This window comes from Paraburkholderia sp. GAS82 (genome assembly GCF_050436285.1).
GTDB lineage: Bacteria > Pseudomonadota > Gammaproteobacteria > Burkholderiales > Burkholderiaceae > Paraburkholderia > Paraburkholderia phenazinium_B.
The window spans coordinates 115,344-171,929 of record NZ_JBNDLX010000004.1; the positions used below are offsets into that span (position 1 = coordinate 115,344).

Here is a 56,586-nt window from a genome sequence, read left to right on the forward strand (position 1 = left end):
TGCCTGAACAACGACTGGAGAGAATCATGGAACGCCTTGCCCGCCTGCTGCCCTTCCGTCAGTTCGGTCGCCTGCGCCATTTGCGCAATCTCGTACCGTGCGCGCCGATCGAGGCGTCCAATGTTACTGCTTCGCTGTTCGACGACCCGCAGCCGCATGCTTCGACCTTGCCGTCGGCGCTGCCGGCCTTCGCACGCGTGTCGCTAAATTCAGGGCTCAATACGGCGGAGCCAGCCCGGCGCGCGCCGGTGCGGGTGTACCACGGGCCGTCGCGTCTGATCATGGTCGGCACGGTGGACGCCGTGTGCCGCATGATCGACCGCTGCATCGCCGAAGAAACGGCCGGCGTGCAGAATGCGATGTTCGAGTAAGCATCCGGAAAAAAGCCCAGAGATGGGTGAACCGGCCGTCAGGCGGTTCGCACACCCGGTAAAGATCATTACGTGAGGTTGCGCGCGGTTGGCTCAGGGATAATCGTGCATCGGTCGTATGGGGATCGTTTTCCCGCGGATGCGGTCCACGTTAGATCACACCTCACGGAGAAGCTCGCCCGATGGCTGTTTCAACACCTGCAAAACGCGGCGTCGCGCGGCCGCTGATCGTCACAGTGCTTGTCATTGTGGTCGTGGCTGTACTCGGGTACGCCTATGCGTTGCCGTATCTCGCACTCGATCGTCTGAAACGCGCCGCCGATGAACGTGACGCGCAAACCGTCAGCGAATATGTCGACTATCCCGCGTTGCGCGAAAGCCTGAAGGATCAGATTGCTGGTCTGCTGACGAGAAAGATCCAGGCGCGTGCCAACGGCAATCCGCTCGCGGCCCTCGGCGCGATGATAGGCGTCGCACTGATTGGTCCGGTGGTCGATGCTTACGCAACCCCAGATGGCGTCGCCGCACTCCTGAACGGAATGCCGCCGCGCGGCGATCCGACCCAACGGCCACCGGTACCGCCCGATGCGCCTGCGAACGCTCCAGCCAATGCGCCTGCCGGCAGCGCAGACTCGACGGCGCCCGCTCCCGCGACGGCCGGCTCACCGACAACCCCACCGCAACCGCCGCAGACAACGGTCGCCTATCGTGGCATCAATGAATTCGTCGTCACGTATCAGCACGGTGTCGGCGATACGCGCTATGCCGCGATTCTGCGGCGCGAAGGATTGTTCTCGTGGAAGCTGGCCGCGGTAGATCTGAACGGCTAGCGCTCGCCGTGCGGCGAAGCAATGCGCCTTCACCAGTCAGGCCGCCCGTTCCCGCGCAGCCTGACTGTACCCAAGGCACGGCCCGACCCGCAAAGGCGGGCCTCTGCCACTCCACTCCGCTCTATCTCAGGCCGCAGTGGTAGCTGCAGCAGCCGGTGCAGCGGCCTGCTCCTGCTCTTGCGCCGACGAACACGCCACCAGAATGCTGCACGAGATGCGGTCGAGCAGCGGCGTATTGCCCGCGCCCATCCACCAGCGCGAGAGGCCGGTGCGGCAACGGTGACCGACCACCACCAGATCCACATGCAGCTCGTTGGCGAGATTGGCAATTTCGTCTATGGGATGGCCGAACGCAAAATGACCTTGTGCGGTGACACCCCGCTCCGTGAGCCACTCCACACCTTCCTGCAGGATGTCGCGAGCGGTTTTCTCGAAGCTGCCGCAGGCCACATCGGTCAAGAGACCGGCGCTTTGCGCAATGCTCGAGCGCATGTCGACAACCGACAGCAGATGTGTTTCCGCCTTCAGGTCCAGCGCCAGGTCGGCGCCGCAGCGCAGCGCCTTGCGGCCTTCGCGCGAGCCGTCGTAGCACAGCAGGATTTTCTTGTAGCTCGCCATGATGTTCTCCCTACCGCGTCGATCGCGGTCTCTGTCATGAATCATGGTGCGCCGCAATTCAGCTTGCAAGGGTTGGAAAACGCTAACTGGGTACTAACAGCGCGCTAACAACACATCCGTTGTCCCCAGCCACCTCGCGCATCATGCCGCAGCGCAGGAACCCGCACCCGAGCAGTGCACGAGTGCCGACATGAAGCCGTCGATGCCCTAAAATGGGCAGCTTTACGGCCCTTCACATCTTTCGGAATCCACAACGACCCATGCCAGAAGCCGCCATCGAATTCGTACAGGTCCACAAGCGCTACGGTGGTAAGACTGTCGTTGACGGCCTGTCGTTCCATGTACAGCCCGGCGAGTGTTTCGGCCTGCTTGGCCCGAACGGCGCAGGCAAGACCACCACGCTGCGCATGCTGCTCGGCATCGCGGCTCCGGACGCCGGCACGATCCGCCTAGGCGGTGAACCGATTCCATCACGCGCCAGGTATGCCCGCGCGCGAGTCGGCGTAGTGCCGCAGTTCGACAACCTCGATCCGGATTTCACCGTGCGCGAAAACCTTCTGGTGTTCGGCCGCTACTTCGGTCTGAGCGCGGCGCAAACGCGCGCCATGGTGCCGTCGCTGCTCGAATTCGCGCGGCTCGAAAGCAAGGCAGATGCGCGGGTCGGAGAGCTATCGGGCGGTATGAAGCGGCGCCTCACGCTGGCCCGCGCACTCGTCAACGACCCCGACGTGCTGATCATGGATGAACCGACCACCGGACTCGATCCGCAAGCGCGCCATCTGATCTGGGAACGCTTGCGCTCGCTGCTCGCGCGCGGCAAAACCATTCTTCTGACCACGCATTTCATGGAAGAAGCCGAGCGGCTGTGCCATCGCCTGTGCGTGATCGAAGAAGGACGCAAGATCGCGGAAGGCGCGCCGAATGAACTGATCGCTTCGGAAATCGGCTGCGATGTGATCGAGATCTATGGACCGGACCCTGTCGCGTTGCGCGACGAACTGGCGCCGCTTGCCGAGCGTACGGAGATCAGCGGCGAGACGCTGTTCTGCTATGTCACCGACGCGGAGCCGGTACATGCCCGCCTCAAGCAGCGCGCGGATCTGCGCTATCTGCACCGGCCAGCCAATCTCGAAGATGTGTTTCTGCGGCTCACAGGCCGTGAAATGCAGGACTGAGCCATCAATGCACGGGCAAACAAAAACAGCCATTGCATCGACTCACGCATAGACACAAGCTTCGACTCAATCACTCACCGACCCGCCATGGACGCACGCACCTACGACACTCCCAGCCAGGCAGCGCCTGCGAGCGAGCCTTTCGCCGCCCTGCCCGCGAACGCGGTCAACTGGATCGCCGTATGGCGGCGCAATTATCTGGTGTGGCGCAAGCTTGCCATTGCGTCGATGTTCGGCAACCTCGCCGATCCGATGATCTATCTGTTCGGTCTCGGCTTCGGACTCGGCCTGATGGTCGGCCACGTCGACGGCGTGTCGTATATCGCGTTTCTCGCGGCCGGCACTGTTGCATCGAGCGTGATGATGTCGGCGAGCTTCGAATCGATGTACTCGGGTTTTTCGCGCATGCACGTGCAGCGAACGTGGGAGGCGATCATGCACACGCCGCTCACGCTAGGCGATATCGTACTGGGCGAAGTGATGTGGGCCGGCAGCAAGTCGATGCTGTCCGGCGTGGCGATCATGCTGGTCGCCGGAGCGCTCGGCTATGCGAGCTTTCCGTCGATGCTGCTGGCATTGCCTGTCATCGCGCTCACCGGCCTCGCCTTCGCCAGCGTCGCGATGATCGTGACGGCGCTCGCACCGTCGTACGATTTCTTCATGTTCTATCAGACGCTGGCGCTCACGCCGATGTTGCTGCTCTCCGGCGTGTTCTTTCCGATCGCCCAGCTGCCACCCGTCGCGCAATTCGTCACGCAGTTGCTGCCGCTCGCGCACGCGGTCGATCTGATCCGCCCTGCGATGCTTGGCCGGCCGCTCGACCACGTAGCGTTGCACGTCGCCGTACTGGCCGCCTACGTGGTGGTGCCGTTCTGTATCGCAGCCGTGCTGTTTCGTCGACGGATGATGCGCTAAGGCGCATCTCGCGCGCGCTCAGTCTTCGTCGTCGGTCCAGGGTATATCGACGTCGGAGATGAACGCGACCGTCGCGAACGGTCCGCCTTCCTGTCGGCCGATCTTGCCGTCCGCGCGCTGCCACTCGACGCGAAACAGCGTGCCCGGATCATCGGCAATCAGGCGAACCGTGCGCACTTCGTCGGGATCGGACTCTTCTACCGGGCCGTCGAACGACACCAGCAGTTCCTGGGGCCACAGGCCGTCGGCCGGATCGTAAATGCGATCGCCATCGGGAATCAGCGTGAAGGCGTCGACGCCGATCGTCGCCGAGGCGTCGACGATCATTTTGCCCAAGGCGCGCAGCAGCGCCGTAGCGCGCGCCGAGTTCGCCTGGCGGATCGCGAGGTCCCCGCGCGTCAGCGCCTGTTCAAGCTTCGGATTTGTTTTTTGTTGGGCCATTCGATTTCCTGATTGCAATTGCTCGAGTGTATGCGGCGGGTCGCCTGCGCACCGGTGGCAAAGGTGCACGCCGCTTGTGCTTCGCTTATTGTTTTTTGGGCTGAAAATCGTACCACTAGTCGGCATCGCCATGACATCCAAGCCATCGCGCATTCGATCCCGGCACCTCCAGTTCCTCAGTTTAGGTCGTGATTCGACAACTGGCAGCGGGATTTGTCGGCCGCAATGGGGGCGAGCGCCCGCTCGCGCTCAGAATCCGAGCGCGACAGCCAGGCCACCCGCCAGCAAGCCAAACAGCACTACCGAAACGGCCACCACCGTCAGCAGACGCGGCCGGAACGAGCGTGCCAGCATCGCCAGCGAAGGGACGCTGATGGGCGGCAGGGTCATCAGCAGCGCACCTGCGGGGCCGACGCCCATGCCTAGCGAGAGCATCGCCTGAATGATCGGCACCTCGCCCGCGGTGGGGATCACGAACAGCATGCCGGCGACCGCCAGCGCGAGGATCCAGCCAAACTGGTTGCCGATCTCCGGGCCGACGTGCGGAAAGAGCCAGGCGCGCGCTGCACCGAGCAGCAGGATGAGGACGATATATTCGGGGATCAGGCGCACGGCCATGCGGGCAAACAGGCTGAGCCAGCGCACGAAGGGATTGCCTCGCTGCTGCTCCTGCGATGCAGCAAGTTGCGCCAGTTGCCCGTCGGCCGCGGCGGCCTCTTGTGGCGTCACGAGCCGGTTCACGAGATAGCCGAGGCCGAACACCATCAGTACGCCCAGTACGAGACGCAGAGCCGCCCAGTTCCAGCCAAGCACGAAACCCATGAAGACAAGCGTGGCCGGATTGAGCACCGAATTGCCGAGCCAGAAGGCGATGGCGCCGCCGGGCGAGGCCTGGCGCTGCCGCAAGCCGACCACCACCGGCGCCGCGCAGCAGGTACACATCATGCCGGGGATGGCCAGCAGGCCGCCCGCCGCCACACTGCCGAAGCTGGTCTTGCCGAGCACGCGGGCGATCCATTGCACCGGCAAGAGCACCTGCACAGCCGAGCCGAGCACGAGGCCGAGCACCATTGCCTGCCAGATCGCCTTGCCGTAGGCGAGCGCGTAGCCGAGTGCCGCCGCCAGCGACGGCGCGGGCGGACTGGCGTCCGTGCCCATCAGGATGGATTTGCCGATCGAATGCGTCTCCGCGGCCGTGAAGGCGCGGTGATAGTACGGAAACCACTTCACATAAAAGAGCCCGGCGACGGCGACTAGCAGAAAAATCAGCCATCCTGAGGCGGGTTGGGTTGAGCGTGTGGTGTTCATTGTTATCGTGTGTTTGGGTTTGAACCGGAAACTGGGCTACCTGGGTTTGAACCGGAAACTCGGGCTAGCCGGGCTTGATGGCCACAGGACGCGGCGTAGCGCCATTCGTCGAAGCGCTTGCTGACGATGCTGCCGACGTGGCAGAGACCGCGGCGGCGGCCTGGTCAAGCGCTTGAACGCCCTGCTGCGCGCCCGCGAGCGCCTGTCCCTGCGTCGCGGCCAGTTTCGCCAGCAACGCCGTTGCCTGCCCGACGCTGTCGGCCGCGTTTGGCCTGAAGCTGAAGTGCAGCGCCTCGCCGAGGCGCTTGAAATGCTGCCGGCTGCTACGTTGATAAGCAGGATCGTAGTGCCGTTCGATCAGTTCCCCGAACAGCTCGGCGCGTGTGGCTGCAATATCCGCACGGTCTACGCCTTCCATGGCAGGCGTGCTGCCCGCGTCGATCAACTGCTGCCAGTGCCTGACCTGCTCGCGACTATGCAAGCCAATCAGTCGTTCGAGCTGATGCTTGAACGATGCCGGGTCGTCGAACAGATGGGCATAGTCCTGCAGCAAAAACGTGATGCGGTCGTCATGGGTAGTATCGACTTCCACACAGGCGCCGCGATGAAAGCGCTCGAACAGCGCTTGAGGCAACGTGATCGTGCCGATGCGCCGGCTTTCCGCTTCGACGAACACTGGCCGGCGCACGTCGAAGCCCGACAGCACGCCGATCAGCGCGGTATCGAAGCCCTTTTGCGCGGGCTGCGGCTGATCGGGCAACGCGCCGAGCAACGAGCCGCGATGACACGCAAGCGCTTCCAGATCGAGCACCTGCGCGCCGGCTGCGTGCAGTGCCTGCAGCAGCCGCGTCTTGCCGCTACCGGTATGGCCGGTCAGGACGACGTACTCGAACTGCTCCGGCAAGCTCGCGAGCGCCGCGACCACCGAGCCGCGATAGGCCTTGTAGCCGCCGTCGAGCTGACGCGCCTGCCAGCCGATCAGGTTGAACCAGGTCGTCATCGAGCCGGAGCGTTTGCCGCCGCGCCAGCAATAGATCAGCGGGCGCCAGTTGCGCGGACGCTCGGCAAAGGTCGTCTCGAGATGCGCCGCGATATTGCGCGCGACCATTGCCGCGCCGACGCGGGTGGCCTCGAACGGCGAGACCTGCTTGTACATCGTGCCGACGATCACGCGCTCCTCGTTGCTCAGCACCGGCGCGTTGATCGCACCCGGGATGTGGTCTTCGGCAAACTCGAGCGGCGTGCGAACGTCCACGATCTCATCGAATCGCGCCAGTTGATCGAGCGGAACAAGCAGATTTTTCAATTGAACGACGCGTGAAGAGGGGCCGAATTCGAATGAAATAGCCGGAATGGCGGCAATCGGCAAGCCAGAATTATCGCATGGGGTGGATGGGCGGCGGCCGGGACGCCTTGAGCGCTGCAATCGGGCCATCTCGTCAAACGCCCGGGCTTTGCCATTTCGGCAACGCAAGCTTCTAAAGACAATGATTGTGACAAAACAGGCACCCTCCTAGAATCGATCGCACCCCTGCCCTCTATCGCCCCACCGGAGACGACCTTGACCCGCGACCAGGCTATCCAGCACGCAACCCACCACTTCGATTCGGGCGCGTTTCTCGCCGACCTCAATCGCCGCGTCGGCTTTCGCACCGAGAGCCAGGAGCCTGAACGTGCCGCCACCCTGCTCGCCTATCTGACCGGCGAGATCGTCCCGGAGGCTGAGCGCCTTGGATTCGAAACGCGCATCTTCGACAACCCGGTGGCCGGCGCCGGCCCGCTTCTGATCGCCACGCGGCACGAAGGCGACGACCTGCCGACCGTGCTGATCTACGGCCACGGCGACGTGGTCCGCGGCTACGACGACCAGTGGCGCGAGTCGCTGACGCCGTGGACCGTGAAGGTCGAGGGCGAGCGCTGGTACGGCCGCGGCACCGCCGACAACAAAGGCCAGCACACCATCAATCTGGCGGCGCTCGCCAGCGTGCTCGACGCACGAGACGGCAAGCTCGGCTTCAATGCCAAACTGCTGATCGAGATGGGCGAGGAAACCGGCTCGCCGGGACTCGACGCCTTCTGTCACACGCACAAGGAAGCGCTCGGCGCGGACGTGCTGATCGCCTCGGACGGCCCGCGCCTTGCGGCGCGCCGCCCAACGGTCTTTCTCGGCTCGCGCGGCTCGATCAATTTCCGGCTGGAGTTGAACCTGCGCGAGGGTGCGCATCACTCGGGCAACTGGGGCGGGCTGCTCCGCAATCCCGCGACGGTCCTTGCCAATGCGCTGGCAAGCCTTGTGGACGCACGCGGCGTGATCGCCGTCGAAGGCCTGCGGCCGCCGCCGATTCCGGACGCGGTACGCCGCGCGCTCGCCGATATCAGCGTAGGCGGTGGTCCGGGCGACCCCGCCGTCGACAACAACTGGGGCGAGCCCGGCCTCACCCCGCCGGAACGCGTGTTCGGCTGGAACAGCTTCGAAGTGCTGGCGCTCAAGGCCGGCAATCCCGAGAATCCGGTCAATGCGATTCCCGCCTCCGCCTTTGCGTATTGCCAGTTGCGCTTCGTGGTGGGCACCGACTGGCAGAACCTCGCTGGGTATCTGCGCACCCATCTCGATGCACACGGCTTTCCGATGGTCGAGATCAAAGTCGAGCGCGGCGCGCCGGCCACGCGACTCGATCCTGACGACCCGTGGGTCACGTGGGCCATCGCATCGCTCGAACGCACTACCGGCAAAAAGACGGCGGTCCTGCCGAACCTCGGTGGCACGTTGCCCAATGAGGTGTTCGCCGACACGCTAGGCCTGCCGACCATCTGGGTGCCGCACTCATATCCGGCCTGCTCGCAGCATGCGCCGAACGAGCATCTGCTCGGACCGGTGGCGCGTGAAGGACTGCAGATCATGGCGGGGCTGTTCTGGGACCTCGGCGAGAACGCACCCAAGGTGCCGGCAGCGAGCGCCTGAGACCAGCACTTGCCGAGTCGACGCGAGGACCGCGCCAGGACCGCGCCAAGACGGTGCCACGACAATGCCACGCAGCACGCAGCACGCAGCACGCAGCACGCCACAATAAACAACGGGCCCGCTTGCATACGCAACCGGGCCCGCTTCTTTTCCTACCGCAAATTACGGCGCAGGATTCGGCTGCCGCTCGTGCAATGCGTCGATTTCAGCCAGCACTTCCGGCGAGAGCTTCACGTCCACGCTCGCGATATTCTCCTTCAACTGCTCAAGCGAGGTCGCGCCGATCAGATTGCTCGTCACGAAAGGCCGGCTATTGACGAACGCCAGCGCGAACTGCGCGGGCGACAGGCCATGCTGTTTCGCGAGTTCGACGTAACGGCTGGTCGCCTGCACGGCTTGCGGCTTGCTATAGCGCTGGAAGCGTTCGAACAGCGTGATGCGGGCACCCGCCGGACGCGCTCCACCTTCGTACTTGCCTGAGAGCCAGCCGAAGGCAAGCGGTGAATACGCCAGCAGGCCAATGCCATCGCGATGCGTGAACTCGGACAGCCCTGTTTCGAACGTGCGGTTCAGCAGGCTGTACGGATTCTGGATGCTGACAATGCGCGGCAAGCCGAGCTTCTCGGACGCGTGCAGGAACTGTGCGACGCCCCAGGGCGTTTCGTTCGACACACCGATATGCCGCACCTTGCCTTCCTTGACGAACTCAGCGAGCACCGACAAGGTTTCTTCGATCGGCACCGTATAGGCATCTTCAACCCACGGATACGCGCTACGGCCGAAGGTCATCGTGCTGCGATCGGGCCAGTGCAACTGGTACAGATCGACGTATTCGGTTTGCAGGCGCTTGAGACTGTCGTTGAGTGCCTCAGTCAGATTCTTGCGGTCGAACTGATTACCCTCGCCGCGAATATGGCGTGGATTATGCGGCTGACGCGCCGGGCCGGCGATCTTGGTCGCGAGTACGATTTTCTCGCGCGCGCTGCGATGCTGCGCGAGCCAGGTGCCGATACAGCGTTCGGTCGCGCCCTGGGTCTCCGGACGCGGCGGCACCGGGTACATTTCGGCGGCATCGACCAGCGTAACGCCGTGGTCGAGTGCATAGCCGATCTGCTCGTGCGCTTCGCGCTCGCTGTTCTGCTCGCCCCAGGTCATGGTGCCGAGACCGATCAGGCTGACCTCGATGTCGGAGTTGCCTAGTCTGCGGTATTCCATCGAACTGTTCCTGTTGGTTGGTTGATTGTACGAAAGGCCACGAAGTTACCATGCCGGCAGAATGCTTGCAGCGCAGCTAAAATGCAGGCCTCACGTCACTCCGGTAAGCTCACCTCAACCTTCGCGATGAATCCAGAACACCTCGAATTGCTGGTCACTCGCGTCATGCCTTACGGAAAATATAAAGGCAGATTGATTGCGGATTTGCCGGGTCACTATTTGAACTGGTTTGCGAGTCAAGGCTTCCCTCCAGGCGAAATCGGCCGCCTGTTGGCGCTTATGCACGAGATCGATCACAACGGCCTCAAGCCGTTAATCGAACCACTACGCAAACGTTGATCGTCGAGCTTTCAGTTCTGCAAAATCAGTCGACAGTTTCGTCGCCAAAGCAATACAGAATGAAAGCTGTCGGGCGTGCTGTTTCTTCTGTAAAAAATATTAACGTTTTGCGGCTTGACCCATCGGATTCATCGCGTTGTAATCAGCACCACTGATCCGTTTCTCAGTTCAGATCCCGTTCGCTCTATGCACAATCTCAGCCTCATTCATCTGCTGGAATACATCGGTCACGACATGTCGCCCGTATGGGCCGTCATTGCATTCTTCATGTTCGGCTATGTCATCGTGGGCCTGCCTGTCCACTTCCGCCAGGGTGCTGCGTCGCGCGACGTCTGGGGCACGGCCGCCGGTGTTACGATGGCCGCGTTGTACGCCGCGTTCCTCGTGTGCGTGTACCCGATGTTGCATCATGCGTTGCATTTGCCACCGCCAGCGATCAGCGTGACGCACTAGCACTGCAACATAACGGCCCAGCTATAGGATTGACTCATTCGATCCGTCATAATCCGGTCTTGGACCCCGTAGCCCCTGGGGAACATGCTCGCGTCATGGTTCCACGCCCGGAGAAACACACATGCAGGACATCATCGAAGGCTTTCTGAAGTTCCAGCGGGAAGTGTTCCCCGCCCGCTCCGCGCTCTTCAAGCGCCTCGCCAGCAGCCAGCAACCTGGGGTGCTGTTCGTCACCTGCTCCGATAGCCGCGTGGTACCCGAACTGCTGACGCAACGCGAGCCTGGCGATATGTTCGTGATCCGCAATGCCGGCAATATCGTGCCGTCGTATGGACCGGAACCGGGCGGCGTCTCCGCGACCGTCGAATATGCGGTGGCGGTGCTGGGCGTCAGAGACATCGTCATTTGCGGGCATTCGGACTGCGGAGCGATGACCGCCATCTCGAGCTGCATGGACCTCGATAAGCTGCCCGCCGTGGATGCGTGGTTGCGGCACGCCGATGCGGCCAAAGCCGTCAACGCCGCCCACAATCATGCGACGCCCCAGGCGCGCCTGAACGCACTGGTGCGCGATAACGTCGAGGCACAACTCGCCAACATCAGGACTCATCCGTCGGTTGCGGTGGCGCTCTCGCAAGGGCGCCTCAACCTGCACGGCTGGGTGTATGACATCGAGCGAGGCGCAATTGACGCTCTCGACGGTTCAGCCAACCCGCCAAGGTTCGTTTCGCTAGGCGAGCATCCCGATGTCCGTGCAGTGCGCACACGTCCCGATGATGCCGCCAAGCCGCGGCCAGCCGGTCAGGCCGGATAGTCGCCGGAGTTTGAGCGAAGGAAGATTGTCCGTAGGTATCCTTATCAACTCCGTTGCGCCTAGTAACCCGACGCCTTCGGAAGATGCCAGCCAAACGTGACGGCCGCCATTCGCAGCGCGAAACACGCCACCCCGCCTGCGAATGCGGCCCAACCCGGCGACACGCCGGCGCGACGCGCAAGCACCACCACCAGCGCACCGAAAAAAGCCGCGCTCGCGTAGATATCCGCCCGCAGTACAAGGGGCACACGGGCCAGCAGGATATCGCGGATCACACCGCCACCCACGCCCGTGATGGTACCCATCAACATCGCCACGAACGGACGGATCTTGTAGAGCAGCGCTTTCTCGACGCCAGCCACGGCGAACAACGCGAGGCCCGCGGCGTCCAGCACGGTCACCACCAGACCCGCAACCGGCGGCACAAACGAATGAAGCACGAAGGTGAGCAGACCTGCTGCGAACGTCAGCGCCGGATAGCGCCAGTCGCGAATGGCGCTTGGCGGTGTCGCGCCGAGCAGCAGGTCGCGGATCACGCCGCCGCCGAGTGCGGCGACGAACGATATGACCATCACCCCCAGCAGATCGAGACCGCCGCGCATCGCGCTGACCGCCCCCTCGACTGCAAATACAAACGTGCCGGCCAGATCGGCCGCCCAGATGACTGTCTCGACGTTTAACCTTGTTTTGCTGATCGACAGTGTTGGCATTGCCCTGTCACCCCTACCCTCGTTTGAGTTGTCGAAAGGTATCGCGGAAACAGGCCAAAGAGGGAAATTTTTTCAGTCGCAGGCGGACGGCCAGCGTCAGACGGCACTCCGCTTGCGATCTGCCTCCAGCAGCGCGGGGCCAAGGCCATCGTAGAGTGGCTGAAGGAGTTTCGCGGCCGGACGCCAGCGTTCGAGCGAGGTGCGGAACAACGGCTTGCGCACCTGCGAAGCGCTCGCGGTATTCACCTGACGCTGGGTCCGATGGAACGCGAGACAACGTTCGTCCCAGTCGAGTCCGCAGTGCGCGAGCATGCGTCGCACGTTGCCCTCGAGATCGTTCACGAGGTCCTCGTATTGCACCTCGATCATCACGCCCGGAGGTAGCGCCTCGCGCCAGTGGGCCATCAGTGCATCGTACGCACGGTAGTAGCGGCCCAGTTCGCCCAGGTCGTAGCCGAACGGGACGTCCTGGAAAATCCGCGAGTAAATCGACAGGCAGACTTCTACCGGCGAACGGCGGCTATGGATGAACCGTGCATTCGGCAACGCCAGATGGATCAGGCCGACGTTGATGAAGTTGAACGGATACTTGTCGGTAATGCGCCCGTAACTCGATGCGTCAGGCACCTCGACGCCAATGCGGCGCACGTAGTCCGCGCCGAGCGGAGCCAGCTGCACAGCAGTCGCCGAACGCATGTCGTCGAAGTTGAGCTTGTGTTTGTCCGCCTCGCTGCGCGCGAGCGCGTTCACCAGCGCCTTGCCGAAATCCGGACGCTCCCCCGCACCGAAGACCTGCGGATGGCTCGCCAGGATCTGCTCGATCAGCGTCGATCCGGAACGCGGCATCCCGACGATAAAAACCGGCGACGTGGACGGATCGCCGAGACCCCCTTTGGCTTTCAACACCTCTGCGTTCAGCAGGCGAGGCAGATGACCGAACAGGTCCAGCGTCATGGCCTCGTTGTAGTTCACGCCACGGCGATACATCGTATTGGCTTTCAGCAGATGCTCGAACGACTGGTCATGCTGGCCGAGATCGCCTAGCGCGTGACCCATGGCGAAATGCAGTTGCGCCTGATTGTCCGGGGTCATCGCAGCGGCGTGCCGCACCAGCTTTTGCATCGTGACGAAGCACGGATCGTCGAGCGTCATGCGCTTCGACTGAACGAAATTGCGGTAGTACACCATGCTGTGCGGCGCGATCTCGATCGCACGGCGGTAAGCCGCATGCGCCTCGTCGAAACGACCCAGAGATTGCAGACAGTTCGCCATGTTGTTGTACGAACCGTCGACCAGCGTGCCCAGTTGCGCCGCCCGCCGATAGCTGAGCACCGCCTCTTCGAGTTGATGCATCTGCTCGAGAATCCAGCCGATGTTGTGATGGATGTCCGCGTTGTTGGGGTCGAGCGCCTGCGCCTGGCGGTAACGCTCCAGCGCTTCCGGGAGGCGCTCCATTCTGGCGAGCGTCGAGCCGAGGTTGTTGTAGACGCCGGGGTCTGCCGGCCGCTCGAGCCGAACCTGTTCGTAGCACGCGAGCGCTTCCTCGAATTCACCGCGTTCGGCGCACGCGTTACCACGGGCGAACCAGTCGTCCGCTGTTGCCAGCTGTTTGTCTTGCGTCATGGACGGCCAGAAATCGCGACTAAAAGCACCGTTGAGCGGCGGGCGGCGTACGTCGTACCAATAGAGCGCGAAGTTAGCAGGAATGCGTCAGAACTTGATTTCCAAATTTCACGAACTGTTACAGGAGGAGCAACGGTGTGAGGTAGCGGCGAACACAGCGTGAGGATGGGTAGCTGCCAGGATAAAATTGCATGCCGCCAATAAAAAACGCCAGGCTCTGCCGGCGATTGCCTCCAGAGTCTGGCGTTTCTTCACAAGGCGTTCCTTGCGAACGCCTTGTGTTACCCGATTACTGCAATTACTGAGCTTGCTGGCCGTTCGAAACTTGATGCGAGCCCGATTGCGACGACGTTGCGTTCACACCGCCGTATGCGTTCTGGTCTGCAGCAGCGCGCTCAGCGGCAACGGTTTGCACGCTTTGACCTTGTTGCGAAGCCGGAGCACCAACGCCCGGACGATAGAACGGTGCCGGGCCGTAGCCGCTGGCGAAAGCAGGTGCTGCGAGCGAGGCGGAAGCGGCAACCAACAGGGCGGCGATAAGCTTGTTCTTCATGATGACTCCAATAAATGTTTCGGATTTCGTTTCAGGAAGACGTCGCGACATGGTGCTGCTAAGGCTGTCTGCAACATCGATGGGAATAAGTGTATTCCCTTACTATCGAGAATTTATACTGATAATCCGAAATAACTTTTCTTGTGGCTGAAACAATCCGTCAGCGCCTTACCTGAGGCGGATGACAAGGGGGTCAGGACTACCCAAAAAGATGTCAGGGTCAATTTTCTTCTGGCCCTTCTTTTATCTGTCACGCCCCCGACAAGCCGGCTCCGCAACACCGACGGCGTGCCGCTCGGACTCTTGCCGGCTTGCGGTAAAATTGCGGTTTGATTTCCGCCGCCGGCTGCTTCCCATGTCTCTCGCCCTACCCGCCAATCCACGTCGCGTCAGTGTTGCGCCGATGATGGACTGGACTGATCGCCACTGCCGTTCGCTGCATCGCGTGCTGTCGCGCCATACGTGGCTTTACACGGAGATGGTGACGACCGGCGCGCTGCTGCATGGCGACGTCCCCCGCCATCTGGCATTCACGCCTCACGAAGCCCCGGTTGCGCTGCAACTGGGCGGCAGCGAACCCGACGACCTCGCCCGCTCGGCGAAACTCGGCGAACAGTGGGGCTACGACGAAATCAACCTGAATTGCGGCTGTCCGTCGGAGCGTGTGCAGCGCGGCGCATTCGGCGCATGCCTGATGAACGAACCGCAACTGGTGGCCGACTGCGTCAAGGCGATGCGCGACGCTGTTTCGGTGCCGGTGACGGTCAAACATCGGATCGGTGTCGACGCGGTGGAGGAATATGGCTTCGTGCGCGATTTTGTCGGCACGATTGCCGAGGCCGGCTGCGAAGTGTTCATCGTGCATGCGCGCAATGCGATTCTGAAAGGCCTCAGCCCCAAAGAGAATCGCGAGATTCCGCCGCTCAAATACGACTACGCGTATCAGTTAAAGCGTGATTTTCCGCAGCTCGAGATCATCATCAACGGTGGTATCAAGACGCTCGACGAAGTCGAACTGCATTTGCAGCACGTCGACGGTGTAATGCTGGGCCGCGAGGCTTATCACAACCCGTATGTGCTGGCCGATGTCGACGCGCGCTTTTATGGCTCGACTGCTGTCCCGGTGACACGCGAAGAGGCCGAAGCGAAACTGATCGAATATTGCGCGGCTGAACTCGCGCGCGGCACGTTCCTTGGTGCGATCACGCGTCATGCGCTTGGGCTGTACCGCGGTGTGGCCGGCGCACGCGGCTGGCGTCGCGTGCTTTCGGACAGCAAAAAACTGGCCGCGCGCGATCTCGCGATTTTCGACGAAGCAAGACAGCATCTGCGCGAGCCCGCCGAAATCTTTGAATAAAGGGCTAGGCAAATACAGATCATGTTTGTATAATCTCGCTTCTTGATCGGCAAGCCAGTTCTTGGTGAGCCAAGCAGATGTTCCAGTGGTGGCTGTAGCTCAGTTGGTAGAGTCCAGGATTGTGATTCCTGTCGTCGTGGGTTCGAGTCCCATCAGCCACCCCACTTTCCCCAAAGCTGTTCCGCGCTAGTTCCTCCGTTAGGGACATTTGAGCTTTTTCGGCTTGCAACTTCGTTATGGCTTTTTGCCCTCCGGCGAAGCTCATCATTCGCGCCTGTTACCAGAACCCAGTTGCCGCTTTTGTCCCTGCGATAAAACTCGCGCACGCACACCTTCCGCTTTATCCCTCTGCATTCATTTCGCACTCCATCGCGTCTGCGATAAAACTCATCTGCCAAACGAAATACGCCGCGATGGCATCGTCTACCAACGCGGCGCATGTAAGTCGGCCACCGCGAAGAAGACCGCATTTCTACCGTCTTCCTCGTTTAGCCAACCATCCTAGTTGTGCTGCTCATGTCCCTCATGACCGCCTCCATGCTCCTGTGGAGCAGGACCGTGGGCCGGCGGCGGACCCGCGTGTTGCGGCGGCGGGGCAGCGTGCTGCGCGGGCGGCCCTCCGGGCGCCCCACCGTGTTCCGGCGGTGGGCCCGCGTGGACCGGCGGCTGCGCGACATGCGCCGGCGGCGCGCCGGCTCCCGGAGGAGGACCACCATGGCCAGGCGGCGGCCCTTCATGTCCCGGCTGTGGCTCACCATGCCCAGGCGGCGGCCCTTCATGTCCCGGCGGCGGACCACCATGCCCAGGCGGCGGTCCTTCATGCCCAGGGGGCGGGCCGCCATGGCCCGGCGGAGGCCCACCGCGTCCGGGCGGCGGCGGTGGGTGATGCGCCCAACGCTGCTGGTCGTTATACCAGGGCCGTCCGCGGTAATGACTGCCCCAATATGAGCCGATCGAAAACGTCACGATAGGCAGGCCAATCGCCGTTCCATAAGTGAGGATCGGCACGTTGTTCCCCTGATACGGATAACTGAGACTGCCTGCGTAGACCCAGCCACGCACATCCGGCGCCGCCACGTCGCACCAGCTATACCCGCTGACGCAACCCATCACCGTGACCGGCGCGCCGGGAGGCAATTGCGACACTGCGGGGTAATCATCCGCCGGTCCCGCATAGAGATTCACCGGACTATTGGTGTAAGCCTGCGACTGTGCGAACGCCACGCCTGGTAAGGTCAACAGGCCGGCAGCGCCGGCCAGCAATCCGCTAATGACTCGTTTTCGCATCGCCCTTCCCCTGTGATTCATTTATCTTCACGTCCTGCATGATGCGAACGCTCCCTTGGTAATGCCCTATGTGCCGGGCAGCAATAAGCGTTCCCGGCACGCGGGACGCGGGGTTGGGCGCATGGTCCATGCGTCGTTCGTATGAGGAGGCTTTCCTGAGATAAACCGTCGATCGACAACTAACCTTCAATCAATTGCTCGCGGCGCCCGCCCGCTCCACTCAATCAGGATTCCTTTGTATATCCATACAAGTGATGCGACTACGTCCCGCCTCGTCAACCCGGCATCCGTTCCAGTCCTTCACCGCCTCGCAATGTCACGCCGGGACGGCACGGTAAACAAAAGCTCGCTGCAGAATCGCGCGGCGTCAGGTGCCGTAAGGCGCGTTAAGCTGCGGTGAAACCTGCGGCATCGCCACCGGCTCTACACTAGGTGCTCCTCTTCCCTGAGAGGGTTTGTCTCTCACACTCTTGCGGCCCACTTCCCCTGGTGGGCCTTTTTTTGCCCTTGCCAAAACCTGCAGGCATACGGGCGCCTGCCCTACAATAGCCGGCTAATCGATCTGGTATGAGGATGTAGCACATGCAGTCAAGAATCAGAACACACGCCCGGACGCTCGCGCTGACGTTGCTCACGGCGTGCTTCACGCTCAACGCGAAAGCCGAAATGACGGCGGACCAATACAAGAAGTGGGCGCACGCGGACAACAGCTCGATCTACGCCGCTTACATCACCGGCGCGATCAATGAACTGGGCTGGGCAAACGGCGACCTGATAGCGAAAAAGCGCCCTCCGCTCTTCTGTCCGCCCGAACAGCTGCCTATCGGCGCGCAGACCGTGTACCCGCTGCTGGATGAGTTTTTCACCAACCACCCGGGCCTCTCCGACGACTTCCCGGTCGGCCTTGCGATCCTGCGCTCGCTGCAGGCAGCGTTTCCGTGCCCGACCAAGTAAGCCCAACGTGACTTGTGGGCGCGCCCCTGTTTTGCGGGCACCGCCGAAGGCGGCATAGGACGGGCTGGATCGACCTAAGCCGACCTCAGCCTATAAAAACGGCATCCGCGGAAAATCCCGCCGCGAGGAATCTGAAAGGGAAGCGAATTTTCCTGTCAGGCCGCGGTCTACCCAAGACGGACAGCGGATCTCTTGACAGGGCCGGGCGCGGCCGCTGATCGGGCACCGCGAGGCACCGCCAAGGAGGATCGGATGAAACCAGGCAAATCTGCATTGCTCGCAGCGGCTTGCGCGCTCGCTGTATTGACCGTCGCACCCCACGGGGTGCTCGCGCAAACGCCGCCGAAGGATAGCGGCGCTTCGATGGTAAAACCGCCTGACGCGGCCGGCACGACCAATCCGGCGAATCCCGACAACATGCCGGTCAAACGTTCTCCCGCCCCTACGCACGACAAGATGACGCATGAGCCGCCTACCAGCGCGGCCGTCGCCAAATAAAACGCGGCAGAGGTAGCGATGCGGCATATCCCTGCCGCACGACTACCCCTGCCGCGCGAATGTAAAACCGCGTGGCCTCAAAGCCGCGCGATCGACACCTCGGTCGACTTCACCAGCGCCACCACTTCGGAGCCGACCTGAAGGTCGAGCTCGTCGACCGAACGCGTCGTAATCACCGAGGTGACGATACCAAACGGCGTCTCCACGTCGACTTCGGACACCACCGATCCGCGGATGATTTCCTTGACCTTGCCCTTGAACTGATTACGTACGTTGATTGCGGAAATGCTCATTTCGAGTGACTCCAGTAGATCGATAAATCGAGAAAAAAGCTCAGGCAAGGACTGTCAGACAGCCCAACGGACTTCGCTAGGCCGCACGAGGCGGTCGTCGTGATGCGGATCGGGACGATAAGGAAGTGCATCGTCGTTCGACGTAGTCTTCAGCACGCGCTGCAGCACGTGATCCTCAAGCGCGGCGAATCCCGCCGACGCACGTGCACGCGGCCGCTCGAGCGGCACGGGCTGATCAAGCGCAATACGGCCGTCTTCGATCAACAGGATCCGGTCGCCCAGCGCAACCGCTTCATGCACATCGTGTGTGACAAGCAGCGCAGTAAAGCGATGCTCGAGCCACAGGCGTTCGATTAGCGCATGCATTTCGATCCGCGTCAGTGCGTCGAGCGCGCCGAGCGGCTCATCGAGCAGCAGCAGTTGCGGACGGTGCACCAGCGCACGCGCGAGCGCCACCCGTTGACGCTGACCGCCGGACAACTGCGCCGGCCAGTCGTTGGCGCGTTCGAGCAGACCGACTTCATTGAGGACCGCTCGCGCATCCTCGCGCGCGCCGCGTCCTAGCCCCAGCATCACGTTGTTCAAAACACTCTTCCACGGCAACAGACGCGCGTCCTGAAACATGATGCGGGTATCGAGAGGCTGACCATCCTCGGCGCGCTTTTCCAACACACCGGCAGTAGGCTTCTCGAGTTCGGCAACGAGGCGCAGCAAGGTGGATTTACCGCAGCCGCTGCGACCGACAATCGCGACGAAGCTGCTACGCTCGATCGACAGATCGAAGTCCGTCAGTACGGCGCGTTCGCCGTACTGCTTGCCGACGCCGCGCAATTCGACCGCATGGTCGGTGCCGCGCTGTGCCTGGCGCGCAAGCGGTGCGGCGGCAGCGGCGTCCACCACACCTGCGATACCGCCAAAGCTCGTCGTCGAAAAGGTCGGGCTGCTCATGCTTTCGCTCCTCGTTGATAGGCCGGATGCCAGCGCAACGTGACGCGTTCGAGCGTCTTCGCCAGCAGGTCGGCGAGCTTCCCAAGCCCCGCGTACAGCAGAATGCCGACCACCACGACATCGGTCTGCAGGAATTCGCGCGCATTCATCGTCATGTAGCCGATGCCCGATTGCGCAGAGATCGTTTCAGCGACGATCAGCGTGACCCACATCAAGCCGAACGCAAACCGCACGCCAACGAGAATCGACGGCAGCGCGCCCGGCAGGATCACATCCCAATACAGCCGGAAGCCCTTCACGCCATAACTGCGCGCCATTTCGATCAGGTTGGCATCGACCGAGCGTATGCCGTGGAACGTATTCACATAGACCGGGAAAAACACCCCGAGCGCGACGAGAAACACCTTCGCCTCTTCCTCGATCCCGAACCACAGGATGACGAGCGGGATCATCGCCAGCGCGGGAATATTGCGGACCATCTGCACGGTCGAGTCGAGCACGACTTCGACCGGCCTGAACAATCCTGTCGCCAGCCCGAGCGCGAGGCCGATGCCACCGCCGACCGCGAAACCCGACACCGCGCGCCACGTGCTGACCTTCACATCGGCCCACATTTCGCCGGACTGGATCAGCGACCACGCCGCCTTCACCACAGCGAGCGGCTCGGGCAATACGCGCGTCGAGAGCAGACCGCTGCGCGCAGCGACTTCCCACGCGAGCAGGATCACAAGCGGGGCAATCCACGGCACAGCATGCCCGCCGATACGCCGCCAAACATTTTCGGTTCCACTGGATCGAGCCATGATTGCTTACTCCACTCCTTCTTGATGCAGGGGCCACGCCGGGACGCAATTAGCTGGCGCTGACCTTGGGCAAATGGATATTGCCGACGATTTCACCAAACGGCCCGGAAAGCGGCCCGCTCGCGCTGGTGCGCTTGCGGTTCGGCAACAGCGGGAACACCAGTTCGGCGAAGCGGTACGACTCTTCCAGGTGCGGGTAACCGGACAGAATGAACGTGTCGATGCCGAGATCCGCATACTCTTTCATGCGTGCGGCAACCTGCTCAGGACTACCGACCAGCGCCGTACCTGCCCCACCGCGCACGAGCCCCACGCCTGCCCATACGTTCGGATAGACCTCGAGATCTGCGCGACCGCCGCGCTTGCCGCCATGCAACGCAGCCATGCGGCGCTGTCCTTCCGAATCCATCTTGGCAAACGACGCCTGCGCACGCGCGATGGTTTCGTCGTCCAGCTTGCTAATCAGCTTGTCGGCGGCGGCCCACGCTTCCTCTTCCGTCTCACGCACGATGACGTGAAAGCGAATCCCGAACTTGATCTTGCGGCCATGCGCTTCGGCGCGCGCACGAATGTCGGCGATCTTCTTCGCGACCGCTTCCGGCGGCTCGCCCCAGGTCAGGTACGTATCGATGTGCTCGCCGGCCATCTCATGGGCAGCCGGCGACGAGCCGCCGAACCACAGCGGCGGATGCGGGTTCTGCACCGGCGGATAGAGCAGCTTGCCGCCCTTCGACTGCAGATGCTTGCCTTCGAAGTCGATCGTGTCGTTGGTATGCGCGGCGGCCAGCATCTTGCGCCAGATGTGCAGGAACTCGTCGGTGATCTCATAGCGCGTGTCGTGACTGACGAACACGCCGTCGCCTTCCAGCTCCGCTGCATCGCCGCCGGTCACCACGTTGATCAGCAGGCGGCCGCCCGACAGACGGTCGAACGTCGACGCCATGCGCGCCGCCAGCCCCGGCGACGTGATGCCCGGACGGATCGCGACGAGGAACTTCAGACGCCGCGTCGCGGCGATCAGGCTCGAGGCCACCACCCACGCGTCTTCGCATGAACGGCCGGTCGGCAGCAGCACGCCCTCGTAGCCGAGCGTATCGGCGGCGACGGCGATCTGCTGGAAGTAGTCGTAATCGGCTGCGCGTGCGCCTTGGGACGTACCGAGATATCGGCTGTCGCCGTGAGTCGGGATGAACCAGAACACATTCATTTGCTGCTCCTGCTTGTTCGAGACTGGATTGATGAAGGACGAAAGGGCCGGCGGCCACGCGCTACCGGAGCGCGGCGGACCGGACCTGCGACGCTGGCCCGGGCGGTTGCCGGAGCACGCGTCGAGCGATAAACCGGAAAAGCGTGTCTACAGGACCGCGAAGATCGCGAGCGTCGTGCGATGCGGACTAGCGGCAGAGCCGGCATTAGGCCCCGATGCGTGACTAACGGCAGACCAGACAGCAAGGCTCGGCGCGCCCAGGCGCCGCAGCGAGGATGGCGGAGATCGGCTTCAGAGAGGACATCGCGACAGCTTCCCTTGACGAAACGTGCACCTCGGCGGGGCACGAAAAGTGGACGACGGCAGTCATGCCGTCTACATGGAGAAACAGTCTATGGATCGGCCCCAGGCTTTTGAACGATTTTTTTTAGCTTAGGTTTTCCACTTTCGTGATTAGCCTGACGCTAAAGCATACAAGCGGCTTGGCTGAAACCTGCCGGAGCGTCTATATAATGACGCGTCTTTCGATAATCCGGCGCGGGCCGCGTCAGTTGCGCCCGGGTCCTTGGCGCTGCATTGCATGCAAAAAATCATCCTGCCGTTCGTCTCCGGCTTTCTGGCTTCGCTGTTTTTTCATGAGTCCACCCTCGGACTGCTGCATGCAGCCGGGCTGATCGATCCGGCAGGTTTCTCGACCGCGCCGTTTCAGCCGCTGGGGTTGCCGGAGTTCATCGCCAACGCCGTCTGGAGTGCCGTTTGGGCCGTGCTGATGGCGTGGCTGCTGCGCGTGGCGCCCGAGCGGCGTGCGCCGTGGATTCAGGCCTTCGTGTTCGGCGGCATCGTGCTGACGGCGGCGAGCGTTTTCGTGGTGGATCCGCTGCGGGGCATCTGGCCGAGCGGCAACATGCTGCCGCGCCTCGCCATGGGATTCGCGGCAAACGCCATGTGGGGATGGGGCGCGCTCGTGTTCATGCGTGCCTTTATGGCGTTCGAAGACGAGGAATGACGCTGACACCGGCGCGGCTGCGATTTCGCTGATGCGGCGCCGGTACCCCGGCGATTCGGGGGTTTAGCCCTGCAGATCGGCCAACGGATGCTCGGCGGCCGGCCACGGACTGTCGAACATCCGCGCAACGTCGTCGGCGCCGACGTCTTCAATACGGGTGAAACGCCAGTGCGGCGCGTTGTCCTTGTCGATGATGCGGGCCCGAATGCCTTCGACCACGTCGCCGTGTTCAAAGCTCGTACGGGTCAGATCCAGGTCGCGACGCAGACAATCGGCCATCGCCCCCTCCGCGCGTGTCACCACTTCCAGCGAAACGGCCATCGACAGCGGCGAGCGTTCACGCAGCACGCCGATGGTCTGCTCGGCCCAGTCGGCGGCCTCGCAGCCGGTTTGTTCCGCTTCGAGCGAAGCCAGAATCTGCTTCATGTCCGGCAGCGCAAAATGCCCGTCGATCAAGGCGCGGGCACTGGCCAGCGGCGAAGTATCGGGCGTTGGAACGACCTTGTGGGCCGAGGTTTCGCGCTCGACGCACGCCACCACATCCGCGCCATGCTCGAACACCTCGGTACGCAACGTTTCGACGAGCGCGGGCAAGGCTTCATCGTCGATGTAGGTATCGGCGAGACCTGCGTACAGGGCATCGGCCGCCCCGATCGTCTCACCGGTCACGGCCAGATAGCGGCCGAGCGCGCCCGGCGTGCGGGCCAGGAACCAGCCCGCGCCGACATCGGGAAAGAGCCCGATGCGCGTTTCCGGCATCGCCATACGGGTCGACTGGGTCACCACGCGCAGGCCGCCCGTACGATGCGCCCCTTGCGAAATGCCCATCCCACCGCCCATCACCACGCCGTTCATCAGCGCAATGTAAGGCTTCGGATAGGTAAAGATGCTGTGATTGAGACGGTATTCCTCGATGAAGAACGTATCGCGCGCCGCCCCATCCCCGCGCTGAACGGACTCGTACAGGAAGCGGATATCGCCGCCCGCGCAGAACGCGCGCGGGTGCTGGCTGCGCACCACGACGGCGAGCACACCGGGTTCCTCGCGCCACGCATCGAGAGCGGCCTGGATCGCGCGAATCATGCCGGTCGACAGTGCATTCAACGCTTTCGGGCGTTCGAGCTCGATAAAACCGATCCGGTTGGCAATGTAGGTGGTGACTTCTTCGCTGACGGCGGCGGCTTCAGAAATTGACATGACGTGACAGGTGAAAAGACCGGTGGATGGGAAGGCTGAACGTTATCACGCACCCGCCGCTTTACGCTTTGCGGCGGGGCGCCGTGCGCGCGGTGCCGTTGCAGACGGGGTGGCTGGTGCGGCCGGGCCAGCGGCCGGGATGTCGTTGGCCGCGGTCGCGACAACCACTGGTGCATCCCGGGACGCCGCCGGCGGCTCCCGCTCGCCGAACCAGGCGTCCAGCGCGGCGTCGATGATGGTTCCGAGCGGTGCAGTCGGAAACACCGGGCACGTGAGATTGAGCGCGACGATACCGTGCAGCGTGGCCCACAACACCTGGGAAAATACCGCACCTTCCGCCGACGTGCGCAGGCGCCCTGCCGCTTTCAATTCGTCGAGCGCGCTGACCATGAGACGCATCGCTGCGTCGCTCGAGTCGTCGGACGCCGCCGGGTTGATCAAGGGGGCCACGGCCTGAGTATGACTTTCGGGGTGCTTGTCAGCCCCTTTATCCGCCCCTTTATCCGCCCGTTTATCAGGCTCGCTGCCGGCGCACTGTTCCGCTTCGGACGCCGCCCCGAGCGCGGCACCCATATACGTTGGATCTTCCATGAAGATCAGCCGGTATGTCTGCGGATGCGCGACGCCGAACCCCACATAGGCGCGCGCCATCGCCTTCAGGCGCTCTGCCGGATCGGCAATCTGCGCGAGCGGCTCGAACGTGGCAAGAAGCTGCGCATACCCTTCGGTGCACAACGCGCGCGCAATCTCGTCGCGGCTTGCGAAGTACAGGTACAGCGTGGCTGGTGAATATTCGATGGCGTCGGCAATCTTGCGCATCGACAGCGCAGCGAAGCCTTCGCGCACCACGATGCGCCGCGCCGCATCGAGGATGCGTTCGCGCAGCGCCTGCTTCTGGCGAGTCTTTCTTTCTGTGATTCCCATGGCATGCATTTTCCGGTTGACAAACTGAAAAGTCAAATTAAACTGAACACCGTTTACTGAACATCGTTCATAAAATTTTGACCGGCCACTCAAGGGTAGTGTCCGGCAGCCACCTGTTCAAGGAGTCGTCATGGAAAACGCAGGGAAAGTCGGGCTGTTCGGCGCCGCGGGCGCTATCGGGCAAAGCATTGCTGTCGCGCTCGCCGCGGCCGGTCGTCACTATCGGGTCATCGGACGCTCGCGCAGTGCGCTCGAAGCGGCCTTCGGCCACGATCCGTATGCGGAAATCGTCACCTGGAACCCGGAAGATCCGGCGTCGGTTACGGCCGCGGCCCAAGGTCTGCAGACCGCGGTGTATCTGGTCGGGGTGCCCTATAACCAGTTCGAGAAGCATCCGCCGTTGATGGAAAAAACTTTGGCCGGCTTGAACGCAGCGGGCGTCGAGCGCCTGATCCTGATCGGCACGGTCTATCCCTATGGTCGCGCACGCAGCGAATTCGTGACGGAGAACCATCCCCGTGAGCCGCACACGTTCAAAGGAAAGATGCGGCTCGCCCAGGAAAATCTGGTGCTCGAGGCGCACGGTCGCAAGGGACTGTCGACGCTCGTCTTGCGCCTGCCGGACTTCTACGGCCCGGGCATCGAACGCAGCGTTCTGAATGGCGTCTTCGAAGGCGCGGCGCATGGCACGCGCGCGCAGATGGTCGGCCCCATCGATGTGCGGCACGAATTCGTGTTCGTGCCGGATGTCGGCCCGGTAGTCGAGACGCTCACGCGCACCCCTGAGGCCTACGGGCGCTGGCTGCACCTCGCCGGCCCCGGCACGATTACGCAGCGTGAGGTTGCCGAGAAAGCGTACGCACTAGCCGGACATAAGCTCAAGATGATGGTGGCCGGCAAGCCGATGCTGCGCGTGCTCGGCCTCTTCAATCCGATCATGCGCGAACTGGTGGAGATGAACTACCTGATGAGCGAGCCGCTCGTGCTCGACGACAGCGCGCTGCAAGCGTTGATCGGTCCGATCCGCAAGACCTCCTATGACGATGGGATCCGCATCGCGTTGGCAGGGGCCAGTTCGCAGCCACAACCGAACAGGCACTAAAGACGCGCGGTTTGACGCTTGGCCGGCAGCCTCACAGTCCGGCGACGTTGCCTGGCGGAAAGTGACCGCTCTTCAGCAACACCGGGGTGCCGTTGCTGATCTGCAAATGCTCGCGCGCCACTTCTTCAATACGGCCGCGCCCGGCATCGAATGCGCGCATCCAGCCTTCGAGATCTTCAGAGCGCGCGCCGAAATGGTCCTCGAGCGCTTCGACCGAGATCGCGCACGGCACGGTCTCGCCGTCAACCAGCGCGCGGAATACGACAGTCAGATTGGAATCGCGGTAAGCGGGCGCGTCCGCGGGAAACCGAATTTCCATGGTTGCCTCATCAGAAGAATCCGTCGGAAAAGCAGGCATCGGAACACGCAGTCCCGCGCGTTCGGGTGTCGCGCTTATGGTACTCGCCCGAACGGACCGTGGTCCACTCCCTAAAGCCGACACCGGGAGCACTTGCTTCAATCATGCTCGATCAACCGGTCGATGTAAGCTCTCGCAGACTGCTCGACATGTTCGAGCGCCTCTGCTTCCGTAGCGAAGCGATGTTCGCCGCCAAGGTCAAGCAACGTCTCGATACGATGCGAATCATCCGGGCCACGCTGCGACAGGCTCACCGAGCCCACGTAAATCGCGTCGGGCGCGTTCGCCTCCGCCGCCTCATATGTGGCCACGAGGCGCGCAGCGGCACTGATGAAGTAACCGCGGTACGGACCGCTCACACGTTCTGCCATATGCGTTCTCCTCGTTAATTTTCGCGGGTCCACCACGTTCGGCGCAGACCGGCGGGCGCGCATCGTTGCGCGCCGAGGTGTTCCTCTAAGGTATAAGTCGCTTTTGAGCCCAATAAGTTCTGCGCGCGAGAACATGCTGTTGCCTTACGGACAACGCACGATCCCCAAGCGCAGCGCAGACGCATCCTGGGGTCGGGTACGATCTGTGCGTCGGCCCACACGAACCTCGAATCGGCGATATGGGAGAATGTTTTTAGACTTCCGTCGTCATCCGTCTAAAAAGGAAACACCATGAAGCCACTTACGCGGGGCTGTCTCCCGTTTAGCCGACGCCTGGCCGCCATCGCCGCATGCGGCACCCGCCGCGGGTTTGCGCGCCACGCTGCGCTGCCCCTCGCCGTGCTGGCCACTGTCGGTCTCAGCGCATGTGCGTCGTCGAATACAACCTCGCTGATCAATCTGCCAAACGGAGAAACCGGCTTCGCGGTTAACTGCAGCGGCGCGGACGCCGACTCGAGCTGGGCATCGTGCTACGTGCAAGCGGGCCAGGCTTGCGGCGCCACCGGCTACGACATCATCTCCAAAGACAACGACCAGGGCGGCCCGACAGGCGGCGGCGTCACCAACGTCGTTACGGCGAATGTGAAAAACCGTTCGATGATCGTCCGCTGCAAATAAAACGCGAGGCGTCAGTGCGCCTGCATCTTCGAGAACAGGTTGAGCACGACGACGCCGCAGATGATGAGCCCAAGTCCGAAAATGGCGGGCCAGTCGGGCACCTGACCGTAGAGCACCACGGCAACCAGCGTAATCAGAACAATGCCGACGCCCGACCAGATCGCATAAACGATGCCGACGGGAATGCTTCTGAGCGTCAACGAAAGACAGTAGAACGCCACGCCGTAACCCAGCACCACGACGACTGCGGGTAAAAGACGCGAGAAGCCCTCCGAGGCGCGTAGTGCGGAAGTGGCAATCACTTCCGCGACGATGGCAATGGCGAGCAGCACATACGGTGGCAAGCGCATCGGTTCAGGCCTTTGCCAGCGCGAGCTTGCTGTAGTCGTGACCGAGGTGCGCGCACAACGCCTCCACGACCAGTTCGTGATCCGATCGCTGCGGCAAGCCCGACACCGTCACCGAACCGATCACACCGGCGCCGGCGACAGTCAACGGAAACGCACCGCCATGCGACGCATATTCGTTGAGCGACAAGCCGTGCTTTTCGGCGAGCGTGCTGCCCGCCTGCTGCATACGCAAACCGATTGCATAAGAGCTGCGCCGGAAATGCGCAACGGTGTTGCCCTTGCGGCGCGCCCAGTCGACATTGTCAGGTGTCGCACCGGGGAGCAGGTTGAAGAACAGCGGCTGACCGAACGTGCGTATGTCGATGGCCAGCGCGAGTCCGCGCGCATTGGCAAGCTCGTGCAGATAAGCGCCGAGTTGCCACGCACGGTCGGCATCGAATTGAGGAAACACCAGCGCGTTTTCCTGAGCGACAATCGACTGCAGATCGTGAACGATGTCCATGAGCGGGAAAGGAATGAAGGAAGGACACGCTGCAATCACTTGCCGATGACCAACGAAGATCAACGGAGTGGCAACGCAGATGGAACACGGATTCTAGCTGCAACAAGCCACTTCGCGAGCACGTAACAGCACCGCCATCATCCGTGCGTTGAAGTCGATTCTTAAAAAGGTATTGCACGGACAATCTGGTTCCGCTATAATCTTTTCTTCGACGGACGCGGGGTGGAGCAGTCTGGCAGCTCGTCGGGCTCATAACCCGAAGGTCGTAGGTTCAAATCCTACCCCCGCAACCAAGTAGCTAACGTCGAACAACATCAAGGGCTTGCCAAACCGGCAGGCCTTTTTTGTTTGCGTCTCTTCTGCCGGCTTCCCTCTTCTTCTTACTTTGCGCCCCACAGCTTTTCTTCCTTCGCGGCTTCGCTAAAAATTCTCGAGCATCGCATATAGCGCGATGATTCCAGCCGCACTCAAAAGCAAACGGTTGCCCGACAGCAGCGCCTGCACCAGCGAACTTGAAAACACCGACACGGCCAGTACACACAGCGGGAAAAGACCGAGGCCGCCGAAAAAGTCCGCCGCAGTCATTTTGCAGAAAAACGCCCGCATTGGATGCACCCGCCTCGCAGAACGCCGCGTCGGCAAGCACACGCGTTTGACATAGCGGGCCCACGACCACGCAACCGCCATCAAGTAGGAAAATTCATCAACCCAACCTCCATCAATCTGTAGTCCGAATAGAGTTATGCCAACTTGTAGCGCCATGCTCAGACGATATCAAATTCTGTGAGCGTCGCCGCTCCTGCGCCAATCACAATGCCTATTGTCTGCATATCAACCGATCGGTCGATCCAACCAAAGAACATGCTGGCCGTGACCCCGCCAATCACCCCACAACCGAAGATAAACCGAAGCTGTTCAAAGATTTTCCACTTGCGCATAATGCCCTTCCCCACTGCGTGACAAGTGCCCCTTACGAGGGCAACCAAATAGAGTAGCAATCCTAACGCAATCGCCCGCCCTTCGCTAAGCGATTCTTTCGGATTAGCCATCCGGCCAGGGCCAGCGCTACTGCTCCGCGCTCCTGCTTTTCTCCAACTCAATCGCTCCCATCTTCTAAGCTCGCCCTGGTGATAAACTCCTATCACCATTCTTCGTCCCCTTCCTATGAAATTCTGTTCTGTCTGCGGTCACCCGGTCAGCCTGAGCATTCCGCCGGGCGACAATCGCGAGCGTTTTGTCTGCGCCAGTTGCGGTACCGTGCACTATCAGAATCCGCGCAACGTGGTCGGCACCATCCCCGTCTGGGACAACAAGGTGCTGCTCTGCCGCCGCGCCATCGAGCCGCGCTACGGTTACTGGACCTTGCCCGCCGGCTTCATGGAAATGGGTGAGACGACCTCCGAAGGGGCATCCCGCGAAACGCTGGAGGAAGCGGGCGCGCGCGTCGAGGTGCAAAACCTGTTCTCGCTGCTCAACGTGCCGCATGTGCATCAGGTGCATATTTTCTACCTCGCGCGGCTGCTCGATCTCGACGTGGATGCCGGCGAGGAAAGCCTCGAAGTAAAGCTGTTCGAGGAACACGAGATTCCGTGGGACGACATCGCGTTTCCCACCGTCGGCCAGACCTTGCGCTTCTATTTCGCTGACCGTCAGACCGGCAGTTACGGCCTGCACACCGGCGACATCTTCCGTTCGCTGCGCGAAGGCTGAGCGTCCCGGCATGGTTCCCTGGCTCGGACCCGACGATCCGTTCCCTGCCGTGGAGCGCGCGCTCGGCGCGGCCAGCGGCGCGCCGGGCCTGCTTGCCGCCAGTGCGGACCTGCTGCCCTCGCGCCTGATCGACGCCTACCGGCGCGGCATTTTCCCGTGGTATTCAGACGGTCAGCCGGTGCTCTGGTGGAGCCCGGACCCGCGCATGATCCTGCGTCCGGCCGAATTCAAGGTATCCCCCTCACTACGCAAGACCTTGAAGCGGGTCTTGCGCGAGGACGCCTGGGAAATCCGCGTCGACCACGATTTCCCCGCTGTGATGCGCGCCTGCGCCCAGGCGCCGCGCCGCGGCCAGCGCGGCACGTGGATCACCGCGGACGTCGTCGATGCCTACACGTCGCTGCATCGCACGGGTGATGCGCACAGCATCGAAACCTGGTTCGAAGGCGAGCGCGTAGGCGGTTTGTATGGCGTGTCGTTCGGGCACATGTTCTTCGGCGAGTCGATGTTCGCGGAGGTCACGGATGCGTCGAAAATGGCGCTCTCCGCGCTCATCGGACACTTGCGACGTCACAAAATAGAAATGATAGACTGCCAGCAGAACACGTCGCATCTGGCGTCGCTGGGCGGTCGCGAGATAGCGCGCAAGGCGTTCATCGCGCATGTCCGCGCGTCTGTCGATGCCGCGCCCATCCCCTGGCGCTTCGACAAGACGGTCCTGCTCGATGTCGTCGCGCCTGCGGCGTAGCGAGCATAGCCGGGCCCGTTGCTGGTAAAACGGGTTTGAAATACTCAGAGACGCTTCGAGAGCTGCCAACGTGACGCACCCCAACGAGCTGCCGCTTTCACCCCTTTCCGCGCTGCAATTCTATGCAACGGCGCCGTATCCTTGCAGCTATCTGGAGGGGCGCGTGGCACGCTCGCAAGTCGCCACGCCAAGCCATCTGATTAATTCCGACGTCTACACCGACCTGGTCAAGGCGGGCTTCCGGCGCTCGGGCGTGTTCACCTACCGCCCGTATTGCGACGGCTGCCGCGCCTGCGTGCCGGTGCGCGTGCCGGTCGACCAGTTCGAGCCGAACCGCACCCAGCGCAAGGTGTGGAAAAAACACGGCGGTCTCGTCGCCACGGTTGCACCGCTGCACTACGACGAAGAGCATTACGCGCTCTACATGCGCTATCAGTCGGCACGGCACGCCGGCGGCGGCATGGATCGCGACAGCCGCGATCAGTACGAGCAGTTCCTGCTGCAAAGCCGGATCAACTCGCGGCTGGTCGAATTCCGCGAGCCGCTCGCGGGACACCCTGACGCGCCGGGCGTGCTGCGCATGATCAGCATGATCGACATCCTCGGCGACGGGCTCTCGTCGGTCTATACGTTCTTCGAACCGGATCTCGCGCACAGCAGTTTCGGCACCTACAACATCTACTGGCAGATAGAACAGGCGCGCAGCCTGCGTCTGCCTTACGTCTATCTCGGCTACTGGATCCGCGAGAGCCAGAAAATGGCGTACAAGGCCAACTTCCGACCGCTGGAAGGCCTCGTGGACAGCACATGGCGCACGCTCGATCCGCAAAGCCTCGAGCTGGCGCCCGTCGACGCCGCGATTCAGGGCCGGCGCGGCCCCGTCAAGCTGCCCCGCTGAACCTCCCTGCCGATTCCAGCGCGGCGAACTCTCCCCCGCCTCCGCGCCCTGCCGTCTCGTTAAAGCCGGTAAAATACCGGGTTCCCATTTCCAGCCGTCCGGCTCCGCCCCGTGTTCAGTTCCCTCTACCCGCTCGTACGCGCCCAACTCTTTCGCATGGACGCGGAAGACGCTCACCACCTGACCTTGCGCCTGCTCGGCGCGGCCGGCCGCACGGGCGTCGCAAGCGCGCTCGCGCCGCGCGTGCCCGACGCGCCGCGCACCGTGATGGGGCTGACGTTCCGCAACCCGGTGGGACTTGCAGCCGGGCTCGACAAGGACGGCGCGTGCATCGACGGGCTGGCCGCGCTGGGCTTCGGTTTTATCGAGGTAGGTACGGTCACGCCACGCGCGCAACCAGGCAATCCGCGGCCGCGCATGTTCCGCCTGCCGCAGGCGAACGCTGTGATCAACCGGATGGGCTTCAACAACGCCGGGGTCGACCAGTTCGTGAAGAACGTGCAGGCCGCGCGCTATCGCGGTCCGCTGGGACTGAACATCGGCAAGAACGCCGATACGCCGATCGAGCGCGCCGCCGAGGACTATCTGTACTGTCTCGAGCGCGTCTATCCGTTCGCGAGCTACGTGACGGTCAACATCTCGTCGCCGAACACGAAGAACCTGCGCCAGTTGCAGGGCGCCGGCGAACTCGACGCCCTGCTCGCCGCACTGAAGGAAAAGCAGCAGCGTCTCGCGGATCTGCACGGCAAGCTGGTGCCGCTCGCACTGAAGATCGCCCCGGACCTCGACGACGAGCAGATCAAATCGATTGCCGACACGCTGCTGCGCCATCGCTTCGAAGGCGTGATCGCCACCAATACGACGCTGTCGCGTACGGCGGTCACGGGTCTGCCGCACGCCGAGGAAACCGGCGGCCTGTCGGGCAAGCCGGTATTCGATGCCTCCAATGAAGTGATCCGCAAACTGCGCGCCGAAGTCGGCGAGACCGTGCCGATCATCGGCGTCGGCGGCATCTTTTCCGGCGCAGACGCGCGCGCCAAACTCGCCGCCGGCGCGGCGCTGGTCCAGCTTTACACGGGCTTCATTTACCGCGGCCCGGCGCTGGTAGCCGAATGCGCGCAGGCGCTGGCTTAAACTAAGGCTATGCCAGCCCGGGCAACGCCCGGCCACGTTATATAGGCATAAACAAACAGTATTTAAGTATTGATAGTCTGCTTTGTTATCCTTTCCGATGTTCCAACCGCCCGCACGGGCAAAAAAACGAATAAAGGAAGACGATGAAATCTCGCTTGCTGAAAAAACTCCTCGTGGCTGGTCTGATCGGCGCCTCGTTCACCGCCGTAGCCGCCCACGCGGCAGACCTGCTCGATCAGGTCAAGCAAAGCGGCACGCTGCGCATTGGCCTCGAAGGCACGTTCCCGCCGTTCGACTCCAAGGCGCCGTCGGGTGAGCTGGTCGGGTTTGACGTGGATATCGCCAAAGCGGTCGCGCAGAAGCTCGGCGTGAAGCCGGTGTTCGTGACGACCGAATGGAGCGGCATCATCGCGGGTCTGCAGGCCGGCAAGTTCGATGTGATCGTCAACCAGGTCGGCATCACGGACGCGCGCAAACAGGTGCTCGATTTTTCGCCCGGCTACACGTTCTCCGCGGCCCAGCTGATCCAACGCAAGGACGACTCGCGCGAGTTCAAGTCGCTCGACGACCTGAAGGGCAAGAAGCTCGGCGTGGGTCTCGGCACGAACTACATGGATATGGCGAAGTCGGTGCCGGGCATCGACGTCAAGACCTATCCGGGCGCACCTGAATATCTTGCTGACCTCGCCGCAGGCCGTCTCGACGCCGCGCTCAACGACCGTCTGATGTTGGCCTATCTGCTGAAGACCTCGCCGCTGCCGCTGCGCACCGGCGCGATGGTCGGCACCGGCACGCCGTCGGGCATTCCGTTCAAGAAGGGCAATCCGAAGTTCGCCAGGGCGATCGACGACGCAATGACCCAGCTCGAAGCGGATGGCACCTTCACGAAGATCTCCGAGAAGTGGTTCGGCATCGACGTCACGAAGCCCATCGCGAACTGAGCCCCACTGAGCGTTTAGCCACTGAGCGTTTATGATGTGCGCTTTGCTGCGCACATCACTCATCGCCCATGTCCACCACTTCCCTGCTCGTCCAATCGCTTCCGGTGCTCGCTCAGGGCGCCATTCTGACGGTCAAGTTCGCGGTCCTGTCGATGATCTTCGGACTGCTTGCCGCCAGCGTCATCGCCGTGATGGGCATCAGTCACAACCGCGTGTTGAACTGGATCGCGCGCGTCTACGTGAGCCTGATGCGCGGCACACCGTTGCTGGTGCAGATCTTCGTGATTTACTACGGCTTGCCGAGCCTCGGCATCTCGCTCGATCCAACGCCTGCGGGTGTGATCGCGCTGTCGGCGAATGTCGCGGCGTATCTGTCGGAGAGCATGCGCGGCGCCATCCTCGGCATTCCGAGTGGCCAGTGGCTCGCGGCTTACAGCTTAGGTCTGTCGCGGCGTCAGACGCTGCGGTATGTGGTGGCCCCGCAGGCACTGCGCATCGCCGTGCCGAGTTTGTCGAACAGTCTGATCAGCCTGATCAAGGACACGTCGCTGGTGTCGGTGATCACCGTGACCGAACTGTTGCGCAGCGCGCAGGAAGTGATTGCGTCGACCTATCAGCCGCTGCCGCTCTATCTCGCTGCGGCGGCCATCTACTGGGTGCTGTGCCAGGTGCTCGAATGGGTCCAGCACTGGTACGAACAGCGCCTCGCACTACCCACGCGGCACTGAGCCACGTGTGAGGCGAGGCGTCCGGACTGCCACCGCGTAGCAGCGTGATCGCACGCGTACCTGATCGGCGAGCGCTCAGCGCGCCGCCAGCGGCGCATCCAGCGGCGCCCCGAAGCGGCTGAAGCGCGGCTCGTAGTAGTGATCGGGGTCGAGCGAGAACGCGACGCGACGCGTGCGGCCCATCAGTTCTGTGCGCGGGAAAAAGCCGAAGTAGCGTGAATCCGCGCTGTTGTCGCGGTTATCGCCAAGCATCAGATACTGGCCCGGCGGCACGACCACCGGCCCAAACGAATTGCGCGGGCTCGGCGAGTCCGGCGAGAGCCGCACGATATGCGACACACCGTCGAAGCGCTCAGTCAGATAGTCGCCCGGCGACGACGCATCGCCCGGCAGCGGCCCGAACTTGAGCGGCTGATAGGCCGCGCGCACGCCGTTCACATACAGCACGTTGTCGCGCATCGCCACGCTGTCGCCCGGCAGGCCGATCAGCCGCTTGACGAGCAGTTCGTGGGCTGCCGACGACTGGATCGTGACGATGTCGCCACGCTGCGGATCGTGCAGATGCGCGATCGCGATATGCGTGAGCGGCACGCGCAGGTCATAGGCCATCTTGTCGACGAGGATGCGGTCGCCCTCGCGAATGGTCGGCAGCATCGAGCCGCTCGGCACCACGTTCCAGTCGGCGATCGCACTACGGAACAACACCATCAGCACGATAAAGGCGACAAGACCCTTGTTCTCGCGCCACAATTTTCCAAGCATGCGCATCGAAAGCGGCTCCTGCGGAAGGTAATCGAAAGCTTCGGCGGCGCCTGGGCACCGCGTCCGCGCAAATCGTACCACCGCGGCACACCGTGCGCGTCACGGGTGCCCGAAGCGCGGCTCTGCCCACACCGCCCTTCGCGCGGCTCACTCTCCCGCAAAACGCAGTCCTAGCGCGGCCCGCGCCGCGTCGGTCATCGCAATCATCTGCAATGACTTCGCGTGCGGCATCACCGGACTCTCCAGTTGCCCCGCCCGGATCAGCTCGCAGAAATGCGCGGTTTCATAGTTGAGGCCTCCGCCTTCGAACGGCACATCCAGTTCGACGACGCGCCCATCGGCATAGCGGATCGTGGCGCGGGCCGGATTCCACCAGTTCTCGTGGATCGTGACGTGTCCGCCCGCCGCCAACAGTAGCGCATCGCCCTTGCCATGCAGGTCGAGCCCGCAGAACAGTTGCGAGATGCCGCGCTCGTGCTGGCTATTGAGGCTCGCAAAAATATCGACGCCGGTCGGCCCGAGCCGGCCGAGCGTCTGCACCTCGAGCGGCGCACCGAGCCAGTCGACGGCCAGGAACATCTCGTAGATGCCGATGTCGAGCAACGCGCCGCCCGCGTGTTCGAAGGAAAACGACGGATGATCGGGCGGCACGTTAGCCGCCGAACAGCCGGCCCGCACAAGGCCGATTTCGCCGATGGGGTCGTCAGCCAGATGGGCGCGCAAAGCCCGATACAGTGGATAGAAAGGCGGCTTCATCGCCTCCATGAAGAGCCGTCGCGCACCGCGCGCGGCCGTCAGCACGCGTTCGAGCTGGGCGGCATTGATCGTGGCAGGCTTTTCGCACAGCACGTGCAGGCCTGCCTCGAGCGCCGCGATCGCGTAGTCCACGTGGCTGTCCTGCAGCGTGGCGATATAGAGCGCGTCGATACCGCTGGCGAGCAGCGCGTCGAAGCTCGCGCACGCCGTGCCGCCGAACTCTGCGGAAAAAGCAGCCGCCGGTTCGGCGCGGCGCGACCAGAGCGCGGTCAGTTGCGCGGCCTCGACATACGCGAGGCCCTGGGCAAAGCGGCGGGCGATACGCCCCGTGCCGACGATGCCCCAGCGAATCACGGTGGGGTTCACAGAGGATAAGTGTTCAGGCACGTCCCCTCCGGGGACGGCCTCCAGAGCGTTGTTCATGTGGCGTTCGAGTTCCGGTGCGGTAGAGACCAGGCGCCATTGTCGCCCTGGTCTCCCCGATCGCACGCAACCGCGAACCGCCAACTAAGCCGAAAACGTGCTGCCGATCTCTTCCGCTGTGAAATCGATCAACGCGAGCGAAGCCGCTTCCGCTTCCTTCGCATCGCGCCGCTCGATCGCCGCGACCACGCGCCCGTGGTTCGCCACCACGGTCTCCCACGCGCCCGGCCTGGCCGTCACGATGGGATTGGCAGCCGCCAGCGCACCGCGGATGATCGCAGCCATCTGCTGGAAGAACTGGTTGCCGCTCGCCACCACGATGCGCGTATGCAGCAGCTCGTCGGCCGCCTGATAGCCGGCCTCGCCCGGGCGGATGGTGCGGAACGCGTCGTAGGCATCGCGAATCCCGGCAATATCCGCCGCACTGCCGCGCGCCGCCGCCTGAGCGCACGCACGCGGTTCGATCAGGATGCGAAACTCAATCACATCGCGCAGAAACACCGGATCGGGCTTTGCACGAAAACGCCAACTCACCACATCCTCATCGATCATCCGCCAGTCGCGCATCGGCCTGATGCGCGTGCCTATCTTCGGCCGCACATCGAGCATATCGCGCGCAAGCAGCATCGACAGCGCTTCACGCATCACAGTTCGACTCACATCGAACTCTTTGGACAACACATCCTGCGGTGGCAGCACAGCGCCATATTTTTCTTCGACGATGCCCGTGACGAGCCCGTCCATGACCTTGCTGACCAACGAACGATCCTTGTTTCCCTGTTCCATGACACTCTCCCCGAAAGCGGGTTATCCCCCCGCGTAGCCTGTTGATCAAGCGGCCCTCGTGTGTCGTTTTGTATTGTTTGTTGTTGTATTAATCGATACGGTGCTAGCTTAAAAACAGATGCGCCAGTTGGGAAACGTCCTGACAGGGTTATCCCTCTGAAGAATTGTTTCGTTCATGTAACGCGCTGGCCGAAGAAGCGCGCCAAGCTTGCGTGATAAGCGTGCGCGGGCCTCACAGATTGCATCGTGCGACGACGCACGCAGCGTCGTCGATTGGCGGATCTACAACAGCTTGTGTCCGACAGCGCACAACCTGGCTCCGGTAGCGGACGGTTCAGCGACCCGAAGTGTCGCTACTCTCATGTGCCGCCTCCGGGGCACGGCCATATTGATCGTCGAAGCGCACGATATCGTCCTCGCCGAGATAGCCGCCCGATTGCACCTCGATGATTTCGAGCGGTGTCTTGCCCGGATTCTCGAGCCGATGCGTCACGCCGAGCGGAATATAGGTCGACTGGTTCTCCGACATCAGGAAAGTCTCTTCGCCGCGCGTGACGCGTGCCGTGCCGCGCACGACCACCCAATGTTCGGCGCGGTGATGATGCATCTGCAGCGACAGACGGCCGCCCGGGTTCACCACGATGCGCTTCACCTGGAAGCGCTCGCCGCGGTCGATCGAATCGTAGAAGCCCCACGGCCGCTGGACCTTGCGATGCTCCTGCACTTCCGGGCCGCGCTCGGTCTTGAGGCGGCTGACGATCGCGCGCACGTCCTGGACACGGTCCTTGGCGGCCACCAGCACCGCATCGGCGGTTTCGACCACCACCACGCCCGACAGGCCGACGCATGCGACCAAGCGGCCATCCGAATGCGCGAAACTGTCGCTCGAACCTTCGAACAGCACCCGGCCGCGGGCAACGTTGCCATCGGCGTCCTTGCCCGACGCTTCCCAGACCGCATCCCAGGCGCCGACATCGGACCAGCCCGCGACAAGCGGCACGACGACGCCGGCGAGACCCGCCTCGGCACCGACCTGTTCCATCACCGCATAGTCGATCGAATCGGAAGGACAGGCTGCGAAAGCCGACTGATCGAACTGGCGTGCGCCGGTGCTGTCGAGCGACGCCCGCGCAAACGACTCCACGCACGTCGACGCGATCGAGGGACGGCAACGCGCAATGGCAGCGAGCCACACCGACGCGCGCACCACGAAAATGCCGCTATTCCACCAATACCCGCCGCTCTCGACGTAGCGTTCGGCCAGTTCCCGATCCGGCTTCTCGACGAAGCCGTCGATTGCACACGCCCCTTGCAGCCCGACCGGCGCGCCGATCCGGATATAGCCGTAGCCCGTCTCTGCCCGCTCGGGCGGCACGCCCAGCGTCACGATGGCACCCTGCGCGGCATGCAGCACCGCTTGCGCAAGCGCCGCGACGAACGCCTCGTTGTCGGCAATCAGATGATCGGCAGGCACGACGATCAGTACCGGATCCGGGCCGTCGGGCAGATCGGCCTGCGCGGCAAGCGCGGCGAGCGTCAGTGCCGGCGCGGTATTGCGCGGCGACGGTTCGACCAGAACACGCGGCACGCCGCCGCAGCGCTTGAGCCGCTCGAGCGTGGCCAGATGCAGATCGCCGCCGCATACGACGATCGGCGCAGCCCGCACGAAGCCCGGTGCACCCTGAGACTGGCGCTCGCCGGCAAACAGGCGCTCGAGCCGATGAACTGTCGATTCGAGCAGCGACTCATCGCCGAACAGGTTGATCAGCTGCTTGGGGCTTTGCTCGCGCGACAACGGCCACAGCCGCGTGCCCGAGCCGCCCGCGAGAATCACGGGCTGCACGACGCAGTCTTCCATTGCCTCGCGTGCCAGTGCTGGCTGCGCCGCCGGCGATGCAAATTCGTTCAAATTGAAATTGTTCATTCGAGCCTCTCCAATGCACACCCCCAGAGCCCCCGCGACCCTGATTGAATCCGACACAATAGGCGTGATAGTTTGATTGGAGCATGCTCAGGCAGCCCGTCTCTGTTCGTACCCACACACTGCCTCACGGGCCCGGCGGCCTTCGATCTGTCTCTACGGGTTCATAGGCGCCAAAGCCGGAAAGACGTACCGACGCCATTGCCGTTCATGTGGTTATAACGATTAGAATACCGAATTAATTACCATCTTCGCCGACAGATAACTCGCGAATGGGTGCCATCTCCGGCAGCACGCAGCGATTCGGGGCCCACGCCGATGTGCTCACAGATTTTCGAACGTACCCGCGCCCGACATGATGCTGCGCTCGCGCCGGGCAAAGGCCATCGACGCCCAGACGTTACGCGTGCGGCACGTCAAACCGACAGATAGCGCGCCATGGTCGAGGAATGGCCCCTCCACCTTGCGAAAGCCGAACTGCTCATAGAAGGCACGCATGCCGACTGGCGCAGTCACTCGCACGAGGATTCCCGGCCAGCGCTCCGCCGTCGCCCACAGAACCCGCTCGATCAGTTCCTCGGCCGTGCCGTCGCCGCGCCTCGCCGGGCTTGTCAAGACCTTGTCGAGCACCACTTGCGGATGCTTCGTATCGACGCGCCGAATCCGCGCATACGCCATGATCGGCATTGCGTGAGACATGTCTTCGGCCGCGAAAACGTGCAGCGCGTATTCGTCGCGGCCGTCGGCGTCGAGACAGAGGTGCGACTGTTCGACGACGAATACGGCGCTGCGTGCGCGCATGATCAGATACAACTCACGTACCGTGCATTGCTCGAATTCGAGCGTCTTCCAGTTCATCGCGCGTCCCCTCCTGCGATTTATTCGACAGGACCTGGTCATTGCCATGCACGCAAGGTACGCCGACGCTCCTTTCGAACTCGGTGCGCAAGCGCACCGACGACAAGACGTCACAAGCAGTCAAATGCGAACAACCGGGAAGGACAGAACGGCCTCGAACTACACCTGATCCATGACACCAGTAAGTCGTTGCAGGCACAACCTCGGCATATCTGCCTCAACGACTCAGGAGTCAAGATTGCATCGAAAATCGCGTGCTTCAACTCGCGCCACGCATCGGCCACACACAAGTCACACATCGTGCAGCGCATGTACGCCGCCGACTGTCGTGGACGACTCGTCGACTTCATCTATGCACATCGCTTCGGCCCGCACACGCATGACGTGATGCACGCGGCACTTCGCAATCCGTCAACTGGACAAGCCTGCTCGCGCATGTTCCATCGTGTCGTCCAACTGTTCATGAACGATTCACCAGGTGCCGTTTAACGCGAACGATACAGATGCCGCACTTGAGCCCGAGGTATGCAGAATTAATACTGAAGCACCGTTTTTTTAGCGCTGACGCGATCCGCTGGATCACCTGACTGCCCCACAGCGCGCATGGAACCTCACTCTACGCATTTCGTTGTAGCGAGTTCGAGAAGGTTGCGTCGACATCGAACTGGTCGTCAAAAACCACTTCCGTGCGCCAGCCCACGCAATCCGCTAACCACATGTGAATCATTTCTGAGTCATCTTGGACGGCGGTGTATGGTCCCGCCCAGCTAGCATTTCGGCGTCGATTCGCCTTGCTCCGCCGCCTGTCCGACACGAACTAACGCAATCCGATCAAAGACTTGAGTCAAAAACAAATGCTTCGGGCGCGGCCATGACCAGGGAGGCCCCTGGTACAAAATTGAAACAAAAACGCACATTTTGCAGCGCAAACCCCCATTGACCTCTTCGCTGCGTCGCACCAGTACTCATTCCGGACAAGCTGGCACAGTCCTCGCTAAATGAGAAGCGCAACACCAGCGCCGATGTACACAACCCAAAAATAACGCTGGCGCGCAACAGCCATACGGGGCCCGCACTGCAAATCCATGACCGCTCGCCAGGCGGCAACGCAAGACGGATGCAGGGACGGGTAGAAAAAACAAGGAGCTGCCTCACGCGGCTCCACGCGAGGACCGAATCATGCTTACGCTTCAATCCGATCTGCACGGCAATCATTTGCTTGGCGCACTGCCCTCCCACGAGTGGCAAGCCATCGCCCCTCACCTCGAACTCGTCCATCTGCGCACTGAACAGCTTCTGTGCGATTCCGGACAACGTATTCATCACGTTTATTTTCCGACTACCGCGATCATCTCGATGTTGTCGACGATGGAAGACGGTAGCTCGGTTGAGATCGCCGCAGTTGGACGCGAAGGCATGACCGGCGTTCCGGTATTGACGGGCGGCGAGACCATGCCTAACCGTGTGCAGGTGCAAAGCGCCGGTTTCGCTTACCGCATGACGGCGCAAGCCCTCAGCCAGCAGTTCGCGCGCTCCGATTTTCTGCGCCGCCTGCTGATGCTCTATATGCATGCCCTGCTCACGCAGGTCGCACAGACCGCTGCATGCAACCGCCATCACTCGCTGAACAAACAGCTGTGCCGCTGGCTGCTGATCGAGATCGATCGCGTCGCCTCGAACGAGCTGACGGTCACACAGCAACTGATCGCGGACATGCTCGGCGTACGCCGCGAGGGCATCACCGAAGCCGCGGGCAAGCTGCATGACGACGGCCTGATTCATCACAGCCGTGGCCATATCAAGGTACTCGACCGCAAGGCGCTGGAATCGCGTGCATGCGAATGCTACGGCCTCGTGAAGCGTGAGTTCGACCGGTTGCTGCCGCGTATGCGTCAGGCCGACACGGTCAGCTAAGCCTTCATCTTCGTTCGCGCAGTTGCAGTAATAGAAGAAGCATCGCGCTGCCTTCGAGAGCGTCCTTATGCCAGTTCGTTGAACTCTGGCGGCACGATTCGCGAAAACGCGAATCCCAAAAAGGCGCCGAAGGGCGCGTGATAAAGCCGGCGTCCTCCTGAACGCCGGTTTGCTGTCCTGTGCGCCGCGACGCGTGGGTGTCGCTGCCAGTCGAATCCAGGTTTTTCAATGTCCTCTTCTCTCCTCACACCGCCCTCTGCACAGGAAGTGCATGTCTGGCAGTGGGATCTCGATGTCTGCGGTGACGATTTCGATCGGCACTGGGCCATGCTGTCGACGCAAGAGCGCGAGCGCGCCGACAAGTTCCGCTTCGAACGGCATCGCCGTCGCTATGTGGCGGGTCGAGGCGAACTCAGGGAGCTCCTGAGCCGCTATCTCGGCTTATCGCCGCGACAGGTCGCCCTCGACTATGGTCCCGACGGCAAACCGTTCTGCAACCTCCAGCCTGTCGGGTGGACGGTCTGCTTCAACCTCAGCCACAGCGAGAGTGCGGCGGCTCTTGCCATCTCGAACGGCTTCGAGGTCGGCATCGACGTAGAAAACGTTCGCCCGATCGAAGAGTGTGTGCCACTCGAAGTGTTCTCCATACAGGAGTGCGCGGAATTCAGCGCGTTGCCGGATGAAGAACGGCAAGAGGTCTTCTTCGAAAGCTGGGCGCGCAAAGAAGCCTGCCTGAAAGCGCTCGGCACCGGCTTTACCCTACCCCCGGCCCACTTCGAGTTCGATCTGTCCATTCGCGGCGACACGAGACCGCGCTTTGTCGGCGGCGAGGCGGAGGAAGCAACCCGATGGCGCATCTGTGCCCTGTCACCCAGTTCGACCTGCGCGGGAGCAGTAGCGGCCCGAAGCACGGACTGGTCGATTGTCGAAATGAATTGACGGACGGCGTCTGCTTCAACGTCGTGCGGTCTGTTCTCCCGTCAGATTCCAGGCTTTAGCGCGGGCACCTGACACGCTCTGAACACGCAATCTCGTCGAGCTGATGTGTTGTTGAATCGCTCGTGTGTGCGAAGGCGTACGGAGAGGTGGTCCGCGAAAGATTAACTTTCACTTACAGCATCTTTCGCGCTTGAGACACGGGTCAGGTGCAGAGAGCCTCGTGCTGCTTGCGCCTGCCGGGACCGGCCGCCGTTATGTGCGCTAGCTGCGCGCTAATGGCCAGGCGTAGCTCAGTACAAGGCCTTCATCTAAATTATTAGAGAGCGGCAAATGTCACACAGAGACAACTATCCAGGCGACTTGCCGAACGGGGCAGGTCATGTACCTGGCGTGGCAGCGTGCTTCGATGTCGTATGTGCGGAGTTTCGCGATCATCCTGCTGTGATCGACGCAACGGGTGAAGAGCGTTATGCCGAACTCGGCGAACGCTCGGCGCGCCTTGCCACCATCCTGTCCAACATGGGACTGGAGCGAGGCGAGCGCTGCGCCATCATGGTTCCACGCAGTCGCGACACGCTGGCCCTGATGCTGGCGATCCTGCGCGTCGGCGCCGTCTACGTGCCGCTGGATCCGGCCTATCCCCGCGCACAACTCGATTTCATTGTGGCCGATTGCTCGCCCAAGCTCATCATCGCGGAAGGGGCGGCTCTCGCCAGCGTCGGCGACCTGACTGGCGTAGCGGTCGATCTGTCGGATATCGTGACATCGGCGGAGACGGCGGATCCCGCTCCGCTCCAGGCTTGCGGCCGCGACGACCCCGCCTACATCATGTACACCTCCGGCTCGACCGGCAAACCCAAGGGCGTGATCGTGCCGCACCGCGCGATTCTGCGCCTCGTGCATGGCCAGAGCTTCGCTGAGCTGTCGCCGCAGACGCGCTTCCTCAACCTGGCGCCGCTCGCTTTCGATGCCAGTACGCTGGAGATCTGGGGTCCGCTGCTGAACGGCGGGTGCGCTGCGATCATCAACGAGGTTCAGCCTTCGCTCGACACGATCGCCTCCGAGATTGCGCGACTCGGCGCGACCGGTGCCTGGTTCACGGCCGGCCTTTTCAATGCGCTCGCCGACTATCGGCCGGAAGCCTTTCTTCCGCTCAAGGAGGCGCTGACCGGCGGCGACGTGCTGTCGCCCGTCCATATCCGCAAGGTCATGGAGGCGCATCCCGAGCTGCAGATCATCAATGGCTACGGCCCGACCGAGAACACGACCTTCTCCTGCTGCTACCGCATTCCGCGCAGTGGCGAAGCCCTGGCAAATGGCGACGCCATTCCGATCGGCGACGCCATCGTGGGCACGCGCGTCTATATCGTGGACGAGAAGCTCGTGCCGGTTGTCGAAGGAGAAGTCGGTGAGCTCGTCGTGGGCGGTGACGGCGTGGCGCTCGGCTACCTCAATCGCCCCGAACTGAGCGCGGAGAAGTTCGTCGACGACGTCTTCAGCCCCAGCGGCAAGCTCTATCGCACCGGCGACCTGGTGCGCCGGCGCCCGGACGGTGCGATCGATTTCCTGGGTCGCAACGACCGGCAGATCAAGATCGCCGGCAAACGTATCGAGCTCGATGAAATCGAACATGCCCTGCGTGCGGCTCCCGGCGTCGGCGATGCGGCGGTGGCGGCATTCGATGGCCGCAGAGGCAAGTCCATCGCCGGCTTCGTGAAGGCCGACGCGGCGGAGCCTGACGTCTTCCTCGCCGGACTACGCGCTTATCTCAAGACTGCATTGCCCGACTACATGGTGCCGACGGAGTTGCGTGTCCTGTCGGCCTTTCCTCTTACGCCGAACGGCAAGGTCAACCGCAAAGCGTTGCTCGAGGAGCTCACGCAGGCCGATGCGCATGCTGCCGCATCAGCTGCGGCGCAGCAGGTGGACGACGATATCGCCGGCAAGCTGGCAGCCGTGTTCGAGGGAATTCTCGGCAACCCCGTGGATCGCCGCGCGAACTTCTTCGACCTTGGACTGCGCTCGCTGGATCTGATGCGGGCCCACGCCATCATCGCGCGCGATGTAGCGGCAAAGATGGCGCTAGTGGATCTGTTTCGCCATCCCAATGTCGAGGCGCTGGCCGCGCACCTGCGCACCACCCTCGGAGCGGTAAGGAACGAGGCAATCCGGCAACGCCGGGATGCCCAGGGCGGGGCAATCGCCGTCATCGGCATGTCCGGACGGTTTCCGGGCGCGCGCAATGTCTCCGAGCTGTGGGCCAACATCCTCGCGGGACGCGACTGCATCACCCATTTCGACGTGGCGGAACTGGAAGACAGTTTCGACGAGAGCTCGCGCCGCGACGTCAGTTATGTCAAGGCACGGCCGATCCTTCCGGACGTCGACCGCTTCGATGCAGGCTTCTTCGGGATGCTCGCGCGCGAGGCAGCGCTGACCGACCCGCAACAGCGCCTGTTCCTCGAGATCGCCTGGGAGGCGTTCGAAGATGCCGGCTACGATCCGGCGACGATCGCTGGCGCCGTCGGCGTATTCGCCGGCACCTCGATGAACACCTACTTCCTCAAGCATGTGCTGACGGACCGTGGCGTCATCGACGAGTTCACGAGCCAGTTCCAGATCGGCGAGTATCAAAAGCTGGTCGGGGCCGGTGATTTCGTCGCCACGCGCACCGCGTACAAGCTGGGTCTCAAGGGACCGGCCCTGTCGGTGCAGACGGCCTGTTCGACCTCGCTGACTGCGATTGGTCTCGCCGTAGAGAACCTGCGCTCGGGCCGCTGTGACATGGCACTGGCCGGCGGTGTGTCGATCACCTTCCCGCAAAAGCGCGGCTACTACTATGAAGAAGGCGGGATGGGCGCGCCCGACGGCGTGTGCCGCCCGTTCGATGCCGAGGCCAAGGGCACGGTATTCGGCAGCGGCGCTGGGGTTGTCCTGCTGAAACGTCTCGAGGACGCGATCGCCGACGAGGATCCGATCTATGCCGTGATCCGTGGTGTCGGCATCAACAACGATGGCTCCGACAAGGTCGGTTTCACGGCGCCTAGCGTCGATGCCCAGGCTCGCGCCATTGCGATCGCGCACGCCGAAGCCGGTGTAGATGCAGCCTCCATTGGCTACATCGAGGCTCATGGTACGGCGACGCCGCTCGGCGACCCGATCGAATTCGCCGGCCTCGTGCAGGCATTCCGTCTCGGCGGCGTCGAAGGCGGGCAGTTCTGCGCCCTCGGCTCGGCGAAGGCCAATGTCGGCCACCTGGATGCGGCCGCCGGCGTGACGGGCTTCATCGCTGCGTCGCTCGCGCTGCGCGACCGGGTCTTGCCGCCGCTCCTGCATTTCCGTTCAGCCAACCCGGGCATCGATGTCGCTAACAGCCCCTTCTTTTTCAACGTCGGCGCGAACGCCTGGGCTGCCGGCGCGACGCCGCGTCGCGCCGGCGTGAGTTCATTCGGCGTCGGCGGTACGAATGTCCACGTGGTTTTGGAGGAAGCGCCCATCCGTGCCGACACCGCATGCGCGCCGCAAGAACAGCCACCAGAAGCGCTGCAGATTTTGCCGCTCTCGGCACGGAGCGCGGCAGCGCTCGAACGGGCCAAGGCTAATCTCGCCGGGCATCTGGCAGCCAACCCCGGCGTCTCGCTCACCAACGTGGCCGCGACGCTGCAAACGGGTCGCCGTGACTTCGCGCATCGCGCCGTCGTCATCGCGGACAGTGTCGACCAGGCTCAGGCTCGGCTCGTCAAAGGAGCGATCGAAGCACAGGCCCCTCAAGCCACGCCGCCGGTTGTATTCATGTTTCCTGGCCAGGGCGCGCAGTACCCGGGCATGGGACAAGCGCTCTATCGCACCGAGCCGGTCTATCGCCAGTGGATCGACAAGGGTGCCGAAGCGTTGGCTCCGCATGTGGGCCTGGATATCCGCACCCTGCTGTTGAGCGACTCCCCGGAAGGCGACGATACCCCGCATCCCATCCGTTCGACGCTCTACGCGCAGCCGGCCCTGTTCCTGGTCGAATATGCGCTGGCGCAACTGTGGATGTCGCGCGGCATCAAGCCGACGGCCATGATCGGCCATAGCATCGGCGAACTGGTCGCCGCCTGCGTGGCCGAGGCGATCACCTTCGAGGATGCGCTGTACCTGATCGCCAGGCGCGGTGCGCTCATGCAGTCGGCCGAACCGGGCGCGATGCTGGTGGTACGCTTGTCCGAGACGGACCTCGTCCCTCTTCTGCCCGCTGACGTCGATCTGGCCGCAGTCAATGCGCCGTCGCTCAGCGTCGTAGCGGGCCCCTTCGCCGCGATCGAGGCTTTCGAAGCCACGCTGAAAGCGGGCGATATCGACCATCGACGGCTGCATACGTCTCATGCCTTCCACTCGCGCATGATGTCCGGTGTCGTGGACGATCTCGCGAAGCTCGCGGACAGTCTTTCTTTCGCAAGGCCGAAGATCCCGTACGTGTCCTCGGTGACCGGACAGTGGGCGTCGATGGAACAGCCGGTGCCGGGACATTACTGGGCCAGTCATTGCCGCAATGTCGTGCGCTTCAGTGATGCACTGGCTACGGTGACCGCCGAGGGCAAACCGCTGCTTCTCGAAATCGGTCCCGGCCGGACACTGTCGACCTTCGTCATGCAGGGGTTGCCCAAGGACCGGCATCTGGGCGCGATTGCCTCGCTGCCTGATTTCGCCATGCGCGACCGTGAACTCTCAGTCCTCGCCGAAGCGACCGGGCGACTGTGGCTGAACGGGGTCACGCCGAACTGGCAAACCGTCCGGGCCGAAGCCGGCCACCGCATTTCGCTACCGACCTATCCGTTCGAACCGGAACGGCATTGGATCGATGCCCCTGCAACCGCTTCTTCACATCACACGACGATGCCCGCCGCGGCGCTCGCCGCTCCAGCTTCGTCCGACGCCATAACCGATACTCCTCAGACCGCCATGGCCCATACTGACCAAATCGACCGCAAACCGCGTCTCATTGCCGAACTGGCATCACTTCTCGCCGAGATGTCCGGCGAGGCGCCGGATACGTCCAATCCGGACGTGACCTTCTGGGATCTCGGTTACGACTCTCTGTTCATGGGACAGGTGTCCCGCCAGCTTCGCCGCCGCTACGATGTCACGATCAGCTTCCGGCAGATCATGAGCGACTACCCGACGCTGCCCGCGCTGGCACAGTTCCTCGACGGCGCATTGCCGCCTGACCCGGAACCGCAGGTCGCGCCGGTCGTGGCCGAGGCCGCGCCTGCCGCAATGGCAGTTGCCGTTGCAGCGCCGAGCGCGCCCAGCGTGGCCGCACCGGTCACTGTTGTGGCAGCGGCCGCTCCGTTTGCGGCCACCCCGGCCACGGGCGACATTCAATCGGTGTTCCGCGATCAGCTCGCGGCGATGCAGTCGCTGATGTCGCGTCAGCTCGACCTGCTGCAAGGCGCACCGGCAGCCGTCCAGCAGGCTGTAGCAGCAACGGTTATAGCCACCCAGGCCCCTGCCACGCCGGCACCGGCCGTGGCTCCGAAGCCAGCCGCAGTGCCCGCGCGGGCCGCTGCCCCCGAGATCAAGTTCGAGGAGAACCGGCCGACGCGCTTCACCGCGTACAAGCCGGGCGCATCCAGTTCGGCGCAGATCACGGATGCGCAGACGGCGTTCATCGCCGACCTGTCGGTTCGCTACTCGGCCAAAACAGCCACCTCCAAGGCTCGTACGCAGACCTATCGTGCAGTGCTTGCCGATCCGCGTACCGCGAGCGGCTTCCGCGAGGAATGGAAGGAACTCGTCTACCCGATCGTCGCCCAGCGTTCCAAAGGTTCGAAGATCTGGGACGTCGACGGCAATGAATATATCGACGTGGTCAACGGCTACGGCCAGACCGCGTTTGGCCATACGCCGGATTTCGTGGTCGAAGCGGTGAACGCGCAGATGGCGGAAGGCTTCGCCATCGGACCGCAGTCGCCGCTTGCGGGCGAGGTCGCCCAGATGTTCGCCGAGATGACCGGACATGAGCGCGTCACCTTCTGCAATACCGGCTCGGAAGCCGTGATGGCAGCAATGCGTCTCGCGCGTACCGTGACGGGCAAGGAGAAGGTCGTCTGCTTCGACGGCGACTATCACGGCCAGTTCGACGAAGTGCTCGTCAAGCCGGGCAGCGAAGCCGGCGTGCCGCGTGCGTTCCCGCTCGCCCCCGGCATCCCGCAGAGCTCCGTGGGCAACATGGTCGTGCTGCCCTACGCCAAGGCCGAAAGCCTCGAGTGGATCAAGGCCAACATCGACGATATCGCCGCGGTCCTGATCGAGCCTGTGCAGTCGCGCCATCCCAATCTGCGGCCGAAGGAATTCGTTCAGCAATTGCGCGAGGTCACCGCGGCCAACGAGTCCGCGCTGATCGTCGACGAGGTTGTGACGGGTTTTCGCGTGCACCCGGCCGGCATGCAAGGCTACTGGGGCATCAAGGGCGACATGGCGACGTATGGCAAGGTGGTCGGCGGCGGTCTGCCCGTCGGCGTGCTCGCCGGCAGCGCCCAGTACATGGATGCGCTCGACGGCGGCCAGTGGCAATTCGGCGACGCGTCGGTTCCCGAAGTCCCGCCGACCTTCTTCGCGGGCACCTTCGTGCGCCACCCGGTCGTGCTGGCAGCGATGAAAGCCGTTCTCCTGCATCTCAAGGAGGCCGGTCCGGCGCTGCAGGAATCGCTCGGTGCACGCATGGAGGGCCTCGTACAGCGCATCAATACGCATCTGGAAAAAGTCGGCATCACCACACGGGCGGAATCGTTCTCGAGCTGGTTCTATATCAGCTTCGCAGGCGAGGATCGTCTGGGCAGTCTGTTCTATGCCTATATGCGTTACCTCGGCGTGCACATCATGGAAGGCTTCCCCTGCTTCCTGACCACCAGCCATTCGGATGAGGACATCCGCAAGATCGGCGATGCCTTCGTCGAAAGCATTCGCGCACTCCAGAGCGTCGGCATTCTCGGAAGCACGCAGGAAGCCCCGTCTCTCACGGCTCCGGTCGAAGCGAAGCCACTCACGCAGTCGCCGCTCACCGAGCCGCAGAAAGAAATCTGGATGTCGGCCCAGCTGGGACACGAAGCATCGCTCGCGTTCAATGAGTCCTTCACGCTCGAGCTCATGGGCAACCTGAACGAAGCGGCTTTCGAACGCGCCTTCGCGGCGACGATTGCCCGTCACGATGCGTTGCGCGCTCACTTCTCACGCGTCGGCGATACGATGTTCGTGGATGCAGCGACGACCGTGCCACTGGAAAGGATCGACTTCTCCGGCCACGCCGATGCAGCCGGCGATCTCAAGGCCCTCGTCGATGCGGAAGCGCGTGAGGTGTTCGATCTCACCCGCGCTCCGCTCGTGCGTGCCGCGTTGATCCGTCTGGAAAGCCAGAAATGGGCGTTCGTGTTCACCGCGCATCACATCGTCTGCGACGGCTGGTCGATCAACATCGTCCTGCGCGATCTGCAAGCGCTCTACTCGGCTGAAATTTCAGGCCAAGCGCCTGAGCTCGACGAAGTGCAGAGCTTTCTCGCCTTTGCCAAGGATCAGGATGAGGCCGGCATCGACAAGGAGACGCGCGAGTTCTGGCTGAACCTTCATCGCGAGCCCGCTCCGCAACTCGACTTGCCCGGCGACCGCGCGCGCCCCGAGGTGAAGACCTTCAACGGTGCATCGACGACACGTCATCTGGGTGCCGATCTCCTCAAGCAGGTCAAAACCGCTGCGTCGAAGCAGGGCTGCTCGCTGTTTGCCGCCCTGTTCGGCGCCGCTCAAGTACTGTTCGGCCGCCTGTCCGGCAGGGACGATGTTGTCATCGCCGCACCGATGGCAGGTCAGTCGCAAGCCGGCGAAGCGCTGCTGGTCGGGCACTGCGTCAACTTCCTGCCATTGCGCGTCAGATTCGATGGCGACAAGCCTTTCGCCGCGCACATGAAGGCGGTGCGCGATCACCTCTTCGACGCTGGCGACCGGCAGAACTACACCTACGGCGCGCTGGTGCGCGAACTCGGTATCAAGCGTGACTTCAACCGGCTTCCGCTGACCGATCTGCAGTTCAATCTGGAGAAGGTCGACGGGCAGCTCGACATGGCCGGCGTCACCACGCGCTTTGCGCCGAACGCAAAGGCCTATAGCAACTTCGATCTGTTCCTGAACGTCATCGAATCGGCGCAGGGACTTCGTCTGGATTGCGACTTCAACACCGACGTCTATGACGAGGCGACGATCCAGCGCTGGCTCGGCCACTACGAAACCTTGCTGACGGCGATCGCCCGCGATCCCGAAACGCCGGTTGCGGCACTGCCTCTGCTCAACGATGGCGAAATCCGCCACCTGCGCGACGAACTGAACGCCTCCGGCCGTGCCTACGATCTCTCGCAGACGACCGCCGCGCTGATCGCCGCGCAGGCCCGCCAGACCCCCGACGCCGCAGCCGTGTCGGACGAGACGACGCGCCTGACATATGGCGCGCTCGATGCACGCGCCAGCCAGATTGCCCGCAGACTCGTGGCGGCGGGTATCGCACCGCGCGGACGCATCGCCATCGCAATGGACCGCACGGCGATGACCGTGGCCGCCATGATCGGCGTGTGGCGTGCCGGTTGCGCCTACGTGCCGCTAGACATGACGATGCCGCCTGCGCGCCTGCGCCAGATCCTCGACGGTGCCGGCATTGCCGCGATTCTCAGCGACAGCGCAAGCCGCGCCGTGCTGGAAGCGGGCGAACATCGCGTGCTGGAACTCGAGGCTCTGCTCGCGCAACGCGACGACGCGGCCGTGTCTTTGCCCATCGTGCCGGATACCGATTCGGCCTACGTGATCTTCACGTCGGGCTCGACCGGTCAGCCCAAGGGCGTGGATATTCCCCATCGCGCCCTGAGCAACTTCCTGTTGTCGATGAAGGAGGCGCCAGGCTTCACGGCTAGCGACCGCATCATCGCGGTTACTACCTTCTCCTTCGATATTTCCGGTCTCGAACTGTTCCTGCCGCTCATCGTCGGCGGACAGACCTTCATTGCAGGTCATGAGGAAGTACGCACCGGCTTCGAACTGGTGACCCGGCTGAAGGAGCAGAACGCCACCGCGCTTCAGGCAACCCCGTCGCTCTGGCGCATGCTGCTGGAAGCGGGCTTCAAGGCACCGGAGAACTTCAAGATCCTGTGCGGCGGTGAAGGCTTGCCGCGCGATCTCGCCGACGACCTGCTGGCGACCGGCGCGCAGGTGTGGAACCTCTACGGCCCGACCGAAACGACGATCTGGTCTGCGGCCTCGCGTGTCGTTGCCAACGGACCGGTGGTGATCGGCGCCCCGCTCGCCAATACGCAACTGCATGTGCTGACAGACGACCTGCGTCTGGCGCCGCAAGGTGTCAGCGGCGAACTGTGGATCGGCGGTGAAGGCCTCGCAAAGGGCTATTTCAACCGTCCCGATCTCACCGACGCCGCCTTCAGGCAGGTGGCCATCGAGGGCGCTGCGCCGAGCCGGCTCTACCGCACGGGCGACCTCGCGAAACGGCTCGCCGACGGCTCGTTGCAACACCTCGGCCGTCGCGACCAGCAGATCAAGCTGCGCGGTTTCCGCATCGAGATCGAGGATATCGAAGCTGCCCTGCGCAAGGCGCCTGGCGTCGCCGCGGCAGCCGTGGCCCTGCATACGGTCAACGGCAGCCCTCGCCTCGCGGCCTACATCGTCGAGACGGCCTCGGACAAGACCGACCAGGGCGCGGTCGCAGCGCACGTTGCCGCGCAACTGCCGGCCTACATGGTGCCGACTCTGTGGATGACGCTCGACGCGCTGCCGCAGACCAGCAACGGCAAGCTCGACCGTAAAGCGCTGCCGGTGCCGACGGCGGATATGGTGGCGGCGCCTGTACGTCAATCGCACGCTGCGCTCAAGGTGGTTCAGCCTGCCTCCACGCCGGTGGAACCAGCCGCGGTGGAACCGGCGGAGCCCGGACTCATCGTAGTCAAACCCGCAGCGATGACGCCGACCCAGGCTACCCTCGCGGCAATCTGGGCAGACGTGCTCGGCCTGCAGCATGTCGGCATCGACCAGCAGTTCTTCAGCCTCGGCGCAGACAGCCTGCAGCTGTTCCGCATCGTCGCGCGAATGAACGAGCGCGGACTGGGCGTGGATGCCCGTCAGCTCATGAAGAATGTCACGATCGCCGAATTGGCGGCAAGCCTTGACGGCACGCAGGAGAACGAATCGATGGAGGCTCCTGCGGTGAACCGGCCATCGATCCTGAACTTCAAGCGCAAGAACGCGGGGGGGATCTGAGCAATGAACGGGATAGCCTTAAGGATCGCCGAGACCGACGAGAGCGAAGCCAGCTTCGCCTTGTTCCCGGCGACCGCCTGCCAGGTGCGGTTCTGGCATGAACAGAACGCATCGCCGAAGGCGTCCGCGCTCAATATCGCCTTCCGGCTGCAGTTGTCCGGGCCGCTGAGTGCCGCGAGGATCGAACGCGTACTCAGCGAACTGGTTGCACGGCACGAGATATTACGCACTGGCTTCCTGATGACGGGTGCGGGGCTGCAGCAGCAGGTCTGGAGCTTCGCGCCCTTCCAGCTCGAAGTGGTCGACCTTGCCGGTTTCGACGAGAAGGCTGCCCTTGCCGAGGACGAACGTGTCGGCAGACAGCAGGCTCGCACGCCTTTCGCATTGTCGTCCCCCTCCTTCTTCCGCGCCGTGTGGTTGCCCCGGTCGAACACGCAGGGCGAATTGCAGCTGACCTTCCACTCGCTTGTGATGGACGGCTGGTCCTTCGCAATCCTCACGCGCGAGCTAGTGGAAGGCCTTGCCGCATTGCATGCCGGCCATGACGCCGAATTCCCCGAGGTCGACCTTCATCATGGCGACTACGCGTTGTGGAAGGAAGCGTTCCTGACCAGCGGCGCGCTCGATCGCGCCCGCACCCATTGGCGTCAGGAACTGACGGGTTTCAGCCGCTTCGACGTTCCTGGCGATCGTCCCCGGCCGCAGGAGCGGCGCTTCCAGGGCGTCATTCGCTCCATTCTGTTGCCCGCTGCGCTGAGCGATCGCCTGATAGCGGCCGCCAAGGCCCAGGGCGTGACGCTGTTCAGCGTGGCGGCTGCGGGCCTCGCGATGGCGCTGCAAACGGCGGCCGGCCAGACCAGGGTAGCGATCAGCACGCAGATGTCGGTGCGCGATCAACAGGAACTCGAGGGCGTCGTCGGACCGCTCATCAACACGGTGATCCTGCGCCTCGACGTTCCGGAAGGCAGCACCGTTGCCTCCATAATCGCGCAGTGTGGCGCCAAGCTTAGCGACGCCATCGAACATCTGCACTTGCCGTTCGAAGAGATGATGCAGATGGCCGGCGAGGTTTCCGGCGTAGATCGCCCGCCGCTTTGCTCGGTGAACTTCGCCCTGCAGCAAAGCTTCGTCGGCATGGGCGACGAGGTTCGCCGCCAGGATTTCGCCGCGACGACCTCGCCCTCGTTCAACGCGGGCGCGCTCTACGATCTCAACTTCTTTATGGTGCGGCGCCCGGATGGCTGGCGCATCTCCTGCGAAGGCGACACGGACCTCTACGACGTCGAGACGATCGACCGTCATCTGGCGAAGTGGCGTGAGGTGCTGGAAACCGTTGAAATCGTCACGCAGCGCTCGCCAGCACCCGCACCCGCGAAAGAGACGGTGAAACTCACGGCAGGCGTCGGCGCCAGCGGTTTCATGAGTCAGGCCGAGATCGAGGCAAAAGTACGCAACATCGTGCGCTTTAACGAGAACGCGCCGGGCACGCCGATCATCGTGCTCAACAACACGGCCGTATTCTACGAACTGGCCCGGCAGATCGGCACCGACCGGCCCATCATCGACATTCCGATGGTGCCCGAAGGGCCGCCGCGCGAGTTCCCGCCGCGGGCCTTCCAGGATATCGCCGCGGACGCCGTACGCCTGATCAGGCTGGCCCGGCCAACAGGTCCCTACATCCTTATGGGACATTGCGTGCTGGGTTCGCTATCGCTGGAGGCGGCCCATCAGCTGCGGCGTGAGGGCGAAACGGTGGAGCTCGTCGTTCTCAACGATTCATGGTGCCCGGGTTATCGCGAGTCGATGCCCTGGTACGATCAGAAATTGCGCAAGATGCAGGTGCGTGCGGACAACATCCCGCGCGACTTCCGCAAGGCCATGCGCGGCGAAACCTCCATGGTCACCTTCCTCAAGCAGTATCGGATCGTGCGCTGGCTCGGCATCGCGGACCTTGCTCTCAGGCTCGGCCTCATCAAGGGTAATGCGTCGGAGCACATGGTTTCTGAGAATCGCTGGTACATCGAGTATTTGCTGGCTCAGCAGGCCCGCTACCGTCCGGCACCCTATGACGGCGACGTTCAGATCTTCCGCAGTGGCCAGGTGCTCAAAGGGCGTCTGTTCGCGTGGGACCTGGGATGGCAGCCGGTGGTCGGGAACAGGCTGGTCGTCACCGAGGTGCCGGGCATGCACGATCAGATTTTCCGCCCCGCCGGCTCTGCGGTGATCGGCAAGCAATTGCGTGAACGCCTGGGCGGAATCGGAGCGAACAGGGTTGCAGCCAGTTCGGGTGAGCAGGACGCCCCGGCAGCATTGCTGAGCCGTGCCGAGGCCTAGATCAGAAGTGGCTTCAAAAATAGTCCTTTGCGCCAGAACGGGACGTGACTCGACAAGGTGGCTGGGTTATGTCCCGTTTGCGTAGAGTGCTATTGGCGGCGTTTCTGAGTGCACTGACCGTGGCCGGCCTGATCTTTGTCACGCTCGCCATGCCTTACCTGTTCCGCCGCCCGCCCACCTCCCTTGCTGCCGGCCTGCCGATGCCGTCTGACAGGATAAGACTTGCAGTGCTCGGGGATTCCGATAGCCAGTCCTACCATGACGCGCGGATGTTGGGAGACCCGAACATGCGAGGCGGCCCCCGGCGCGCAACCACCTGGCAGTGGACCGAAGTCATCGCCCGGCTGCGGGGCAACCAGATCGACCTCGGCGACTGGGGGACGTGGGGCACCGGCAAGTATCGCGCCTATTTCGACGAGGCTTTCGGTGCTCTCGCCCGGGCGCCTCGCAAGGACGACTATCGCTACAATTTTGCCGTCAGCGGCGCTACCTGCAATCAACTGATGGGCCATCCGTTGCGCGAGACGCCCCGCCTCGTCGACCTGATGGACACCGAGCCACAAGCCTGGCGAGGCGGCATCGTGCTGATCCGGATTGGCATCAACGATCTCGGTGCGCAAGACATCCTCGACGAGCTCTCCCGTGATCCGAATGCTTCGCGCCCCGGGGCCGCGATCAACGCCTGCATTGGCGCAATCGCCGAGAGCGTCGCTCTGATCCGCAGAAAACACCCGGATACGAATATCGTGCTGGTGGGTGTGCTCAGCAATGCGGACTGGTCGATCAAGTTCGACAATTGGCAATCGGCCGGACAGATAGCCAATATCGACGCAGGCCTTGATCGCTTCGACAACGGCTTGCGCAAGTTGGCCGCGGCGGATCGACATGTCCACTTTCTCGATGATCGCGCCTGGTTCAGGAGTCTGTGGGGCACCCGCGACGACCAGGGCCGCCCGCTGTACAAGACCGTGCATCTGTCGCCTGGCTGGGCAATCACCAATGCATCCGGCGATGATCCGCACAACGCTGTCCTTGCCGACGGACATGCCGGCGTAGTCTGGAATACCCTCTGGACGCAACACCTTGTCACTTCCCTGAACACTGCGTTCGGATTGCATCTCAAACCGGTCACGGATGCCGAGGTGTTCGGCTTTCTGCAGCCGAGCTTCACTGCAAGCACGCGCGCAGACGCGCCACTACTCACACCTTTAACCAAATAGCATGACATGAGCGACGGCGCACATTCGCCGGGGCGAACACGGACCACACTTCAGGCCATATGAGCCAG

General features: G+C 62.9%; 52 protein-coding genes and 2 tRNA genes. 28 read left to right on the forward strand and 26 right to left on the reverse strand.

From position 1 onward, the window contains the following. The first annotated feature begins 26 nt into the window (after positions 1-26). Positions 27-371, forward strand: a complete 345-nt coding sequence (locus P3T17_RS14015) for a hypothetical protein (protein WP_429407324.1) — start codon at positions 27-29, stop codon at positions 369-371. Between the two features lie 182 nt (positions 372-553). Next, complete coding sequence (locus P3T17_RS14020) at positions 554-1,201, forward strand: DUF2939 domain-containing protein (RefSeq protein ID WP_429407326.1); 648 nt, start codon at positions 554-556, stop codon at positions 1,199-1,201. A 126-nt stretch (positions 1,202-1,327) separates the two neighbouring features. Here the strand turns inward: P3T17_RS14020 and P3T17_RS14025 are convergent, their stop codons facing one another. Next, positions 1,328-1,819, reverse strand: a complete 492-nt coding sequence (locus tag P3T17_RS14025) for a universal stress protein (RefSeq protein WP_074264868.1) — start codon at positions 1,817-1,819, stop codon at positions 1,328-1,330. 212 nt (positions 1,820-2,031) lie between these two features. Between P3T17_RS14025 and nodI the strand changes: the two genes are divergently transcribed. Both nodI and P3T17_RS14035 read left to right on the forward strand, forming a co-directional pair. Continuing rightward, complete coding sequence (gene nodI, locus P3T17_RS14030; RefSeq protein ID WP_429407328.1) at positions 2,032-2,994, forward strand: nodulation factor ABC transporter ATP-binding protein NodI; 963 nt, start codon at positions 2,032-2,034, stop codon at positions 2,992-2,994. 87 nt (positions 2,995-3,081) lie between these two features. Then, positions 3,082-3,909 carry an ABC transporter permease gene (locus tag P3T17_RS14035; protein WP_074264870.1) on the forward strand — a complete coding sequence of 276 codons (828 nt, stop codon included), beginning with the start codon at positions 3,082-3,084 and terminating at the stop codon, positions 3,907-3,909. Positions 3,910-3,927: 18 nt separating this feature from the next. Here the strand turns inward: P3T17_RS14035 and P3T17_RS14040 are convergent, their stop codons facing one another. The 3 genes from P3T17_RS14040 to mnmH form a co-directional block, all read right to left on the reverse strand. Next, the gene (locus P3T17_RS14040; RefSeq protein ID WP_074264871.1) at positions 3,928-4,350 is read right to left on the reverse strand and encodes a hypothetical protein; all 423 of its coding nucleotides are present in this window, start codon (positions 4,348-4,350) and stop codon (positions 3,928-3,930) included. A gap of 249 nt (positions 4,351-4,599) precedes the next feature. Further along, complete coding sequence (locus P3T17_RS14045) at positions 4,600-5,658, reverse strand: permease (RefSeq protein ID WP_074264872.1); 1,059 nt, start codon at positions 5,656-5,658, stop codon at positions 4,600-4,602. A gap of 64 nt (positions 5,659-5,722) precedes the next feature. Further along, positions 5,723-6,964: a tRNA 2-selenouridine(34) synthase MnmH gene (gene mnmH, locus P3T17_RS14050; RefSeq protein ID WP_429407329.1), complete on the reverse strand. Its 1,242-nt coding sequence runs from the start codon at positions 6,962-6,964 to the stop codon at positions 5,723-5,725. 255 nt (positions 6,965-7,219) lie between these two features. Here mnmH and P3T17_RS14055 point away from each other — a divergent pair, with 255 nt between their 5' ends. Continuing rightward, entirely contained in the window at positions 7,220-8,620 is a 1,401-nt protein-coding gene (locus P3T17_RS14055; RefSeq protein WP_429407331.1) for a M20 family metallopeptidase, read from the forward strand. A 162-nt stretch (positions 8,621-8,782) separates the two neighbouring features. On the opposite strand, the gene P3T17_RS14060 is transcribed toward P3T17_RS14055, so the two are convergent. Continuing rightward, the gene (locus tag P3T17_RS14060; protein WP_429407333.1) at positions 8,783-9,835 is read right to left on the reverse strand and encodes an NADP(H)-dependent aldo-keto reductase; all 1,053 of its coding nucleotides are present in this window, start codon (positions 9,833-9,835) and stop codon (positions 8,783-8,785) included. A 126-nt stretch (positions 9,836-9,961) separates the two neighbouring features. Here P3T17_RS14060 and P3T17_RS14065 point away from each other — a divergent pair, with 126 nt between their 5' ends. The 3 genes from P3T17_RS14065 (at position 9,962) to P3T17_RS14075 (ending at position 11,441) form a co-directional block, all read left to right on the forward strand. After that, a complete protein-coding gene (locus tag P3T17_RS14065; RefSeq protein WP_429407894.1) occupies positions 9,962-10,174 on the forward strand; it encodes a DUF3820 family protein in 213 nt (70 codons plus the stop codon). Between the two features lie 186 nt (positions 10,175-10,360). Then, positions 10,361-10,627 (forward strand): hypothetical protein, encoded by a 267-nt coding sequence (locus P3T17_RS14070; protein WP_074264876.1) that lies wholly within the window; start codon positions 10,361-10,363, stop codon positions 10,625-10,627. Positions 10,628-10,748: 121 nt separating this feature from the next. Then, positions 10,749-11,441, forward strand: coding sequence for a carbonic anhydrase (locus P3T17_RS14075; protein WP_429407335.1), 693 nt, complete (start codon positions 10,749-10,751; stop codon positions 11,439-11,441). Positions 11,442-11,500: 59 nt separating this feature from the next. On the opposite strand, the gene P3T17_RS14080 is transcribed toward P3T17_RS14075, so the two are convergent. The 3 genes from P3T17_RS14080 to P3T17_RS14090 all read right to left on the reverse strand — a co-directional run bounded on the left by P3T17_RS14080 (position 11,501) and on the right by P3T17_RS14090 (position 14,327). Continuing rightward, entirely contained in the window at positions 11,501-12,151 is a 651-nt protein-coding gene (locus P3T17_RS14080) for a trimeric intracellular cation channel family protein (RefSeq protein WP_429407337.1), read from the reverse strand. A gap of 96 nt (positions 12,152-12,247) precedes the next feature. Then, positions 12,248-13,774, reverse strand: a complete 1,527-nt coding sequence (locus P3T17_RS14085) for a tetratricopeptide repeat-containing sulfotransferase family protein (protein ID WP_429407339.1) — start codon at positions 13,772-13,774, stop codon at positions 12,248-12,250. Between the two features lie 298 nt (positions 13,775-14,072). After that, positions 14,073-14,327: a hypothetical protein gene (locus P3T17_RS14090; protein ID WP_074264880.1), complete on the reverse strand. Its 255-nt coding sequence runs from the start codon at positions 14,325-14,327 to the stop codon at positions 14,073-14,075. Between the two features lie 355 nt (positions 14,328-14,682). Here P3T17_RS14090 and dusA point away from each other — a divergent pair, with 355 nt between their 5' ends. Both dusA and P3T17_RS14100 read left to right on the forward strand, forming a co-directional pair. Continuing rightward, positions 14,683-15,684, forward strand: a complete 1,002-nt coding sequence (gene dusA, locus P3T17_RS14095) for a tRNA dihydrouridine(20/20a) synthase DusA (RefSeq protein WP_429407341.1) — start codon at positions 14,683-14,685, stop codon at positions 15,682-15,684. 88 nt (positions 15,685-15,772) lie between these two features. Further along, positions 15,773-15,848, forward strand: a tRNA-His gene (locus tag P3T17_RS14100). A gap of 337 nt (positions 15,849-16,185) precedes the next feature. Here P3T17_RS14100 and P3T17_RS14105 read toward each other — a convergent pair. After that, positions 16,186-16,971 (reverse strand): SH3 domain-containing protein, encoded by a 786-nt coding sequence (locus P3T17_RS14105; RefSeq protein WP_429407342.1) that lies wholly within the window; start codon positions 16,969-16,971, stop codon positions 16,186-16,188. Between the two features lie 582 nt (positions 16,972-17,553). Here P3T17_RS14105 and P3T17_RS14110 point away from each other — a divergent pair. Together P3T17_RS14110 and P3T17_RS14115 are read left to right on the forward strand one after the other, a co-directional pair. Next, positions 17,554-17,925 carry a hypothetical protein gene (locus P3T17_RS14110; protein WP_429407344.1) on the forward strand — a complete coding sequence of 124 codons (372 nt, stop codon included), beginning with the start codon at positions 17,554-17,556 and terminating at the stop codon, positions 17,923-17,925. 252 nt (positions 17,926-18,177) lie between these two features. Continuing rightward, entirely contained in the window at positions 18,178-18,423 is a 246-nt protein-coding gene (locus P3T17_RS14115; protein ID WP_429407346.1) for a hypothetical protein, read from the forward strand. Positions 18,424-18,500: 77 nt separating this feature from the next. On the opposite strand, the gene P3T17_RS14120 is transcribed toward P3T17_RS14115, so the two are convergent. The 4 genes from P3T17_RS14120 to ssuD are packed head-to-tail and all read right to left on the reverse strand — an operon-like array spanning position 18,501 to position 21,674. Continuing rightward, positions 18,501-18,716, reverse strand: a complete 216-nt coding sequence (locus P3T17_RS14120) for a TOBE domain-containing protein (protein WP_074264885.1) — start codon at positions 18,714-18,716, stop codon at positions 18,501-18,503. Between the two features lie 54 nt (positions 18,717-18,770). After that, positions 18,771-19,664 (reverse strand): ATP-binding cassette domain-containing protein, encoded by an 894-nt coding sequence (locus P3T17_RS14125; protein WP_429407348.1) that lies wholly within the window; start codon positions 19,662-19,664, stop codon positions 18,771-18,773. Then, positions 19,661-20,467, reverse strand: coding sequence for an aliphatic sulfonate ABC transporter permease SsuC (ssuC, locus tag P3T17_RS14130; protein ID WP_074264887.1), 807 nt, complete (start codon positions 20,465-20,467; stop codon positions 19,661-19,663). The genes P3T17_RS14125 and ssuC overlap by 4 nt, the downstream gene beginning before the upstream one ends. Before the next feature lie 49 nt (positions 20,468-20,516). Then, positions 20,517-21,674 (reverse strand): FMNH2-dependent alkanesulfonate monooxygenase, encoded by a 1,158-nt coding sequence (ssuD, locus tag P3T17_RS14135; protein ID WP_074264888.1) that lies wholly within the window; start codon positions 21,672-21,674, stop codon positions 20,517-20,519. Positions 21,675-21,705: 31 nt separating this feature from the next. Here ssuD and P3T17_RS14140 point away from each other — a divergent pair, with 31 nt between their 5' ends. Beyond that, entirely contained in the window at positions 21,706-21,897 is a 192-nt protein-coding gene (locus P3T17_RS14140) for a hypothetical protein (RefSeq protein WP_429407350.1), read from the forward strand. 357 nt (positions 21,898-22,254) lie between these two features. Next, positions 22,255-22,680, forward strand: a complete 426-nt coding sequence (locus P3T17_RS14145) for a hypothetical protein (protein ID WP_074264889.1) — start codon at positions 22,255-22,257, stop codon at positions 22,678-22,680. A 63-nt stretch (positions 22,681-22,743) separates the two neighbouring features. On the opposite strand, the gene P3T17_RS14150 is transcribed toward P3T17_RS14145, so the two are convergent. Both P3T17_RS14150 and P3T17_RS14155 read right to left on the reverse strand, forming a co-directional pair. Beyond that, the gene (locus P3T17_RS14150) at positions 22,744-23,877 is read right to left on the reverse strand and encodes an enoyl-CoA hydratase/isomerase family protein (RefSeq protein WP_074264890.1); all 1,134 of its coding nucleotides are present in this window, start codon (positions 23,875-23,877) and stop codon (positions 22,744-22,746) included. 45 nt (positions 23,878-23,922) lie between these two features. Continuing rightward, a complete protein-coding gene (locus tag P3T17_RS14155) occupies positions 23,923-24,801 on the reverse strand; it encodes a TetR/AcrR family transcriptional regulator (protein ID WP_429407352.1) in 879 nt (292 codons plus the stop codon). A gap of 130 nt (positions 24,802-24,931) precedes the next feature. Between P3T17_RS14155 and P3T17_RS14160 the strand changes: the two genes are divergently transcribed. Continuing rightward, complete coding sequence (locus tag P3T17_RS14160) at positions 24,932-25,903, forward strand: NAD-dependent epimerase/dehydratase family protein (RefSeq protein WP_429407354.1); 972 nt, start codon at positions 24,932-24,934, stop codon at positions 25,901-25,903. Between the two features lie 31 nt (positions 25,904-25,934). Here P3T17_RS14160 and P3T17_RS14165 read toward each other — a convergent pair whose 3' ends face one another. Then, positions 25,935-26,222 carry a DUF1488 domain-containing protein gene (locus P3T17_RS14165; RefSeq protein WP_074264893.1) on the reverse strand — a complete coding sequence of 96 codons (288 nt, stop codon included), beginning with the start codon at positions 26,220-26,222 and terminating at the stop codon, positions 25,935-25,937. A gap of 137 nt (positions 26,223-26,359) precedes the next feature. Beyond that, positions 26,360-26,632: a hypothetical protein gene (locus P3T17_RS14170; protein WP_429407356.1), complete on the reverse strand. Its 273-nt coding sequence runs from the start codon at positions 26,630-26,632 to the stop codon at positions 26,360-26,362. Between the two features lie 291 nt (positions 26,633-26,923). Between P3T17_RS14170 and P3T17_RS14175 the strand changes: the two genes are divergently transcribed. After that, positions 26,924-27,310: a hypothetical protein gene (locus P3T17_RS14175; protein WP_429407358.1), complete on the forward strand. Its 387-nt coding sequence runs from the start codon at positions 26,924-26,926 to the stop codon at positions 27,308-27,310. An 11-nt stretch (positions 27,311-27,321) separates the two neighbouring features. Here P3T17_RS14175 and P3T17_RS14180 read toward each other — a convergent pair whose 3' ends face one another. Together P3T17_RS14180 and P3T17_RS14185 are read right to left on the reverse strand one after the other, a co-directional pair. Further along, positions 27,322-27,660, reverse strand: coding sequence for a DMT family transporter (locus tag P3T17_RS14180; RefSeq protein WP_074264896.1), 339 nt, complete (start codon positions 27,658-27,660; stop codon positions 27,322-27,324). Between the two features lie 4 nt (positions 27,661-27,664). Beyond that, positions 27,665-28,162, reverse strand: coding sequence for a heme-degrading domain-containing protein (locus P3T17_RS14185; RefSeq protein ID WP_429407360.1), 498 nt, complete (start codon positions 28,160-28,162; stop codon positions 27,665-27,667). A gap of 216 nt (positions 28,163-28,378) precedes the next feature. On the opposite strand from P3T17_RS14185, the gene P3T17_RS14190 reads away from it, so the two are divergent. After that, a tRNA-Met gene (locus P3T17_RS14190) sits at positions 28,379-28,455 on the forward strand. A gap of 127 nt (positions 28,456-28,582) precedes the next feature. On the opposite strand, the gene P3T17_RS14195 is transcribed toward P3T17_RS14190, so the two are convergent. Together P3T17_RS14195 and P3T17_RS14200 are read right to left on the reverse strand one after the other, a co-directional pair. Continuing rightward, positions 28,583-28,924, reverse strand: a complete 342-nt coding sequence (locus tag P3T17_RS14195; RefSeq protein WP_143787518.1) for a hypothetical protein — start codon at positions 28,922-28,924, stop codon at positions 28,583-28,585. A 2-nt stretch (positions 28,925-28,926) separates the two neighbouring features. After that, entirely contained in the window at positions 28,927-29,211 is a 285-nt protein-coding gene (locus P3T17_RS14200) for a hypothetical protein (protein WP_429407362.1), read from the reverse strand. Between the two features lie 115 nt (positions 29,212-29,326). Here P3T17_RS14200 and P3T17_RS14205 point away from each other — a divergent pair, with 115 nt between their 5' ends. The 6 genes from P3T17_RS14205 (at position 29,327) to P3T17_RS14230 (ending at position 34,321) form a co-directional block, all read left to right on the forward strand. After that, positions 29,327-29,872: an NUDIX hydrolase gene (locus P3T17_RS14205; protein ID WP_074264900.1), complete on the forward strand. Its 546-nt coding sequence runs from the start codon at positions 29,327-29,329 to the stop codon at positions 29,870-29,872. A 10-nt stretch (positions 29,873-29,882) separates the two neighbouring features. After that, the gene (aat, locus tag P3T17_RS14210) at positions 29,883-30,620 is read left to right on the forward strand and encodes a leucyl/phenylalanyl-tRNA--protein transferase (RefSeq protein WP_074264901.1); all 738 of its coding nucleotides are present in this window, start codon (positions 29,883-29,885) and stop codon (positions 30,618-30,620) included. 70 nt (positions 30,621-30,690) lie between these two features. Next, complete coding sequence (locus P3T17_RS14215) at positions 30,691-31,518, forward strand: arginyltransferase (protein ID WP_074264902.1); 828 nt, start codon at positions 30,691-30,693, stop codon at positions 31,516-31,518. 111 nt (positions 31,519-31,629) lie between these two features. After that, positions 31,630-32,652: a quinone-dependent dihydroorotate dehydrogenase gene (locus P3T17_RS14220; RefSeq protein WP_429407364.1), complete on the forward strand. Its 1,023-nt coding sequence runs from the start codon at positions 31,630-31,632 to the stop codon at positions 32,650-32,652. Between the two features lie 143 nt (positions 32,653-32,795). Next, complete coding sequence (locus P3T17_RS14225) at positions 32,796-33,593, forward strand: transporter substrate-binding domain-containing protein (RefSeq protein ID WP_429407366.1); 798 nt, start codon at positions 32,796-32,798, stop codon at positions 33,591-33,593. A gap of 68 nt (positions 33,594-33,661) precedes the next feature. Next, complete coding sequence (locus tag P3T17_RS14230; protein ID WP_074264905.1) at positions 33,662-34,321, forward strand: amino acid ABC transporter permease; 660 nt, start codon at positions 33,662-33,664, stop codon at positions 34,319-34,321. Positions 34,322-34,396: 75 nt separating this feature from the next. Here the strand turns inward: P3T17_RS14230 and lepB are convergent, their stop codons facing one another. The 5 genes from lepB to P3T17_RS14255 all read right to left on the reverse strand — a co-directional run bounded on the left by lepB (position 34,397) and on the right by P3T17_RS14255 (position 39,827). Then, positions 34,397-35,089: a signal peptidase I gene (gene lepB, locus P3T17_RS14235; RefSeq protein ID WP_429407368.1), complete on the reverse strand. Its 693-nt coding sequence runs from the start codon at positions 35,087-35,089 to the stop codon at positions 34,397-34,399. Between the two features lie 141 nt (positions 35,090-35,230). Then, entirely contained in the window at positions 35,231-36,262 is a 1,032-nt protein-coding gene (locus P3T17_RS14240) for a Gfo/Idh/MocA family protein (RefSeq protein ID WP_429407370.1), read from the reverse strand. An 84-nt stretch (positions 36,263-36,346) separates the two neighbouring features. Beyond that, positions 36,347-37,048, reverse strand: a complete 702-nt coding sequence (locus P3T17_RS14245; RefSeq protein WP_074264908.1) for a FadR/GntR family transcriptional regulator — start codon at positions 37,046-37,048, stop codon at positions 36,347-36,349. 334 nt (positions 37,049-37,382) lie between these two features. Next, the gene (locus P3T17_RS14250; RefSeq protein WP_429407896.1) at positions 37,383-38,906 is read right to left on the reverse strand and encodes a mannose-1-phosphate guanylyltransferase/mannose-6-phosphate isomerase; all 1,524 of its coding nucleotides are present in this window, start codon (positions 38,904-38,906) and stop codon (positions 37,383-37,385) included. Between the two features lie 387 nt (positions 38,907-39,293). Continuing rightward, positions 39,294-39,827: a GNAT family N-acetyltransferase gene (locus P3T17_RS14255; RefSeq protein ID WP_429407372.1), complete on the reverse strand. Its 534-nt coding sequence runs from the start codon at positions 39,825-39,827 to the stop codon at positions 39,294-39,296. 1,179 nt (positions 39,828-41,006) lie between these two features. On the opposite strand from P3T17_RS14255, the gene P3T17_RS14260 reads away from it, so the two are divergent. The 5 genes from P3T17_RS14260 to P3T17_RS14280 all read left to right on the forward strand — a co-directional run bounded on the left by P3T17_RS14260 (position 41,007) and on the right by P3T17_RS14280 (position 56,518). Further along, entirely contained in the window at positions 41,007-41,741 is a 735-nt protein-coding gene (locus P3T17_RS14260; protein ID WP_074264911.1) for a Crp/Fnr family transcriptional regulator, read from the forward strand. A 228-nt stretch (positions 41,742-41,969) separates the two neighbouring features. After that, positions 41,970-42,680 carry a 4'-phosphopantetheinyl transferase family protein gene (locus tag P3T17_RS14265; RefSeq protein WP_429407374.1) on the forward strand — a complete coding sequence of 237 codons (711 nt, stop codon included), beginning with the start codon at positions 41,970-41,972 and terminating at the stop codon, positions 42,678-42,680. 330 nt (positions 42,681-43,010) lie between these two features. Next, the gene (locus tag P3T17_RS14270; protein WP_429407376.1) at positions 43,011-52,964 is read left to right on the forward strand and encodes an amino acid adenylation domain-containing protein; all 9,954 of its coding nucleotides are present in this window, start codon (positions 43,011-43,013) and stop codon (positions 52,962-52,964) included. A 60-nt stretch (positions 52,965-53,024) separates the two neighbouring features. Beyond that, a complete protein-coding gene (locus P3T17_RS14275) occupies positions 53,025-55,298 on the forward strand; it encodes a condensation domain-containing protein (protein ID WP_429407378.1) in 2,274 nt (757 codons plus the stop codon). A gap of 86 nt (positions 55,299-55,384) precedes the next feature. Further along, the gene (locus P3T17_RS14280) at positions 55,385-56,518 is read left to right on the forward strand and encodes an SGNH/GDSL hydrolase family protein (protein WP_429407379.1); all 1,134 of its coding nucleotides are present in this window, start codon (positions 55,385-55,387) and stop codon (positions 56,516-56,518) included. Positions 56,519-56,586 lie beyond the last annotated feature (68 nt).

What these genes read in the sequence shown, in the direction of transcription:
- P3T17_RS14225 (WP_429407366.1), top strand. Translation starts at nt 32,796, where the DNA reads ATGAAATCTCGCTTGCTGAAAAAACTCCTCGTGGCTGGTCTGATCGGC.
- ssuD (WP_074264888.1), bottom strand. Translation starts at nt 21,674, where the DNA reads ATGAATGTGTTCTGGTTCATCCCGACTCACGGCGACAGCCGATATCTC.
- P3T17_RS14075 (WP_429407335.1), top strand. Translation starts at nt 10,749, where the DNA reads ATGCAGGACATCATCGAAGGCTTTCTGAAGTTCCAGCGGGAAGTGTTC.
- aat (WP_074264901.1), top strand. Translation starts at nt 29,883, where the DNA reads ATGGTTCCCTGGCTCGGACCCGACGATCCGTTCCCTGCCGTGGAGCGC.
- P3T17_RS14020 (WP_429407326.1), top strand. Translation starts at nt 554, where the DNA reads ATGGCTGTTTCAACACCTGCAAAACGCGGCGTCGCGCGGCCGCTGATC.
- P3T17_RS14105 (WP_429407342.1), bottom strand. Translation starts at nt 16,971, where the DNA reads ATGCGAAAACGAGTCATTAGCGGATTGCTGGCCGGCGCTGCCGGCCTG.
- P3T17_RS14015 (WP_429407324.1), top strand. Translation starts at nt 27, where the DNA reads ATGGAACGCCTTGCCCGCCTGCTGCCCTTCCGTCAGTTCGGTCGCCTG.
- P3T17_RS14240 (WP_429407370.1), bottom strand. Translation starts at nt 36,262, where the DNA reads ATGAACAACGCTCTGGAGGCCGTCCCCGGAGGGGACGTGCCTGAACAC.
- lepB (WP_429407368.1), bottom strand. Translation starts at nt 35,089, where the DNA reads ATGCGCATGCTTGGAAAATTGTGGCGCGAGAACAAGGGTCTTGTCGCC.
- P3T17_RS14255 (WP_429407372.1), bottom strand. Translation starts at nt 39,827, where the DNA reads ATGAACTGGAAGACGCTCGAATTCGAGCAATGCACGGTACGTGAGTTG.
- P3T17_RS14170 (WP_429407356.1), bottom strand. Translation starts at nt 26,632, where the DNA reads ATGGCAGAACGTGTGAGCGGTCCGTACCGCGGTTACTTCATCAGTGCC.
- P3T17_RS14070 (WP_074264876.1), top strand. Translation starts at nt 10,361, where the DNA reads ATGCACAATCTCAGCCTCATTCATCTGCTGGAATACATCGGTCACGAC.
- dusA (WP_429407341.1), top strand. Translation starts at nt 14,683, where the DNA reads ATGTCTCTCGCCCTACCCGCCAATCCACGTCGCGTCAGTGTTGCGCCG.
- P3T17_RS14045 (WP_074264872.1), bottom strand. Translation starts at nt 5,658, where the DNA reads ATGAACACCACACGCTCAACCCAACCCGCCTCAGGATGGCTGATTTTT.
- P3T17_RS14160 (WP_429407354.1), top strand. Translation starts at nt 24,932, where the DNA reads ATGGAAAACGCAGGGAAAGTCGGGCTGTTCGGCGCCGCGGGCGCTATC.
- P3T17_RS14125 (WP_429407348.1), bottom strand. Translation starts at nt 19,664, where the DNA reads ATGAGCAGCCCGACCTTTTCGACGACGAGCTTTGGCGGTATCGCAGGT.
- P3T17_RS14035 (WP_074264870.1), top strand. Translation starts at nt 3,082, where the DNA reads ATGGACGCACGCACCTACGACACTCCCAGCCAGGCAGCGCCTGCGAGC.
- P3T17_RS14265 (WP_429407374.1), top strand. Translation starts at nt 41,970, where the DNA reads ATGTCCTCTTCTCTCCTCACACCGCCCTCTGCACAGGAAGTGCATGTC.
- P3T17_RS14175 (WP_429407358.1), top strand. Translation starts at nt 26,924, where the DNA reads ATGAAGCCACTTACGCGGGGCTGTCTCCCGTTTAGCCGACGCCTGGCC.
- P3T17_RS14040 (WP_074264871.1), bottom strand. Translation starts at nt 4,350, where the DNA reads ATGGCCCAACAAAAAACAAATCCGAAGCTTGAACAGGCGCTGACGCGC.
- P3T17_RS14145 (WP_074264889.1), top strand. Translation starts at nt 22,255, where the DNA reads ATGCAAAAAATCATCCTGCCGTTCGTCTCCGGCTTTCTGGCTTCGCTG.
- nodI (WP_429407328.1), top strand. Translation starts at nt 2,032, where the DNA reads ATGGGCAGCTTTACGGCCCTTCACATCTTTCGGAATCCACAACGACCC.
- P3T17_RS14090 (WP_074264880.1), bottom strand. Translation starts at nt 14,327, where the DNA reads ATGAAGAACAAGCTTATCGCCGCCCTGTTGGTTGCCGCTTCCGCCTCG.
- P3T17_RS14260 (WP_074264911.1), top strand. Translation starts at nt 41,007, where the DNA reads ATGCTTACGCTTCAATCCGATCTGCACGGCAATCATTTGCTTGGCGCA.
- P3T17_RS14245 (WP_074264908.1), bottom strand. Translation starts at nt 37,048, where the DNA reads ATGGAACAGGGAAACAAGGATCGTTCGTTGGTCAGCAAGGTCATGGAC.
- P3T17_RS14065 (WP_429407894.1), top strand. Translation starts at nt 9,962, where the DNA reads ATGAATCCAGAACACCTCGAATTGCTGGTCACTCGCGTCATGCCTTAC.
- P3T17_RS14250 (WP_429407896.1), bottom strand. Translation starts at nt 38,906, where the DNA reads ATGGAAGACTGCGTCGTGCAGCCCGTGATTCTCGCGGGCGGCTCGGGC.
- P3T17_RS14085 (WP_429407339.1), bottom strand. Translation starts at nt 13,774, where the DNA reads ATGACGCAAGACAAACAGCTGGCAACAGCGGACGACTGGTTCGCCCGT.
- P3T17_RS14115 (WP_429407346.1), top strand. Translation starts at nt 18,178, where the DNA reads ATGAAACCAGGCAAATCTGCATTGCTCGCAGCGGCTTGCGCGCTCGCT.
- P3T17_RS14180 (WP_074264896.1), bottom strand. Translation starts at nt 27,660, where the DNA reads ATGCGCTTGCCACCGTATGTGCTGCTCGCCATTGCCATCGTCGCGGAA.
- P3T17_RS14025 (WP_074264868.1), bottom strand. Translation starts at nt 1,819, where the DNA reads ATGGCGAGCTACAAGAAAATCCTGCTGTGCTACGACGGCTCGCGCGAA.
- P3T17_RS14120 (WP_074264885.1), bottom strand. Translation starts at nt 18,716, where the DNA reads ATGAGCATTTCCGCAATCAACGTACGTAATCAGTTCAAGGGCAAGGTC.
- P3T17_RS14155 (WP_429407352.1), bottom strand. Translation starts at nt 24,801, where the DNA reads ATGGGAATCACAGAAAGAAAGACTCGCCAGAAGCAGGCGCTGCGCGAA.
- P3T17_RS14140 (WP_429407350.1), top strand. Translation starts at nt 21,706, where the DNA reads ATGAAGGACGAAAGGGCCGGCGGCCACGCGCTACCGGAGCGCGGCGGA.
- ssuC (WP_074264887.1), bottom strand. Translation starts at nt 20,467, where the DNA reads ATGGCTCGATCCAGTGGAACCGAAAATGTTTGGCGGCGTATCGGCGGG.
- P3T17_RS14200 (WP_429407362.1), bottom strand. Translation starts at nt 29,211, where the DNA reads ATGGCTAATCCGAAAGAATCGCTTAGCGAAGGGCGGGCGATTGCGTTA.
- P3T17_RS14165 (WP_074264893.1), bottom strand. Translation starts at nt 26,222, where the DNA reads ATGGAAATTCGGTTTCCCGCGGACGCGCCCGCTTACCGCGATTCCAAT.
- P3T17_RS14230 (WP_074264905.1), top strand. Translation starts at nt 33,662, where the DNA reads ATGTCCACCACTTCCCTGCTCGTCCAATCGCTTCCGGTGCTCGCTCAG.
- P3T17_RS14195 (WP_143787518.1), bottom strand. Translation starts at nt 28,924, where the DNA reads ATGGCGCTACAAGTTGGCATAACTCTATTCGGACTACAGATTGATGGA.
- P3T17_RS14185 (WP_429407360.1), bottom strand. Translation starts at nt 28,162, where the DNA reads ATGGACATCGTTCACGATCTGCAGTCGATTGTCGCTCAGGAAAACGCG.
- P3T17_RS14080 (WP_429407337.1), bottom strand. Translation starts at nt 12,151, where the DNA reads ATGCCAACACTGTCGATCAGCAAAACAAGGTTAAACGTCGAGACAGTC.
- P3T17_RS14205 (WP_074264900.1), top strand. Translation starts at nt 29,327, where the DNA reads ATGAAATTCTGTTCTGTCTGCGGTCACCCGGTCAGCCTGAGCATTCCG.
- P3T17_RS14060 (WP_429407333.1), bottom strand. Translation starts at nt 9,835, where the DNA reads ATGGAATACCGCAGACTAGGCAACTCCGACATCGAGGTCAGCCTGATC.
- P3T17_RS14270 (WP_429407376.1), top strand. Translation starts at nt 43,011, where the DNA reads ATGTCACACAGAGACAACTATCCAGGCGACTTGCCGAACGGGGCAGGT.
- P3T17_RS14150 (WP_074264890.1), bottom strand. Translation starts at nt 23,877, where the DNA reads ATGTCAATTTCTGAAGCCGCCGCCGTCAGCGAAGAAGTCACCACCTAC.
- P3T17_RS14110 (WP_429407344.1), top strand. Translation starts at nt 17,554, where the DNA reads ATGCAGTCAAGAATCAGAACACACGCCCGGACGCTCGCGCTGACGTTG.